This window comes from Kitasatospora sp. NPDC001664 (genome assembly GCF_053596675.1).
In genome coordinates, this window is sequence record NZ_JBSFGS010000006.1 from 251,106 (window position 1) to 308,023 (window position 56,918).

53 protein-coding genes and 2 tRNA genes (2 of these 55 cut by a window edge) are annotated in these 56,918 nt (G+C 73.2%); 33 read left to right on the forward strand and 22 right to left on the reverse strand.

The features are described from left to right. The 8 genes from ACWCYY_RS11565 to ACWCYY_RS11600 all read left to right on the forward strand — a co-directional run. Positions 1–979, forward strand: the 3' portion of a protein-coding gene (locus tag ACWCYY_RS11565; protein WP_449795842.1) for a protein-L-isoaspartate O-methyltransferase family protein. It extends 233 nt beyond the left edge of the window; the window shows 979 of its 1,212 coding nt (coding positions 234–1,212); its start codon lies beyond the left edge, outside the window; its stop codon occupies positions 977–979. A gap of 75 nt (positions 980–1,054) precedes the next feature. Continuing rightward, on the forward strand, positions 1,055–1,549 hold the full coding sequence (locus ACWCYY_RS11570) for an NUDIX domain-containing protein (RefSeq protein ID WP_449795843.1): 495 nt from the start codon (positions 1,055–1,057) through the stop codon (positions 1,547–1,549). Further along, entirely contained in the window at positions 1,546–2,130 is a 585-nt protein-coding gene (locus ACWCYY_RS11575; protein WP_449795844.1) for a class I SAM-dependent methyltransferase, read from the forward strand. The genes ACWCYY_RS11570 and ACWCYY_RS11575 overlap by 4 nt, the downstream gene beginning before the upstream one ends. Before the next feature lie 15 nt (positions 2,131–2,145). Beyond that, positions 2,146–2,631, forward strand: a complete 486-nt coding sequence (locus ACWCYY_RS11580) for an N-acetyltransferase family protein (protein ID WP_449795845.1) — start codon at positions 2,146–2,148, stop codon at positions 2,629–2,631. Then, the gene (locus tag ACWCYY_RS11585) at positions 2,628–4,676 is read left to right on the forward strand and encodes an ATP-binding cassette domain-containing protein (protein ID WP_449795846.1); all 2,049 of its coding nucleotides are present in this window, start codon (positions 2,628–2,630) and stop codon (positions 4,674–4,676) included. The genes ACWCYY_RS11580 and ACWCYY_RS11585 overlap by 4 nt, the downstream gene beginning before the upstream one ends. 176 nt (positions 4,677–4,852) lie before the next feature. Further along, a complete protein-coding gene (locus ACWCYY_RS11590) occupies positions 4,853–5,905 on the forward strand; it encodes a hypothetical protein (protein WP_449795847.1) in 1,053 nt (350 codons plus the stop codon). Positions 5,906–6,071: 166 nt separating this feature from the next. After that, a complete protein-coding gene (locus tag ACWCYY_RS11595) occupies positions 6,072–6,710 on the forward strand; it encodes a DUF5753 domain-containing protein (protein WP_449795848.1) in 639 nt (212 codons plus the stop codon). Positions 6,711–6,747: 37 nt separating this feature from the next. Beyond that, complete coding sequence (locus ACWCYY_RS11600) at positions 6,748–7,611, forward strand: protein phosphatase 2C domain-containing protein (protein ID WP_449795849.1); 864 nt, start codon at positions 6,748–6,750, stop codon at positions 7,609–7,611. A 121-nt stretch (positions 7,612–7,732) separates the two neighbouring features. Here ACWCYY_RS11600 and ACWCYY_RS11605 read toward each other — a convergent pair whose 3' ends face one another. Then, on the reverse strand, positions 7,733–8,221 hold the full coding sequence (locus ACWCYY_RS11605) for a hypothetical protein (protein WP_449795850.1): 489 nt from the start codon (positions 8,219–8,221) through the stop codon (positions 7,733–7,735). A 187-nt stretch (positions 8,222–8,408) separates the two neighbouring features. On the opposite strand from ACWCYY_RS11605, the gene ACWCYY_RS11610 reads away from it, so the two are divergent. The 3 genes from ACWCYY_RS11610 (at position 8,409) to ACWCYY_RS11620 (ending at position 10,408) form a co-directional block, all read left to right on the forward strand. Then, positions 8,409–9,125 (forward strand): HEPN domain-containing protein, encoded by a 717-nt coding sequence (locus ACWCYY_RS11610; RefSeq protein WP_449795851.1) that lies wholly within the window; start codon positions 8,409–8,411, stop codon positions 9,123–9,125. A 712-nt stretch (positions 9,126–9,837) separates the two neighbouring features. Beyond that, a complete protein-coding gene (locus ACWCYY_RS11615) occupies positions 9,838–10,197 on the forward strand; it encodes a hypothetical protein (RefSeq protein WP_449795852.1) in 360 nt (119 codons plus the stop codon). 70 nt (positions 10,198–10,267) lie between these two features. Next, complete coding sequence (locus ACWCYY_RS11620) at positions 10,268–10,408, forward strand: hypothetical protein (protein WP_449795853.1); 141 nt, start codon at positions 10,268–10,270, stop codon at positions 10,406–10,408. Between the two features lie 54 nt (positions 10,409–10,462). On the opposite strand, the gene ACWCYY_RS11625 is transcribed toward ACWCYY_RS11620, so the two are convergent. After that, complete coding sequence (locus tag ACWCYY_RS11625) at positions 10,463–10,966, reverse strand: hypothetical protein (RefSeq protein ID WP_449795854.1); 504 nt, start codon at positions 10,964–10,966, stop codon at positions 10,463–10,465. A gap of 220 nt (positions 10,967–11,186) precedes the next feature. On the opposite strand from ACWCYY_RS11625, the gene ACWCYY_RS11630 reads away from it, so the two are divergent. Further along, positions 11,187–11,263, forward strand: a tRNA-Met gene (locus ACWCYY_RS11630). A gap of 130 nt (positions 11,264–11,393) precedes the next feature. Next, complete coding sequence (locus tag ACWCYY_RS11635; RefSeq protein ID WP_449795855.1) at positions 11,394–11,717, forward strand: hypothetical protein; 324 nt, start codon at positions 11,394–11,396, stop codon at positions 11,715–11,717. A 234-nt stretch (positions 11,718–11,951) separates the two neighbouring features. Here ACWCYY_RS11635 and ACWCYY_RS11640 read toward each other — a convergent pair whose 3' ends face one another. After that, entirely contained in the window at positions 11,952–13,004 is a 1,053-nt protein-coding gene (locus ACWCYY_RS11640) for a hypothetical protein (protein ID WP_449795856.1), read from the reverse strand. Positions 13,005–13,546: 542 nt separating this feature from the next. Here ACWCYY_RS11640 and ACWCYY_RS11645 point away from each other — a divergent pair. The 4 genes from ACWCYY_RS11645 (at position 13,547) to ACWCYY_RS11660 (ending at position 16,502) form a co-directional block, all read left to right on the forward strand. Continuing rightward, positions 13,547–14,200, forward strand: coding sequence for a helix-turn-helix domain-containing protein (locus ACWCYY_RS11645; protein WP_449795857.1), 654 nt, complete (start codon positions 13,547–13,549; stop codon positions 14,198–14,200). A gap of 106 nt (positions 14,201–14,306) precedes the next feature. Beyond that, complete coding sequence (locus tag ACWCYY_RS11650; protein WP_449795858.1) at positions 14,307–14,591, forward strand: helix-turn-helix transcriptional regulator; 285 nt, start codon at positions 14,307–14,309, stop codon at positions 14,589–14,591. 1 nt (position 14,592) lies between these two features. After that, the gene (locus tag ACWCYY_RS11655) at positions 14,593–15,840 is read left to right on the forward strand and encodes a tyrosine-type recombinase/integrase (RefSeq protein WP_449795859.1); all 1,248 of its coding nucleotides are present in this window, start codon (positions 14,593–14,595) and stop codon (positions 15,838–15,840) included. Positions 15,841–15,947: 107 nt separating this feature from the next. Then, on the forward strand, positions 15,948–16,502 hold the full coding sequence (locus tag ACWCYY_RS11660) for a hypothetical protein (protein WP_449795860.1): 555 nt from the start codon (positions 15,948–15,950) through the stop codon (positions 16,500–16,502). A gap of 24 nt (positions 16,503–16,526) precedes the next feature. On the opposite strand, the gene ACWCYY_RS11665 is transcribed toward ACWCYY_RS11660, so the two are convergent. The 9 genes from ACWCYY_RS11665 to ACWCYY_RS11705 form a co-directional block, all read right to left on the reverse strand. Further along, entirely contained in the window at positions 16,527–17,558 is a 1,032-nt protein-coding gene (locus ACWCYY_RS11665) for a hypothetical protein (RefSeq protein WP_449795861.1), read from the reverse strand. 176 nt (positions 17,559–17,734) lie between these two features. Next, the gene (locus tag ACWCYY_RS11670) at positions 17,735–18,907 is read right to left on the reverse strand and encodes a hypothetical protein (protein ID WP_449795862.1); all 1,173 of its coding nucleotides are present in this window, start codon (positions 18,905–18,907) and stop codon (positions 17,735–17,737) included. Positions 18,908–19,421: 514 nt separating this feature from the next. Beyond that, positions 19,422–19,495: transfer RNA gene (locus ACWCYY_RS11675), tRNA-Pro, on the reverse strand. Positions 19,496–19,633: 138 nt separating this feature from the next. Next, positions 19,634–21,028: an MFS transporter gene (locus tag ACWCYY_RS11680; protein ID WP_380149915.1), complete on the reverse strand. Its 1,395-nt coding sequence runs from the start codon at positions 21,026–21,028 to the stop codon at positions 19,634–19,636. Positions 21,029–21,162: 134 nt separating this feature from the next. Continuing rightward, on the reverse strand, positions 21,163–21,951 hold the full coding sequence (locus tag ACWCYY_RS11685; RefSeq protein WP_449795863.1) for a DUF1684 domain-containing protein: 789 nt from the start codon (positions 21,949–21,951) through the stop codon (positions 21,163–21,165). Positions 21,952–22,223: 272 nt separating this feature from the next. After that, on the reverse strand, positions 22,224–23,093 hold the full coding sequence (locus ACWCYY_RS11690; RefSeq protein ID WP_345290273.1) for an acyl-CoA thioesterase: 870 nt from the start codon (positions 23,091–23,093) through the stop codon (positions 22,224–22,226). 400 nt (positions 23,094–23,493) lie between these two features. Next, positions 23,494–24,855, reverse strand: coding sequence for an ABC transporter ATP-binding protein (locus ACWCYY_RS11695; protein ID WP_449795864.1), 1,362 nt, complete (start codon positions 24,853–24,855; stop codon positions 23,494–23,496). A 26-nt stretch (positions 24,856–24,881) separates the two neighbouring features. Then, positions 24,882–26,606, reverse strand: a complete 1,725-nt coding sequence (locus tag ACWCYY_RS11700; protein ID WP_449795865.1) for an ABC transporter permease — start codon at positions 26,604–26,606, stop codon at positions 24,882–24,884. A 324-nt stretch (positions 26,607–26,930) separates the two neighbouring features. Then, on the reverse strand, positions 26,931–27,713 hold the full coding sequence (locus ACWCYY_RS11705; protein WP_345290270.1) for an IclR family transcriptional regulator: 783 nt from the start codon (positions 27,711–27,713) through the stop codon (positions 26,931–26,933). Positions 27,714–27,935: 222 nt separating this feature from the next. On the opposite strand from ACWCYY_RS11705, the gene ACWCYY_RS11710 reads away from it, so the two are divergent. From ACWCYY_RS11710 to ACWCYY_RS11720, 3 genes are read left to right on the forward strand one after another with little or no spacing between them, the layout of a single operon-like run. Beyond that, complete coding sequence (locus tag ACWCYY_RS11710) at positions 27,936–29,228, forward strand: extracellular solute-binding protein (RefSeq protein ID WP_449795866.1); 1,293 nt, start codon at positions 27,936–27,938, stop codon at positions 29,226–29,228. Beyond that, positions 29,218–30,150, forward strand: a complete 933-nt coding sequence (locus ACWCYY_RS11715; protein ID WP_449795867.1) for a carbohydrate ABC transporter permease — start codon at positions 29,218–29,220, stop codon at positions 30,148–30,150. The genes ACWCYY_RS11710 and ACWCYY_RS11715 overlap by 11 nt, the downstream gene beginning before the upstream one ends. Then, positions 30,147–31,001: a carbohydrate ABC transporter permease gene (locus ACWCYY_RS11720; protein ID WP_345290267.1), complete on the forward strand. Its 855-nt coding sequence runs from the start codon at positions 30,147–30,149 to the stop codon at positions 30,999–31,001. Before ACWCYY_RS11715 ends, ACWCYY_RS11720 begins: the two co-directional genes overlap by 4 nt. A 37-nt stretch (positions 31,002–31,038) precedes the next feature. Here the strand turns inward: ACWCYY_RS11720 and ACWCYY_RS11725 are convergent, their stop codons facing one another. Beyond that, positions 31,039–31,659, reverse strand: coding sequence for an alpha-ketoglutarate-dependent dioxygenase AlkB (locus tag ACWCYY_RS11725; RefSeq protein WP_449795868.1), 621 nt, complete (start codon positions 31,657–31,659; stop codon positions 31,039–31,041). Between the two features lie 37 nt (positions 31,660–31,696). Beyond that, positions 31,697–34,102 carry a prealbumin-like fold domain-containing protein gene (locus ACWCYY_RS11730; RefSeq protein ID WP_449795869.1) on the reverse strand — a complete coding sequence of 802 codons (2,406 nt, stop codon included), beginning with the start codon at positions 34,100–34,102 and terminating at the stop codon, positions 31,697–31,699. Between the two features lie 155 nt (positions 34,103–34,257). Here ACWCYY_RS11730 and ACWCYY_RS11735 point away from each other — a divergent pair, with 155 nt between their 5' ends. Then, positions 34,258–34,794 (forward strand): GNAT family N-acetyltransferase, encoded by a 537-nt coding sequence (locus ACWCYY_RS11735; protein ID WP_345290264.1) that lies wholly within the window; start codon positions 34,258–34,260, stop codon positions 34,792–34,794. Between the two features lie 87 nt (positions 34,795–34,881). Here ACWCYY_RS11735 and ACWCYY_RS11740 read toward each other — a convergent pair whose 3' ends face one another. From ACWCYY_RS11740 to ACWCYY_RS11750, 3 genes are all read right to left on the reverse strand, one after another. After that, positions 34,882–35,247 carry a MerR family transcriptional regulator gene (locus tag ACWCYY_RS11740; protein ID WP_449795900.1) on the reverse strand — a complete coding sequence of 122 codons (366 nt, stop codon included), beginning with the start codon at positions 35,245–35,247 and terminating at the stop codon, positions 34,882–34,884. Between the two features lie 32 nt (positions 35,248–35,279). Next, positions 35,280–36,311, reverse strand: coding sequence for an MDR family NADP-dependent oxidoreductase (locus ACWCYY_RS11745; RefSeq protein ID WP_380149917.1), 1,032 nt, complete (start codon positions 36,309–36,311; stop codon positions 35,280–35,282). A 71-nt stretch (positions 36,312–36,382) separates the two neighbouring features. Next, positions 36,383–36,823 carry a MarR family winged helix-turn-helix transcriptional regulator gene (locus ACWCYY_RS11750; RefSeq protein ID WP_345290263.1) on the reverse strand — a complete coding sequence of 147 codons (441 nt, stop codon included), beginning with the start codon at positions 36,821–36,823 and terminating at the stop codon, positions 36,383–36,385. 230 nt (positions 36,824–37,053) lie between these two features. On the opposite strand from ACWCYY_RS11750, the gene ACWCYY_RS11755 reads away from it, so the two are divergent. Further along, a complete protein-coding gene (locus ACWCYY_RS11755; protein WP_345290262.1) occupies positions 37,054–37,356 on the forward strand; it encodes a putative quinol monooxygenase in 303 nt (100 codons plus the stop codon). A gap of 10 nt (positions 37,357–37,366) precedes the next feature. Here the strand turns inward: ACWCYY_RS11755 and ACWCYY_RS11760 are convergent, their stop codons facing one another. The 3 genes from ACWCYY_RS11760 to ACWCYY_RS11770 all read right to left on the reverse strand — a co-directional run bounded on the left by ACWCYY_RS11760 (position 37,367) and on the right by ACWCYY_RS11770 (position 39,873). Further along, entirely contained in the window at positions 37,367–38,161 is a 795-nt protein-coding gene (locus ACWCYY_RS11760) for a TIGR03943 family putative permease subunit (protein ID WP_449795870.1), read from the reverse strand. A gap of 5 nt (positions 38,162–38,166) precedes the next feature. Continuing rightward, positions 38,167–39,075 (reverse strand): permease, encoded by a 909-nt coding sequence (locus tag ACWCYY_RS11765; RefSeq protein WP_449795901.1) that lies wholly within the window; start codon positions 39,073–39,075, stop codon positions 38,167–38,169. A gap of 210 nt (positions 39,076–39,285) precedes the next feature. After that, positions 39,286–39,873 (reverse strand): GNAT family N-acetyltransferase, encoded by a 588-nt coding sequence (locus tag ACWCYY_RS11770; protein WP_449795871.1) that lies wholly within the window; start codon positions 39,871–39,873, stop codon positions 39,286–39,288. 147 nt (positions 39,874–40,020) lie between these two features. Between ACWCYY_RS11770 and ACWCYY_RS11775 the strand changes: the two genes are divergently transcribed. The 10 genes from ACWCYY_RS11775 to ACWCYY_RS11820 all read left to right on the forward strand — a co-directional run bounded on the left by ACWCYY_RS11775 (position 40,021) and on the right by ACWCYY_RS11820 (position 51,393). Then, positions 40,021–41,289, forward strand: a complete 1,269-nt coding sequence (locus tag ACWCYY_RS11775) for an ATP-grasp domain-containing protein (RefSeq protein WP_449795872.1) — start codon at positions 40,021–40,023, stop codon at positions 41,287–41,289. A 263-nt stretch (positions 41,290–41,552) separates the two neighbouring features. Then, entirely contained in the window at positions 41,553–42,338 is a 786-nt protein-coding gene (locus tag ACWCYY_RS11780; protein ID WP_449795873.1) for a Rossmann-like domain-containing protein, read from the forward strand. Further along, positions 42,335–43,483 carry a pyridoxal-phosphate dependent enzyme gene (locus tag ACWCYY_RS11785; protein WP_449795874.1) on the forward strand — a complete coding sequence of 383 codons (1,149 nt, stop codon included), beginning with the start codon at positions 42,335–42,337 and terminating at the stop codon, positions 43,481–43,483. The genes ACWCYY_RS11780 and ACWCYY_RS11785 overlap by 4 nt, the downstream gene beginning before the upstream one ends. Beyond that, positions 43,480–44,547, forward strand: coding sequence for a mandelate racemase/muconate lactonizing enzyme family protein (locus ACWCYY_RS11790; protein WP_449795875.1), 1,068 nt, complete (start codon positions 43,480–43,482; stop codon positions 44,545–44,547). The genes ACWCYY_RS11785 and ACWCYY_RS11790 overlap by 4 nt, the downstream gene beginning before the upstream one ends. Then, entirely contained in the window at positions 44,544–45,740 is a 1,197-nt protein-coding gene (locus ACWCYY_RS11795) for an MFS transporter (protein ID WP_345288769.1), read from the forward strand. The genes ACWCYY_RS11790 and ACWCYY_RS11795 overlap by 4 nt, the downstream gene beginning before the upstream one ends. Continuing rightward, positions 45,737–46,600 (forward strand): class I SAM-dependent methyltransferase, encoded by an 864-nt coding sequence (locus ACWCYY_RS11800; RefSeq protein ID WP_449795876.1) that lies wholly within the window; start codon positions 45,737–45,739, stop codon positions 46,598–46,600. Before ACWCYY_RS11795 ends, ACWCYY_RS11800 begins: the two co-directional genes overlap by 4 nt. Next, entirely contained in the window at positions 46,600–48,147 is a 1,548-nt protein-coding gene (locus tag ACWCYY_RS11805; protein ID WP_449795877.1) for an ABC transporter substrate-binding protein, read from the forward strand. Before ACWCYY_RS11800 ends, ACWCYY_RS11805 begins: the two co-directional genes overlap by 1 nt. Beyond that, a complete protein-coding gene (locus ACWCYY_RS11810; protein ID WP_449795878.1) occupies positions 48,144–49,094 on the forward strand; it encodes an ABC transporter permease in 951 nt (316 codons plus the stop codon). The genes ACWCYY_RS11805 and ACWCYY_RS11810 overlap by 4 nt, the downstream gene beginning before the upstream one ends. After that, positions 49,091–49,954 carry an ABC transporter permease gene (locus ACWCYY_RS11815; RefSeq protein ID WP_449795879.1) on the forward strand — a complete coding sequence of 288 codons (864 nt, stop codon included), beginning with the start codon at positions 49,091–49,093 and terminating at the stop codon, positions 49,952–49,954. Before ACWCYY_RS11810 ends, ACWCYY_RS11815 begins: the two co-directional genes overlap by 4 nt. After that, on the forward strand, positions 49,951–51,393 hold the full coding sequence (locus tag ACWCYY_RS11820; RefSeq protein ID WP_449795880.1) for an ABC transporter ATP-binding protein: 1,443 nt from the start codon (positions 49,951–49,953) through the stop codon (positions 51,391–51,393). Before ACWCYY_RS11815 ends, ACWCYY_RS11820 begins: the two co-directional genes overlap by 4 nt. Here the strand turns inward: ACWCYY_RS11820 and ACWCYY_RS11825 are convergent. Together ACWCYY_RS11825 and ACWCYY_RS11830 are read right to left on the reverse strand one after the other, a co-directional pair. After that, positions 51,370–52,092 carry a leucyl/phenylalanyl-tRNA--protein transferase gene (locus ACWCYY_RS11825; RefSeq protein ID WP_449795881.1) on the reverse strand — a complete coding sequence of 241 codons (723 nt, stop codon included), beginning with the start codon at positions 52,090–52,092 and terminating at the stop codon, positions 51,370–51,372. The genes ACWCYY_RS11820 and ACWCYY_RS11825 overlap by 24 nt on opposite strands. Next, the gene (locus ACWCYY_RS11830; protein WP_449795882.1) at positions 52,089–55,448 is read right to left on the reverse strand and encodes an amino acid adenylation domain-containing protein; all 3,360 of its coding nucleotides are present in this window, start codon (positions 55,446–55,448) and stop codon (positions 52,089–52,091) included. The genes ACWCYY_RS11825 and ACWCYY_RS11830 overlap by 4 nt, the downstream gene beginning before the upstream one ends. A 41-nt stretch (positions 55,449–55,489) precedes the next feature. Between ACWCYY_RS11830 and ACWCYY_RS11835 the strand changes: the two genes are divergently transcribed. Then, positions 55,490–56,918 carry the 5' end (the start) of a putative bifunctional diguanylate cyclase/phosphodiesterase gene (locus ACWCYY_RS11835; protein WP_449795883.1) on the forward strand. The gene runs 1,685 nt beyond the window's last position, so only the first 1,429 of its 3,114 coding nucleotides appear in the window; it begins with the start codon at positions 55,490–55,492; the stop codon falls past the right edge of the window.

Below are 56,918 nucleotides of genomic sequence, written 5' to 3' on the forward strand. Positions count from 1 at the left end.
GCAGGCCGTCAGCACCGGACACGATCCGGCCACCTGGCGCAAGGTTGTCTGGTCGATGGACCAAGTGGTCGTCCAACTCGGCTCCCTGGACGCGACGGTGGCGAAGCCCGGCATCGGGCACCACGGCCGCCCGACCGCTCAGAGCTCGGGAGCCGGACTGCTCGCGATCACGCTGCAGGACCTGCGGCTGGAGCCGGGGCTCCGCCTGGTGGAGGTCGGCGCCTGCACCGGCGTGCTGAGCGCGGCGGCGGCCCGGCTGACCGGCCGCCAGGTGACCGGCGTGGAAGTGGACCCGGCACTGGCGCGGCACGCGGCCGTGCGGATCGCCAAGGTGGGAGCAGACGTGCGGATCGTCGCCCGCGATGGATTGCGCGGCCTGCCCGAGGGACCGTGGGACCGCATCGCCGCCTCCTTCGCCCTCTCGGCCCTCCCACCGTCGTGGCTGCACCGGCTCGCCCCGCGAGGTGTGCTCACCTGCACCATCTCCACCGCCGCCCCCGGCTGGCACACCCGCGCCATCGTCGGCCGCGACGAACGGGGCCGGCTCGCCGGGCGCCTGGTCGCCGACCGGTGGGGGCACGTCCTCGCCCGAGACGTTCCCTGGCTGCCCGTGCCCGATCACGCCAGCGGGCCCGCGCGGCTGCGGAGTTCAGTGCTCGCCCCGCCCGACTTCCGCGCGCGCGGCTTCTGGGCGGCCGTGGCCCACCTGCTGCCCGGAACCCGACGCCACTGGCCACCCGCCGATACGGACGACGGCACGGTCCAACTCGTCCACCCCGGCGACGGCTCCCGCGCGCACATCGCCCCGGACGGCTCGCGCTGCGAGGTCTGGGGCCCGCGCGATCTGTGGGCCGAAGCCGAGGCCGTCCACACCCGGTGGACCGCAGCCGGGTCTCCGAGCGAGTTCCACCTCACCGTCCCCGAAGGCCGGCAGCACGTCGACGCCGGGCCCGGCCTCTCCTGGTACCTGCCGACCTGAACCGCACACCGGCCGCCCCGGTACCGGGGCGGCCATCCCGAACCCCGTCCGCACCACGAGCGTTGGAGTACTGCTGTGCTGAACCTGCGTCAGGCCGTCTGCGTGATCGTCCACGACGAGAGCGCCAGGCGGATCGCCGCCATCCACTACGCGAACGACAGCTGGTCGAAGGAACCGGCGTGGACCATCCCAGGCGGCAAGGTCGAGGTCGGCGAGCGCATCGACCTGGCCGCCGCCCGCGAGCTCCGCGAGGAGACCGGCCTGCTGGTGGACCCGGACGACCTGCGCCTGGTGCACACCGTCCAGGTGAAGCAGGGCTGGGACGGCCAGGGCGGGTTCCTGCTCCACGTCTTCGCGACCAGCAGGTTCCGCGGCGAGCTCACCAACACCGAACCGGACAAGCACCTCGCGGTCACCTGGATGCCCGCCGACCCGGCCGCGTTGCCGATGCCGATGTTCCCCACCACCCACACCGCCCTCCTCGCCCACCTGAACGGCTCCACCGGCTTCTCCACCCACGGCTGGGACACCGAGGTCGACCCCCGCGCCCTCATCGGGGCCCGGCCGTGACCGGTACCCGCCCGCCTCAGCAGGGCGAGCCCGCCGAGGCCGCGCGGTGGAGCGCGCACTACGCGCAAGGGCGGGACTTCGTCCCCGTCGCCGACGAGGAGGTCAAGCTCCTGCTCGCCCACACCGGAGCGGGTCGGCGGGTGCTCGACATCGGCTGCGGCACCGGCGCGCTCGCCGCGGCACTCGCGGACGCCGGATTCACCGTCACCGCCGTCGACTTCTCCGCCGCCGCCCTGGCCGCCGCCGAGGACCGCCACGGCCACCACCCGAACCTCACCTTCCGGCTCACGGACATCGAACACGGGGGCCTCGACGCGCTGCCCGCCGGCGGCTTCGACCTGATCACCTGCCGCCTCTTCCTCCCCTTCATCGACCTCTTCCCCTTCACCGCCTGCGCCCGCCACCTCCTGGCCGACGGCGGCACCCTGCACATCACCACCCCCGTCGACGACCAGCAGGCCCCCGACCGCCGCTCGATCGCCCTGCGCACCGCCGACCTCGACCTCCTGCGCTCCTTCCCCTGGCAGAGCACCGCCGAGTACCCGCTCGGTGACCTGCTGTGCCTGGCCCTGACCCGCTGACGAAAGGCACCCTTCTTGACACCCCCGAACGCCCGTCCCACCCGTCCCGCCCGTCCCGGCGACGCGGAGGAACTCCTGCGACTGCGCGCCCAACTCCACTCCGGCCTCGACACGCCTGAGCCGTGGCACATCACCTTCCCCGCCGAGATGCGCGAGCGGCTCGGCACCGACCCCGGCCTGTTCGCCTTCGTCAGCGAGGCCGGGGACGGCGCTCTCGCGGCGTGCGCGATCGGCTTGCTCTACCGTGCCTACGACGGACCCATCTACACCGGCGGCCTGTGGGGTCGCGTCCACTCCGTGATCACCGACCCCGCCCACCGCCGCCAAGGCCACGGCGAGGCCGTCACCCGCGCCCTGATCACCGCCCTCCAGGAGGCCGGGTGCGCCTCGGTCGAACTGAACGCCACCGCCGCCGGCCTGCCGCTCTACGAGAAGCTCGGCTTCACCCCGGCCGCCCACTACCTGACGCTGCGCCAGCCGCTGGACGGCGGTGCGGCGTGAAGGGCACCCGTATCGAGGGGGCCGAGTTCCTCGACGAGCCCTCGCCGTCCGAGAAGCTGCTGTTCGGCGGCCGGATGCGCTACGACCAGGGCTGGGCCCGCCACGAAGCCGCCGGAGCCCAGAGCGGCATCATCGCGGTCGCCCGCCAGGTCCCCGGGATGCTCCGCCTGTCCTGGCGGCTCGCCGCCCGCGCGGACCGCCCCGCCCTCACCGTGGTGGTCGCCTCCGAGATCGGCCGCGCGGTCGCCGCGGGCGTCGCGCTGGTCGCCGTCAGCGCAGCCCTGGCCACCCTGTTCGGCGCTTCTGGCGACACCGGGCAGACCCTGCGCGCCCTGCTGCCCGCCCTGCTGGCGGCCGGCGCCGCCACCGGCGCCGGAGCGTTGCTGGCCTCCCTCTCCGCCTGGGCGGAGGAGCGGATGACGCCCAGGATCGAACGCACCGTCACCCTCACCCTGCTGGAGCGCGCCTCCCGGGTGGAGCTGGCCGCGCTGGAGGACGCCGACTTCAACCGCCTGCTGGAGTCGGCCCGCTTCGGGATCAACTCGGTGGGCAGGATGATCAGCGAGTCGGTGCGGATCCTCAGCACCGCCCTGTCCATGGTCGCCACCGGCGGCGTCCTGCTCACCCTCTCGCCCCTGCTGCTGCCCCTGCTCGTGCTCATCGCACTCCCAAGGGCCTGGGGCTCGGTGATCACCGCCCGGCGCCGCCGCCGCTCGGTCATGGCCTGGCTGCAGCACCTGCGCGCCTCCGCGCTGATCGCCCAACTCCTCACCCAGACCTACACCGCGGCCGAGATCCGCGTGCACGCCGTCGGCGGCTTCCTGCTGCGGCACTTCCGCCAGATGGCCCTGGCCTCCGAGGCCGAGCAGGCCCGCCTCGCCGCCGCCTCCATCCGCACCGGCCTCGCCGCCTCCACCGCCTCCGGGCTCGCCTCCGTCGCCACCTTCGCCGTCCTCGGCTGGATGGTGGCCACCGGCCACCTCACCCTCGCTGCGGCCGGCACCGTCGTCGTCGCGGTGCGCACCGGTGCCGCCAACATCGGCGGCCTGCTGAACAGCGTCAACCAGTTGTTCGAGGAGGCCCTGTACGTCGGCGACCTGCAGACCCTCGACACCGAGGCTGCCACCCTCGCCATCCCGACGGGAGGCCACGACCTGCCCGAGCGGCCCGCCGAGATCGTGGTCGAGGACGTCACCTTCACCTACGCCGGCCGCACCACCCCCTCCCTGGACAAGGCCACCCTGACCATCCCGACGGGGAAGATCGTGGCGTTCGTCGGAGACAACGGTGCGGGCAAGACCACCCTGGCCAAGCTGCTGGCCGGCCTCTACCTGCCCGACAGCGGCACCATCCGGTGGGACGGCGTTAACACCGGGCCCGGCGCGGACCGGGACCAGCAGTTCGCCTCCACCGTTCTGCTCCCGCAGGACTTCTTCCGCTGGCCGCTCACCCTGCGGGCGGTCGTCACCACCAGCCGCCCCGAACACCACGACGACGCCGAAGTCCTCTCCGCCGCTGCCGAGTTCGCCGGACTCCAGAAGCTCATCGACCGCCAGGAGAAGGGCTGGGACACCCTCGCAGGGAAGGGCTTCGAGGGCGGCGTGGACTTCTCCGGCGGGCAGTGGCAGGGCATCGGCACCGCCCGGACCCACCTGCGCGCCACCACCGTCGGCCCGGACGGGCGGCGCCCGTTCCTGGTGATCGCGGACGAGCCGACCTCCGCCCTCGACCCGGCCAGTGAGGTGCGGGCCTTCGACAAGCTGCGCGAGCTGGCCGACCTCGGCCTCACCGTAATCCTGGTGACCCACCGGCTCGCGGCGACGGCCACCGCCGATCTGATCTACGTCCTCCACGAGGGCCGCGTCGTTGAACAGGGCAGCCACTCAGAGCTCATGGCCTGCGATCCGCCCACGCGGTACCGGGCGAACTATCTGTTGCAGGCGGCCCAGTACGCGCCCGAGGCCGGGCAGGACGACCTCGGACTCCCGCAGGGCTCCATCCCCGCACAGAAGCTCCGCGACCCCGACTCCGCCTCCCCGCGCTGAACGCGGACGGCGCCACCGGCATCCTCCACCTGGTCCCCGCCGCCACCTGACACCCACGGCCCCTGCCCTCTCGCCCGACCCGGGCGGAAGACGCTCGCCTGCCGCCTCACACCAACGGCGAAGGACGGCCGAGTCCCGCCGATCACATCCAACTGCTCTACTGTCACGGAGGTTTCATGCGTTTCGGTACCTACAACCTGTTCAACCTCGGGCAGTTGACCTCGCGCGAGGAACGGGAGCGCTACGACCTGCTCGTACAGGTGATACGCGGCCTCGGCGCGGATGTCCTCGCCGTCCAGGAGATCATCGGCCGGGATCCGGCCGAAGCCGCCACGGTCCTGCGCCGTCTCGCCGACGACAGCGGCATGTCCTGCGAGGCCACCCGGGCCCCCGGCACGGCCCCCGAGCCCGCGCTGGGCAGCAGCAACCACAGGTTCCACCTCGGCCTGCTCTGGCGGCCCGGCCTCGAAGCGGTGCCCGGCAGCCTCTGGACCTGCGGCGGCGGGGTCGACTTCTGGCATGCCATGACCACCGTCGTCTTCGACACCGGAACCGGACGGCGCGTCAGGCTCGGCTCGTACCACGCGGACCCGTTCCGGCCACCGCAGCGGCTGAGCGAGGCGTACCGGGTCCTGTCCGCGTTCCAGGACGGGCTCCCCGGCGGGATCGGAGCCGACTGGAACTCGATCAGCTCCGACCGCCGACCGACGGGCGCCTACTTCGACCCTGACACCCTGCCGGGGCAGACCCACCGCAAGGTCCGCTACCAGGCCCGCTTCGACCCGGACAACCCGGCCGCCCCGGCGGTCTCCGACCGGTCCGCGACCACCCTCCTGCTCCAGCAGCCGGGCGGCCTCGTGGACACCGCAGCCGTGGCCGACGTGCCGTGGCTGCCCACCACCGGCCACTGGCTGACCGACGGCAGGCACGCCGAGAGCTTCGGGCCGCGCCGCATCGACACCCTGCGCGTCACCAGCGACCTGGCCCCCGCCGTCCGGGCGCACACCACCCACGGCGGGCCCCTCGGCGCCAAGCTCGCCGACGTCGTCCACCGGCATGTCACCGAAGGCCACGGCTCGATCTCCGAGAAGGCGTTCGCGGTGATCGCCGAGCACATGACCACCAGCACGCTGTCGGCGGCCGAGCGGGCCAGCGACCACCTGCCTGTCACCACCGACCTCGACCTCGCGGCAGTCGCTCCAACCGCTGGAGCCACGCCCCGCCGTTGAGCCGACGGACACGGCCGGCCATGGGAATACCGCCTCCTGGGCACCATCTCCCATGGCCACCGGCCGAAGCCCACGCCCTCGACCGGCCCGTACCCGCACCGCCGCAGTCGTCCCAGCCCCGTCCCTCTGCCGGAACCCCGGCCACCTACCGACTTACGGAGGCACCATGTCCGCAGCCAGCAGCCCCGACCTGCCCCCCACCCACGCGGTTCCCGTGTCCGCTCCCGACTGGCAGGGCCTGCTGCGGCAGGGCGCCGGCCCGATCCAGGCCGAGTTCCGCCGGCTCGTCGAAGAGACCACGCACTATCACGGGTTCAGCCCCGACCTCGTCTGGGGCAACCTGCAGACCCACGCATACGCCAGGGAGGTCCTGCGGCTGGTCGCCGACCTGCACGACATCCCCCGCGACATCGACGCCGGAGCCGCCGAGCGCGTCGCGCGCGCCCAGTACCTCGGGCAGGGCGGACGTACCTACCACGTCCTGCTGGGCGAGCAGGCCCTGCTCACCGGCATCGGGGGCCCGGCCGTGATGCGACCCCAGCTCACCCACCTCCTGGAGGCGATGTCCCTGCCCGGCCTCACTCTCGGCATCGTCCCCGCCCGCGCCCGGCTCCTCGTGTACCCGGGTGACGGCTTCGGGATCTTCGACGGCGCCCGGGTCGAGGTCGAGGGCTACCGCGGTGGCGAGACGATCACCGACGACCGCGTCCCGATCTTCCGGCGAGCCTTCGACCGGCTCAAGCAGTCCGCCGTGTACTTCGACGACGCCCGCGCCATCATCACCACCGCCCTGCAGAACACCTGACCGCCCCATCCCTCCAGCCCGCGAAGGACAACTTCCTGTGCCACCCACCCCTGCCCCGTCTCTCCGTACCGGCGAGCGGCCCGGCCGCGACGACCGCCCCAGCGAGGACCGCATCCTGGCCACGCCCTCCGACGACGCCTTCGTGGTCCTCGACGGAGTCTCCACGCTCTCCGACGACCGCCCTCGCGGCGGCTGGTACGCGGACACCCTCGGCAAGCTGATCGTCGACCGCCTCGCCGCCGGCTCGGGGGCCGAGCTGACCGAGGTCCTGCACGACGCGATCTCGGCGATCACCCGCGAGTACGCGCTGACACCGGGAGCCTCGCCCGCCGCGACGGTGTCCGTCGTGCGCCTGGGCGACACCGTGGTGGAGGCGGCCGTGCTGGGCGACAGTCCCGTCGTGATGATCGGCCACGACGGTACCGCGCGAACGCTCACGGACACCCGTCTGGCCGAGCTGGTGGAGACCCGGCCGCAGGCCACTGAGTACCGGCGGCGCCTGGCCGCAGGCAGCGGCTTCGACACCCGACACCACCAGCTGCTGGTCGAGCTGCGCGACGCCCAGATGGGATGGATCAACCGGCCGGGCGGCTACTGGGTGGCCGAGGCCGTCCCGGAGGCCGGCCGCCAGGCGGTCACGGCCACCTGGCCGCGAGCCGAGATCGCCCAGATCCTCGCCGCCACCGACGGGGTGTCCAGCGCGGTCGACGGCTACGGCCTGTACTCGTGGACGGAGCTGGCCGCCGCCTGCCGCGCCGACGGGCCGCAGGCCGTGGTCGACGCCGTCCACCGGGCCGAGGAACAGGACGCCGAGGCCCGGGCTTGGGCCCGCTACAAGCAGAGCGACGACAAGGCCCTCGCCCACCTCGACCTCGCGCCGGGCGTAACGCCCGCCGGCTGAGCCCGCGCACGCACCTTCCGGACGCGAGCGGCACCGCCCGCGTCCGGAAGGCCACCGTGGTCGCAGGCCCCCGGCCCGGCCGGCGGGGCAGCAGTCTCCCCGCCACCCGCGCGGATCGCGGTCACTGCCGGGCTGGCACCTGCGCGCCCGTGTCGTCCAGCGCCCAGGCCAGCCACTCCAGGCCCCACTGGAGCGGAGTTCCGCGCCGGTCGGTCAGCGCGGCCGGTACCTCGAACATGTCGGGCAGCGGGATGTGCTCGCGCAGCAGCGGCTCGGCCAGTGGCGCCAGCCACTCGTACCCGGGGGCACCACTGTGGCCGGCGACGAACGCCTCGACCACCGCGGCGGCGCGCACCGGGTCGCCGACCGTGGCCCGGATCTCCGTCTCGGGCACATCACTCACCCGGCCGGCGTGCTCGTCGGCAGCGGCCAGCAGGAGCAGCGCCAGCGCCTGCAGCCCGTGGAGGGCGTAAGAGTCAGACGGACCCTCATCGTCATCCCAACGGGGTTCGACCAATTCGGCCCCCCGCCACAGCGAGTCCGACCAGCCGGCCGATCCTGCCGCCGCCAGCGCACCGGCCCTCCACCACAGCCTCTTCTTCTTGACCACTTGCGTCCCCTTCTCTGCAGCCCTGCCCTCACTATGCCTGGCCACGTGCAACGGCTGCCGCAGCTCTGCCCGAATCGGCAGCCCTGCGCCGGGGCCAGGGGAAACCGACTGGTTCCAACTTCCCACAGGGCTGTGAGGGTTGAACCAGTAGGCTCCTTAGCTCGGGAGGGTCAGGTGGCCTTCGGGATTGGGCGAGGAGAAGCGGATCGTGCAAGCGTATGGGCAGGCCCACCGGAGCCTCCTCGACGATGCAGTGCCCGACATCGAACGATTGGTCGAGTTCCACGAGAAGGAAACCGGGATCGGCAGGGGCTACCGTCGGCCGGACATCCAGGTCGTCAGCCGCTCTGCGGTGGTGCTGACCTGTGCCTCGTGGGAGGCGTTCTGCGAGGACCTCGTGGTGGAAGCTCTCCAGCACTTGGCCGATCACTCGCCGAACGGCCTGGCGCTCCCCGACGAGGTCAAGAAGACCTTGAAGGCCAGTCTGCTCGCGGACAAGCATGAGCTGGCGATCTGGAACTTGGCCGATGAAGGTTGGCGGACCGCGCTTAGGGATCGCGCGACGTTGATCTCGAGCGACGACGACCGCTCGTTGAACACCCCGAAGCCCGCCCAGGTCAAGGGCTTCTTCAACAAGTACGTCGGGATCGCCGACATCACGGCCTCTTGGGTATGGCACAAGAACAACCAGGAGCGCACGAGCAAGCTCTTGGATGACTTCGTCGCCCTCCGCGGCTCCATCGCCCACCGGCGGTCGCCGGCGGGCGGAGTCCGGAAGAAGAAGGCGACGGACGGGCTGGATCTGGTCCAGCGCCTGGCCGCGAAGAGTGCCGAGTGCGTCAGCGAGCACCTTCTCAAGCACACCGGGACTGCCCTCCCGGAGTTGGACCCACCGGTGATCTGACGCTCGAACTCAACCCAGCCCAACCGTCGTTCACGGCGCGATCGGGTCGGGGGGCGAGGCGGCCGGGGTCGGCTGCCGGACGCACCTCGACGCCGGGGCCTGGCCGCCCTGGAGAGCGGCCCCGACCCGGCTGCGCAGCACGAGACCCAGGCGCGGTACGGAGCTGCTGGTGGCATCCGACCGCGACGGTGGCGAGTTATAGGCAATCCGGCCGCGTGACCTCGTCGCGCAGGTTGGCACCGCCGGGGTTCGAACACGGGGCCACTGTCCGGTGCCGGCCTCCGATAATTCGGTTGTCGGCATCGACTGCGCCGCGCTTCCATCAGCGGATGGAGACAGTAACTCCCCAGCACATCAACGAGTTTCGCGTCCACGGGTACACCGTGGTGCCCGATGTCCTCACCCCGGTCCAGGTAGCCGACTGGCGGGCGCTCGTCGGTCGGCACCTCGACTTGCAGCCGCCCGAGGACGGTCGGACCGGACCGTACTTCCTGTGGCCCGCGCTCGCCCAGGACCCCGAGCTGCGCAACCTGTACTGCGCCAGTGCCGTCGCCGAGGTGGTTGAGCCCCTCCTGCGGGCAGGACTTTCTCTGCCGGAACCGGAGGTCGCACACTGGCGGTCACTTTGCCCCCGCACCCGCACCACCCCGGCGCCCCACACATCGACGGTCTCACCCCCACCGAGGATGACGGTCGCCCGGGAACGTTCACCGTGCTCGCCGGCCTGCTCCTGACCGACCAGCGCGACCGAGACCGGGGAAACCTGTGGGTGTGGCCGGGCACCCACCTGCGAACCGGGGCGTGGCTGCGTGAGAACGGCGCCGACGCGCTGGCCACCGCGATGCCTTACCCCCCGGTCGAGCTGGGCGAGCCGTCACAGGTCACCGGAGCAGCCGGAAGCCTGATCCTCGTGCACTATCTCCTGGCGCACAACATCGGAGGGCACTTCGGGACCACCTGCGACGAGCGGCGGGAGACCGTGTACTTCCGCTTGCGCGCAGGCGGCCACCGCGGGCGCTGGCGCGAGGCCGTGACCGACCCGTTGACGGAGTTCGCCCCCCTGACGAGCTGAGAGGCGCTCGGTCGGCCGGCTCTACCGTCGGCTCATCGCCGAGGAGAACGCGGCCGGCATCGACTGGATCGTGGTCTCCAGCCCGCTGCTGCCCGCCCTGGTCTCCTACCAGCTGCTCACCGAGCCCGCTGGTGCGTCGGACCACCACGGTGTCGCAGTGGTGTTCGATACCGACTTGATCGACACCGCCAACCCCTGGGCCTACAGCTGAGTGCCCCGGTCCGGCTCAGCGGCAGGTGCCCGCCGCTGAGCCGGACCGGCTGCCTCACGCATCTGCTCCAGGGGCGGGTTCGCCAGGCCCTTGGCCGGTCTCTGCCCACCGCGCGGCGCTCGCGATCAGCTTGCGGCACTCCTCGGCCCACACCTCGTACGCCTCGATCTCGCAGGAGCGGAACGCCTGCGCGACCGGCCTGATCTCCTCGGGATCGAGCACTGGTGCCGCGACCGCGTGGAGCAGGTTCTTCACCGCTTGCACCTGGTCGGCGGTCTGCGGGCACGGGCTCACGGGCGCCAGACCACCACGGTCGAGTCCTGCGTCGACACCGGTCACCACGTAGTGCCGTGTGCGCTCCCACAGGTCGGCGCTCAGCTCGTCGCCCGGCAGGTCTCTGACGAGTTGCGCGCTGAGCGGCGTCGCGGCGGTGAGGTACTCCCGCACGTGGGCGTGGGCGCGTTCCAGCGTGGCCTTGGCACCCACGGCCTTGGAGGCGACCACGAGTTCGAGCGTCGGCCAGCGCACGGGTGTCTCGGTGCTTGAGGTCTCGGTCATGCGGGCGACGCTACCCAGTACGGCACCGAGCTGGGGCGGTTTTCGCCACGCCCGGACCTACCCGTCAGGGGCCCGTCGGCATCCGCCCAGCCGAGGGGGCTGGGCCGGCTCGCCCTGCTCCAGCGCACTGCGGCGGACGAGCGGCCGACCCGGGCTGGCCCGTCCGGTGGATATCCGTTTCCCGGCACCACTGCCGGTGCCGTACTGTTGCGTTCACCGACGCGGGGTGGAGCAGCTCGGTAGCTCGCTGGGCTCATAACCCAGAGGTCGCAGGTTCAAATCCTGTCCCCGCTACCAATGAAGAGGCCGGGGCCGGCACACATCGTGTGCCGGCCCCGGCCTCTTCCGCCATCGGCCCCGAGGGCCCGATGGGGTGCGGCCCTGGTGTCGAGGCGGTGGTGCAGCTGGGCTGGGTAGGAGGCGAGGCATGGAGAGCGAGCCCCCGGTGGCTGGTCGCCACCACGACGACGTGTTCGAGGACGGCACCACGGCGCTGGGGCTGGCCTTCGGCGCCGGTCTGAGCACGATGGTGCTGGCCGTCGCGGTGATCCTGCGGGCAGGTACCCGCTTCGAGAACCTACTCGGTGCTCTGCTGGTCTCGGCCGGCGCGGCGGTCGCGGTCATGACGGGGGTCTTCGTCATCAGCATCTTCCGGTTCCGGCGGCACGGCATCGGCGGTGGCTACGTCGCGGGAACGGTCACGATCACCCTGCTGGGCTTCCTCGGCGCTTGGTGGGTCGCCGTCCGGTAGGCCGGCTGCCGTGGCTCCGGCCGGCCCGGTGTCCTGCTGACCGGCGGTCAGCGCCGGGGCTCGAAGAAGTCGCCCCTGTGGGCGATGGGCACCACTGGCTGCAGGCACGTGGGTCGGTACAGGACCCATGCGTCGTGTCGTGCACGCCCATGCGCAGCCAGCCCGCCCAGGAGCCCTCCCGCGATCTGTCACCAAGATCATCAGGATGGTGTCGGGGATCGGATAGCTTCCGACTCAGTGTTTCGCCAGTCGCTTGGCGCAGCCGGAGCAGAAATCGGCGGGGTCGTCGAAGCGGTTGTCCAGCAGTCCCCCGCAGCGGCAGTAGGCCAAGGTGTGGAAGATGCCAGCGCAGCCGAGACACAGGTGGACCGCGTACTCGGGGTCCAGGGCGGGACGGGTGGCCTCTACGAGGGAGGGGGTGCAGCAGGCCGGACACCAGTGGACCGGCGGGGTCTCGTTGTCGCGGGTGTCCTGTGCGACGTTGCGGACCATGGCGGCCCAGACGTAGTCCGCTGCGGCCGTCTCGCCGTCCGGCCACTGCCGGTAACAGAACCGGCACGAGACTGGAGCACCGGCGACCAGGGCGGCCATGCTGCACTCCGGGCAGAGGACCGTGCTCTCCGCGCAGGCGTCCAGAGTTTCCCGCAATCCGGCCATCCGTGTGTCGATCAGCCGGGTGATGGCACGCAGGCGGTGGCGGATGCCGTCCATGGCTGCGTCGACCAGGGTCTGTTCGGCAGAGGCCACATGCGGACGGAGGTGTTCGTTGATGAAGGTAAGGAGGAAGTCCAGCACGGTGGCGGCCTGCGCCTCAACTGCGTGCGCCGACTGAGTGAGCCCGTAGTGCTGGAGAGCGTTGCGTGTCTTGCCCAGTTTCCTGACCGCTTCGATCTGCTGTGCGTTGAGCTCCAGGCCGACGATGTTCCGCAGGCGTTCCAAGGTCTCGTCGGTGCCACAGCTAAGGAAGTCTCCGCTGGTGAACTTCTGGTGGCTAGCCCTGCCGGGGTCCTTTACCACCAGCGTCCAGTGTTCCTGCTGGAGGCGGGCCTTGAGGAGAACTTCCGTGCCGGCCTGGAGATGGAGGACGGCGTACTTGAGGTCGCGCGGTGTCGGGCGCGAGTCATTGTCGTCGGGTTCCTCGTCGGCGGAGAGGTAGCCGACGACGCTGTCGAGGTAGTCCAGGCCGTTGAGAACAGGCGGAAACGCCACCAGGGTCGGCTCCACCGATCCTGTGGCCGGCTCCGACCGGGGGTTGGGCACCTCAGTGGGCGGGATCCCGTCGGTCATCTGCTCCCCCTGCGCTCTCGGACCGTCCTGGCGAAGTCGCCGGGCGTGCCGGTTGTCCCCCTGGCACCGGTTGTTGAAGACCGTTTCCGGCCTGATGCCGGCTAAGGAGAGGAGCGTACCCAGTGCAAGGTCGGTTCTGTCTGCTGGCTCACCCTGCCAACGTAGGCGGCGCGCGGCCGGGCCGGGGTGTAAGCGCCGTCAGCAGCCTCTACGCCGCCTGCCGGGCGTCCCGGGGACGGAGAAAGTGGAGGAGGTCCGCGGTGATCACGCGGTAGCTGCCGCCAACCTCCACCACGGTGCACGGGTAGCGCCCCTCACGGGCCATGCGGTACCCGACCGTCCTGCCGATCGAGAGCAGCTCATTGGCGGTAGACAGTGGGATCGCCGGCGGAAGGGCAGCGAGGGCTTCTGCTGAAAACTTCCCCGGTCGGGCAGTCCGGACTGCGTTCACGGCAACTTCCATCCCATGCGATGTTCTCTGTGCGAGAAACATCTATCACATCTGCCCTAGATGCAGAAGGCATCTCATGTATTCTTCCCTCATGACAGATTCCAAGGAGCGGTGGCCAGCCGCGCTCACCGCGCGGATCGCCACGACGGTCAAGGCACAGCGAACCCGACTGGGCATGACGACCGCTGACCTCTCGGCAGCGTGCGCGGCCAGGGGTGTGCCGGTCGCCGCGAACACCATCACCAAGATCGAGCTGGGCCAGCGGGATTCGCTCAAGCTGGAGGAGGCCCTTGTCCTCGCCCACGCCCTTGATCTGCCGTTTGTGGCGTTGCTCGTTCCGCTGGAGCGCCAGACCGACATCGATCTCCTGCCCGAGGTGACCGTTCCGGTCTGGGAGGCCGCGGCATGGATCACCGGCGAGGACCACATCGGCGAGGATCCCGCGCCCGGCTCGGTCCGGGCTGCGCTCACCGTCTTCCGCGAGCACGACGTCGATGTGCGCACCGCGCTGATCTCCACCCGCGAAGCCCACAGCCGCCGCGTTCAGGCACGTCAGGCTCTCGGCTCAGCCCGCTACGAGCAGCTGGCACGACAGGCCGACGAACTTGACCGTATGGCCCACGAGGACTGCAGCCGGCTGAAGGCCGCCCGGGACCAGATGCGTGCCGGTGGCCTCCAGCCAGCCCCTCTGCCGGCTGCGCTCGACTTCGTCGACCCGGCAGACGCTCAGCCAGCTAGCAACTGACCTCCCACGCCCACCCTTTGCTGCCCCTGGGGACCACCACCATGCTCCGATCACCCGTGCCCCCGGCACCTTCCGCGCTTCCCGTCTCCACCAGTGGACGTGCGGTATGAACGCTCAGCAGCCCGCTGGCGGTGCCGCCGTGGCACCTGAGAGCGACGCCGCTCACCCGGCAGCCGTCGACCTGCTGCACAGCGGCTGGTACACCGCCGAGGAGCTTGCCCCGCTCCTCAAGGTTGACCCGTCGACCCTCCGCCGCTGGCGCAACGCGGAGCCTCCGCAGGGTCCGCCCTTCGTGCGGCTCGCCAACCGGACAGTCGTCTACTCCATCCCTGACACGCAGGCATGGCTCAACTCCAAACGCATAGCTCCCGCAGAACCGGAGGCCGCATAACTTGGCTGACACCCCCGTCATCGTCCCGATCGCGATCGACCTGACCGACGACATCGAGTTCCGCCCGGATCGGCGCCCCGACTTCCGCTACCGCGCACGTGTGCGATGGTGGGACCCCGACGGGGGCGGGCGAAAGTCGCTGTCCAACTCCGTCGCCTCCGAGGACGAGGCGAAGGACTGGATCGACCGCATGCGCAAGGCGGCCATGCGCGGAATCGTCCCGTCGCTCTCGAATGTGACTCTGGCGGACTACGGGGACGCGAACTGGGACCTGGCCATGCGTGGTCTGGAGTCGAAGACCCTCGACCCCTACCGGGCCGGTTGGAAGCTGCGGGTAGTCCCGACTATGGGCCACGTCCCGGTGGTTTCGATGACCAACGGCATCACCGACCGGGCGCTCCACGCCTGGATATCCGACGAGGTCGGCAAGTCCTCCGTCAAGAACACGCTCGCCCCCCTCGTCCGTGTCATGGAGCAGGCCCGCCGCGACGGCATGATCGACTTCAATCCGTGCCGGATGACCGGCTGGCAGTCCCTCTACAAGCAGTTCGAGGACGAGCTGGACAACCCGCGCAGCCTCGCCCTGCCCGACTGGGACGCGCTCGACGCCCTCGCCGACGCCCTCGTGGCCCGATCCCACGGAAACTACCGGATCTGGGGCGACATCGTTCGCTTCGCTGCCTGCACTGGCGCCCGTATCGGCGAGGTCTCCGGAGTCCGCGTCAAGGACATCAACCGCTTCGACTGGACCTGGGACCTCTGCCGGCAGACCACCCCCAGCCCCGGCGGGCTCGTCGACAAGGGCACCAAGGGAAAACGCCGCCGCACCGTCCCGCTCATCGAAGAGATACGCGACACCGTGCGTTGGAGGCTAACCGTCGTGGGCGATGACCCGATGGCCCGGCTGTTCACCGGGCCACGCGGTGGCCGCGTCACCACCGCGATCCTCCGCGACGCCACCCACTGGGACGAAGTCGTAATGCAGTTGGGCTTCCACTGGCTGCGCCGCCACGGCCTGCGCCACACCGGTCTTACCTGGCTCGCTGACGCCAACGTGCGCCTGCACGTGCTGCAGAAGATCGCCGGGCACGGGCAGATCACCACGACCCAGCGCTACCTCCACCCCTCCCACGTCGACTACATCGAGGCTGGCAACGCCCTCAGCGCCCATCTCGCGGCTGGGCGCAAGGCCACCCCCGCGACGCCCGAGCCCGAGACTCCTGCCCGCCGCCTGTACATCGTCCGCTGAACAGCCGTTGGGGCGTGCACCGTTTGGACTGCACGCCCCAACAGCCGTTTCCACCAATAGGATCCCGTAGCCACCAGCTACGCCTGCCGAGACCTCGGAGCAGACCTTTGAACCACGACCGTGCGGAGTTTCAGGCCCTCCTCGGACGGACGCTCTCCGAACTGGCCCGCCGCGGCGTCACGCTGGGCCCCAATGGGGTGGCGGACGCCGTCGAACAGCAGGCCACCGCCATCGCCAGGAGGCTGGGCATCAAGAAGCGCGAAGCGCTGGCCCACATCGCCCCCGGCCCGCTCGCCGACTCCATCGCCGCCGCCGCCCGGGAGCGAGAGCACGCTGACCTCTCCGTCGGCGCGGGCCCGTTTCCTCCCGTGGACAATCCCGAACTCGCCATGATCCTCGCCGACGTACCGGACGCGCTCGTGGAGAGCGGCGGCGACCTCTACTCGGTCATCCTCAACGTCGCGGTCAACGCATGGATGGCCGGCCACGTGCACGGCGAAGACGGCTGCAGCGGCTGCGACTTCCGCGGCGACACCGGCCACGACTGGCAGGCGCGCATGGACACCCTCAATGCGGCGGTCCCGGACATCACGAAGTGGTTCAACCGGGACGTCTGGACGAAGGCCCTGGAGAACAGCGGCTACACCGTCACGCGCCGCTGAACCCCACGGCGCCGTTGCGGCTGGTCATAGGTACACAACGACCAGGCCGTCGGCGTGCTCGGCCAGCTCCGCCGAGACGCGGGCGGCCGGGTTCTGCAGCGCCGCCTGGACGTAGTCGGGGAGCCCGGTGCGCAGGCCCCGCAGCACGTGCTCGAAGAAGGGGAGGCCGAAGTGGCCGCGCGCCCCGGGCAGGGCGTCGAAGACCCGGCCGCCGGCGGCCCGCTCGTCGCGGAGCTCGGGCAGGACCGCCGTCTCGAACGCACCGGAAGCCGCCTTGGCGAGCTTGTCGGTCATGAACTTCGCGACCCGTCGCGCGCCGATCTGCCCAGGGACCAGGAGTTGGCGCAGACCGTTCATGTCCGGGCCCAGTTGCATCCGGTAGTACAAGGCGAGGGCGGGGTCGTCGGCGTCGAGGCCGGGCTTCGTCAACCGGCTGAGCGGCTCCGCGTGATGGAAGACGTCCTCGATCGGATCGAAGCCGGTGAGGAACGGCAGTTTGCGTGGCGGGGCTGTCGCGCGGAGCGCCGCGTTCTCGACCGTACGCCGGGCCTGGAGCGCGGGGAGGATGGTCACTGCGGCGCCCTCCCGCTGGTTGCACGGGGTGTCCGGGTGCCGCATGGTGCACTGCATGGCACTGCGATAGGCGGCGTCGCCGGCGTAGAGGGTGTAGGCGGCCGGGACCTCGAAGAAGTCGGAGGCGGCGAGAAGCTGATCCATCTGCAGGCCGGTCCTGGTCTCGTGGTGAAACCCGATCTTCCAACCCCGGCCCGTGCGGTGGATGACCTTGGCCTGGACGAGGCAGCCGAACGCCTCTCCGCTTCGGTCGACCCACCACCAGAGGTAGTCCCCTCCGACCCGGTTCTCCTGCTTCTTCGAGAACTTCGCCCAGGTGACCTCGCGCGGCAGGCGGCTGCAGAGGTGGGTGGTGACATACTCCTCGTCGAACATCACGCCCTGGCCGAGCAGGAGCCCCATTTCGTCCTCGGCCGCAGCGGTGGCCCGCAGGAAGGCCTGGTGCGCTGGTGGCTGGTATCGGGTGGGTTGGTCAGCGCTCACGGAGTCTCCGGCGACGAGGGCCACTCATGGTGTTGGTCCCATGATGAGGCCAGTGGTTGAGAGCACCCGGGCACCGCGCCGCTGGCCCATGCCGCCCGGCGGAGGATGCCCGGCGAGGGCATGCACAGCACGAAGTGGCGGACGGGTCTACCTGCCCGCAGGGATCGCGGCGAGACTCACCCGAGCGCCTCAGCGGCGATCCGGCCCCAGCTGGGACGCGGTTCGCCAGCCGGGTGCACGAGTGTCAGCAGCCGCCCTTCGAGGAACAGGTCGAGCCGGCTTCCGTTCTCGGTACTCAGGCGGCGGCGTTGGGCTCGGGGGTCCACGGGGACACGCTCGCCGAGAACACCGACCAGCACTTCGTGGCGCGCCGGGCCGACGGCATCGGCCCGGATCCACGTCCCGCGCACCGGGACGCCGGCGAGCTTGCCCAAGGTGCTCTCCTCGCGGCCGAACGCGCGGTCCATCGCCGCATCGACCACCGGCCGGGCCCGGCCGATCGCCGTCGCGGCCCCTTCGTCCGGGACACCGGGATCCGGCTCCGGTACGCGGTAGAACGGCGGGTCCAGGTCGTCCTCCGGGGCCGTCTCGAGCCGTCGGCGGGGGTCGGGCCGGGGGACGCGGAAGCGCCAGGGCTGCTGGCTTCCGGGCTTCTCGATCCATCCGGTCTTCAGGCTGGCGGTGGCCGGCGAATCCTCGGGCAGGAAGATGTCGACGTAGACGCCGCCGGTGCCGAGCCAGACCCAGCTCATGAAGTAGGGGTGGCCGCTGTGGTCGGCCGACCAGGTGGCGAGTTTCTGCAGGCGCTTCTTCTGGTCGGCGGTTCCCCTGACCGCGGGGAGCATCAGTTTGGCGTCCCGGCGGCGGCCACGGGCCTCGCCGGCCAGCGGGCCGCCGGCGAGGTCGTAGAGCAGGTCCGGGCGGACCCCGGTGTTGGCGTAGGTGCCCAGGAGCTTGTCGGGCAGGACGTCGAAGCTGCTGAGCCCGTGGACGCCGGGCTTCCAGTCGAACAGGGTCTCGCTGGCGGCGGTCATCACCCCGAGCCCGGTGCACTCGCTGACGAAGCGGCGGATGTGCCCGGAGCTGGAGTCCAGTGCGCCGCAGTCCGCCCAGAGCGGTCCCGTGCCGGTGCCGCCCCTCAGATAACTGAGCAGGAGGCTGATCTCGTGGTTGCGCACGCGCTGGTCGACCGTCCGGCGCAGGTCGCAGGCCAGGGCGTTGATGTTGGCCAGCGCGGCCAGCGACACCGGGAGGGGTCCCTGGCCCACTTCGACGGCCTCGACCGCCTCCGCGCCGGCGGGTCCCGTCTCGACCGTGAAGCGCCAGACCCTGGCGTGCACCGTGCTCATGGGCGAAGCCTATGACGGCCCTGTGACGGTGCCGCGGGCCAGCCCGGCCGTCGCCCCACCGGCCGCCGCTCTTGTGCGGATCCGACAACAGCGCGCGGCGGCTCCCGCGGGCGAATGCAGAGGGGCGGCCGATGTCGCGGTGCTCGGCCCGGGTGAACTGGCGGTTCCGGGTGGCGGGTCGAACACCGCCAATCCGCCTGGGGCGAAGAACCGTTCCGGGGCCGGCCAGGGAATCGCCACGCGAGCGGTGCGGGTACTGCGCGAAATTTTACCGAGCCGGATATTCGGACAGCTCGTCCCGGCGGTATTCTGGCCAGGTGGGGACAGGCGGGCCGTCGTCCGGCTGGTCCCCGGGAGCGGTTCTCCGGAGTTCGCCCGGAGGGCCTTGGTCCCCAGCTGGTCCCCAGCAAGATCATCGAGAGGGTGTCCGCAGTGCCCCACGTCACTGACGGGGTGTCACGGAAAAGCCCCCTGACCTGGACTTTCGTCCAGCCCAGAGGGCTTCCGACTCGCGTCGGGACGACAGGATTTGAACCTGCGACCCCTTGACCCCCAGTCAAGTGCGCTACCAAGCTGCGCCACGTCCCGTGGTCCGAACACTTCGGCCTTGCGGCTTCTGCTCTCCGACCTCGTCCCCGGTGTCCCGGCGACGTGGAAAACAATACAGCACGCGGAGGGGTGCTCGCTGCCAGGTTTCCGGGGACGGCGGTGGTGGTGCCGTGCAGGTCAGGGGGTGGGGTGGCGGGCGTCGTAGTGGAGGAAGGCGGGGCGGAGGGCGGCGAGGAGGAGGACGGCGGCGATGCAGGCGAGGCCGCCGATGAGGAGGGCGGTGGTGGTGGAGGTGAGGGAGGCGGTGGTGCCGGCGAAGAAGTCGCCGAGGCGGGGGCCGCCGGCGACGACGACGATGAAGACGCCTTGGAGTCGGCCGCGCATGTCGTCGGGGGCTCCGACCTGGAGGATGGTGTTGCGGAAGATCATGCTGACCGAGTCGGCGGCTCCGGCGGCGGCGAGGGCGAGCAGGCCGAGCCAGAGGTGGGTGGTGAGGCCGAAGGCGGCGATGGCGAGGCCCCAGGCGGCGACTCCGGCGATGATGGCGGTGCCGTGGCGGTGGACCCGGGAGACCCAGCCGGAGAACAGCGCGCCGGTGAGGGCGCCGGCCGCGGCGGCGGTGACCAGCAGGCCGACCGTACCGGGGCCGCCGTGGTAGACGCCGACGGCGATCGCGGGGAAGAGGGCGCGGGGCGAGGCGAGGATCATCGCTATGAGGTCGGCGACGAAGCTGGTGCGGAGGTTGGGCCGGCTGCGCAGGAAGCGGAGGCCGTCGAGGACGGAGGCGCGCTTCTTCGCCGTGCCGGACGCGGTGGTGCCGTCGCCGGGGAGCATCGCGGGGAGTCGCCACATCGCGTAGAGGACGCCGCTGAAGGCGACGGTGTCGACGAGGTAGGCGGACTGGACGCCGAGGGTGCCGATCAGGAGGCCGCCGACCAGCGGGCCGACAGTGGTGCCGAGGTTCATGCTCATGCTGCCGAGGGCGTTGGCGGCCGGGAGCTGATGGGACGGCACCAAGCGGGGGATCATGGCCGAGCGGGCGGGTGAGCTGAGGGCGAAGAAGCCGGCCTGCACCGCGACCATCGCGTAGAGCAGGGGCACCGAGCGGAGGTCGAGCAGGGCCTGGACGGCGAGCACGGCCGAGGTGACGGCCAGTCCGGCGGAGCCGAAGAGGCCGAGCAGGCGGCGGTCGACGGTGTCGGCGATGGCCCCGCCGAAGAGGCCGAGCACGACCAGCGGGACGAGGGAGAAGAGGCCGACCAGGCCGGTGGCGAAGGTGGATTCGGTGAGCTGGAAGACCTGGACCGAGACCGCCACCGCGGTCATCTGCTGGCCGATGGCGGAGACCGCCTGGCCGGTCCACAGCCGCCGGTAGTCGGGGTGCTCGCGCAGCGGGCTGAGGTCGGCGAAGGCGGACCGCCGCAGCCGTTGCCACCGTCCCGGGGCGGCAGTCTCGGCGGTGACGGCAGCGCTCGGTCGGCCGGGCGCGGACGGTCCGTCAGGCGCCGACGGTTCGTCGGGCGGCGGGGGCACGGACTGCGAGGAGGTGGGATGCGTCGACACGCGCTTCATCCTCACCTACCCCGCAGCCCGTGGACGAACGGATTTCGCCGGTGTGACGAGGCCCGCAGGCAGTGCCCAGGCAGTGCCAAGACAGTGCCCAGGCAGTGCCCAGACAGCGCCCAGGCGGGCCCGCGAACCCGCCGCTACTTCGTCAGGACCTGCTTCTCGCCCGCCTCGACCACCAGCGGCAGCCGGTTCCCCGGCGGTGGGAACGGGCAGATGAAGTGGTCGGCGAAGGCGCACGGCGGCAGGTAGGCCCGGTTGAGGTCGAGCACGGTGCGGCCCTCCTCGTCGGGGGCGGGCAGGGTGATGAAGCGGAAGCGGTAGCTCTCCCGGCCGCTGCCGGCGTCCGCGATCACGCCGCTGAGCTGGTCGCCGGAGCGGCCGACGGTGAGGGTGTGCGGTTCGCCGGCCAGCTGGAAGGCGATCTGGCCGCTGGTGGCGAGCGGGCGCTCGCGGCCGTCCGCGTTCTCCACCAGGACGTCCTCGTCCTGGTCGAACGGGGTGAAGACGGCGGGCACGGCCCAGTCCGGCGAGTACGGGAACGCGGAGATCCCGGCGAAGCCGAGGCGGCCCTCCGACTCCGGGTCGAAGACCCGCAGCGCGAGCTCGCCCTCGCGCTCGATCGGGACGAGCAGCACCTCACCGAGCGTCAGCAGGTCGGCGCCGGGGGAGGTATCGGGGGTGAGGCGGCGGACGCCGTCCACCGGCCCGCCCCCGGAGCCCTCGACGGACAGTCCGTCAGCGGCGGTCGCCTCGACGTGCACCGCCCCGTCCGCGGCCCACCAGCGGCCGGGCAGGCCGGGCACCTCGGCGGGCTCGGGCTCCAGCCAGTGGGTGCCGGTGAGGGCGAGCGCGCCGTGCGGGGCGCTGACGCTCGCGGCGCGGCGCTCCGTCCAGTGCTCCCACTCCTGGGCGGCGGTGTCGGTCATGTCGGCTTCCTCCCTCGGATCGCCGGGCCCGGCCCGGGATACGGGCGGGCGCCGGGGACGTGGCCCGGGTCCGGGAGTGGCCGGAGCGCCGGGGTACGGCTCTCGTGCTCGTGTTCGTGCTCGTGCTCGTGCCCAAGCAAGCTCAGGCCCGTGCTCAAGGTCGAACGCGAACCGTACCCCGGGTCTTCCGGCCGTGCGTGATCGACATGGTTCCGCAACGGCGCGTGACGGCCGGCAACACTGCCGAACCGTCGTGCAACACTCCCGCCCCGTCAGGCCTTGCGGCTCGCGAGCGGACGGAACAGGCCCTCCTGCATCACCGACACCACCAGCTGCCCGCTCCGGTCGTAGATCTGACCCCGCGCCAGCCCGCGCGCGCCGTGCGCGATCGGGGACTCCTGCTGGTACAGCAGCCACTCGTCGGCGCGGAACGGCCGGTGGAACCACATCGCGTGGTCCAGCGAGGCCATGTCGAAGTTCCGCACGCCCCAGAGCGGCTCGACCGGGGCCCGGACGGCGTCCAGCAGGGTCATGTCGCTGGCGTAGGTGAGCGCGCAGACGTGGATCAGCGGGTCGTCGGGCAGCGCGCCGTTGGTCTTCAGCCAGACCCCGCTGCGCGGCTCGACCCCGACCAGCTCCTCCTTGCTCCAGCGCAGCCGGTCCACGTACCGGATGTCGAAGGGCTGGCGGCGGCTGATGAAGGGGGGCAGCTCACCCAGCTTCTGGCCCACCTCGTCCAGCGCGCTCGGCACCTCCTCCGGCCCGGGCACGACCGGCATCGCCTCCTGGTGCTCGATCCCGCCCTCCTCGGGGACGTGGAAGTCGGCGGTCAGGGCGAAGATGCTGCGGCCCTGCTGGATGCCGAGCACCCGCCGGGTGGTGAACGAGCGGCCGTCGCGGATCCGGTCCACCTGGTAGACGATCGGCACGCCGGGCACACCGGGGCGCAGGAAGTAGGCGTGCAGCGAGTGCACGGGGCGGTCGCCGTCCACCGTGCGCCCCGCCGCCACCAGGGCCTGGCCCGCCACCTGGCCGCCGAAGGTCCGCTGCAGGGCCTCCTCCGGGCTGCGTCCCCGGAATATGTTGAGCTCGATCTGCTCCAGGTCGAGCAGGTCCACCAGCTGGTCGACGGGGGTGCCCATGGGTCACCAGTCCTCTCTCGCCCGGCCCGCCTCGTCCGCGCACCGCGGTACGCGTACCGGGCCGGAACTCCGTACGTTCTACCGAGAAGTCTGCACACCCACCCGCCATTCCCGCCCACCCGGTGTCAGCTCCCGTGGGCAGCGGGGCAGCGGGGCAGCGGGGCAGCGGGGCAGCGGGGCAGCGGGGCGCCGGGGCGCCGGGGCGCCGGGGCGGCCGTCCGGTGCCTGGCCCCGGCCCGGCGAGTGCACAGCACCACCCGTCCGGGTGGCGACGGCCCGGCGACGTACCTGGAGCGTTGGCGGGACGGGCGCCGGCAGTGGACCCTCCTCCTGGTGGGTCGTCCGCTCACGCCGGAGCAGGTGGCGGCGGTCGCGGACGGCCTCAGGGGGTGACGGAGGGTCAGGGCTCCAGCCGGTACTCCTCGCGGTCGGCGGTGTAGGTGAAGAGTTCGGCGTACCGGCCCCAGTCGGTGGCGGTGGCGAGCTGCCGGTCGGTCTGCTCGCGGGTGTAGTGGTGGGCGAGCAGGTCGCGGAAGAAGCCGGCCTGGAGGGTGCCGTCGGGGGACTGGCGGAGGCTGGCGCTGATCAGGCGGATCAGCGGGACGGTGATCGCGGCGGTGGCGAACAGGGCCTTGGAGGTCTGGACGGTGGCGGCGGCGAAGGCGCTGCCGTGCTCGGTGAGGCGGAGCGAGTCGCCGTCGACGGCGGCGAAGCCGAGCAGGTCGAGGGCGTCGACCAGCGGGAGCAGGTCGTCCGCCTCCAGGCCGAGGTCGTCGGCGAGGTCGGCGAGGTCGCGGCGCCCGCCCGCGTGGGCGACCAGTTCGGCGAGCCCGGAGAGGCCGTCGACGCCCGCCGACGGGAGCGGGGTGTTGGCGGTGGTGCGCGGAGCGGGCTCGGCGAGGGCGAGGGCGGGGGAGGGGACGGCGGCGTCGCGGCCGGTGAGGGTCCGGTAGACCTGGTCGACCAGGGACTGGAAGGCGGCGGAGCCGCGGTCGCGGGAGCGGCCGGGGCCGAGTTCGGCGCCGGGCTCGAAGACGGCGCGGACGGTGCCGTACGGCCGGGAGCCGAGCACGACCACCCGGTCGGCCATCAGGACGGCCTCCTCGATGTTGTGGGTGACCAGGACCATCGCCCGGGTGGGGAAGGTGCCGGACTCCCAGAGCTCCATCAGCTCGCCGCGCAGGTTCTCGGCGGTCAGCACGTCCAGGGCGGAGAACGGCTCGTCCATCATCAGCACGTCCGGCTCGACCACCAACGCCCGTGCGAAGCCGACCCGTTGGCGCATGCCGCCGGAGAGCTCCTTGGGGTAGGCGGCCTCGAAGCCGTCCAGGCCGACCAGGTCGATGGCCCGGCGGGCGGCCTCGGCCCGCTCGCCCGCCGCCGACCCCCTCGCCTCCAGGCCGAGTTCGACGTTCTGCTGCACCGTCAGCCAGGGCAGCAGGGCGAAGGTCTGGAACACCATCGCCGTCCCGGGGTTGGCCCCGTTCAGCGGGGTGCCGCGGTAGTGGACGCTGCCGGAGCTGGGGGCGATCAGCCCGGCCAGGCAGCGCAGCAGGGTGGACTTGCCCGAGCCGGAGCGGCCGAGCAGGGCGACGACCTCGCCGGCCCGGATCTCCAGGTCGATGCCGCCGAGCACGGGCAGATCGCCGTCGGAGCCGGCGTAGGTCTTGGTCAACTCGACTGCTTCGAGCAGGAGTTCACCATCGGTGGCCGGAGCCGGGGCAGTGGTGGGACGGCGCGGACGCAGCAGGTTGAGGTTCATCGGAAGCTCCAAGCGGAAAGCGGGGTTCAGAGGGCGTAGCGGACCCGGGCGAGCCGGTGCAGCGGCTGCCAGACCACGCGGTTGAGCACGATCACGTACAGGCTCATCACGGCGACCCCGGCCAGCAGGCGCGGGAAGTCCCCGGCCGAGGTGGCCTGCGCGATGTACGCGCCGAGGCCGGTCGCGGTGAGGGTGGTGGCGCCGAAGGTGACCACCTCGGAGACGATCGAGGCGTTCCAGGCGCCGCCCGAGGCGGTGATGCCGCCGGTGACGTAGGAGGGGAAGACGGCCGGGAGGATCAGCCGCCGCCAGCGCCGGACGCCGCGGACACCCAGGTCGTCCATCGCCTCGCGCAGGTCGGCGGGGATGGCCATCGCCCCGGCGATGGTGTTGAAGAGGATGTACCACTGGGCGCCGAGCGCCATCAGCAGCACGCCGCCGACGTCCAGCGACAGCCCGGTCCTGAGGAAGAACCAGACCGCCAGCGGGAAGAGGAAGTTGGCGGGGAAGGAGGCGAGCACCTGGACCACCGGCTGGGCGATCCGGGTCAGCCTCGGCGAGCCGCCGATCCACACGCCGACCGGCACCCAGACCACCGTCGCGGCCGCCACCAGCACCACCACCCGGGCCAGGGTGGCCAGTCCGAGCAGCAGCGGCTCGCCGAGCACGCTCAGCCCGGTGCTCCGGTGCAGGTAGGCGCCGAGGTCGTACAGGCCCCAGGCGATCAGACTGCCGGTGACCACGCCGAAGGCCAGGTCCCCGGCCCGGCGGCGCGTCGGGGCGACCCGCAGCGGCCGGTCGTCGACGCCGAACACCCGCCCGGCCCGGGAGCAGAACTGCCCCACCGGTCGAAGCCAACGACCCAGCAGTGCAGGCCAGTTGGAGCGGCGCAGCAGCTCCAGGACGGCCGAGCGCTGCGGCTCGCGGCTGCCCGACTGCTCGTTCTTGAAGCGCTCGGCCCAGGCGGTGAGCGGGCGCCAGAAGAGGAAGTTCACCCCGGTCACCATCACGGCCATCGCGAGCACCGCCCAGCCGACCTTGCCCAGGTCGCCCTCGGCGATCGCGGCCCCGGCGTAGGAGCCGACGCCCGGCAGGGCGTAGTCCTGGCCGCCGATGGCGATCATCTCGGAGGCGACCAGGAAGAACCAGCCGCCGCCGAAGCTCATCATGCCGTTCCAGACCAGGTCGATCGTCCCGGAGGGCAGCTCGACCTTCCAGAACCGCATCCACCGCGTGAAGCCGAACGACCGTGACAGCTCGTCGAGTTCGCGCGGCAGCGAGGTCAGCGAGCGGTGGAACGCGAAGGTCATGTTCCAGGCCTGCGAGGTGAAGACGGCGAACACGGCCGCGCACTCCGGCCCGAGCATCGAGCCGGGGAAGAGTGCCAGGAAGCCGGTCACCGCCACGGTCAGGAAGCCGAGCACCGGCACCGACTGGAGGATGTCCAGGGCCGGGACCAGCACCTTGCCGAGCCGTCGGCTGCGCGCGGCGGCGTAGGCGAAGACGAAGGTGAAGACCACGGCGGCGGCCAGTGCGGCGAACATCCGCAGCAGGCTGCGCGCCGCGTAGTACGGCAGCCGGGCCGGATCGGTGTCGATGCCGAGCTTCTCGCCCGGCGTGAAGGAGACGGTGGTGCCGTGTCCCACGCGCAGTGCGGCGTAGAACAGCAGCAGCACGCCGGCCGCGACGGTGACGTCGGTCAGCGAGAAGCGGCGGCGGGTGGACGGAGCGGGGGTACGGAAGAACGACATGGCGGAACGACCTCCGCCCGCACCGGGGCGCGCGCCGACGGGGCGCGGGCGCGGAGGTGCGGGGTGCTACGGGAAACGATCAGTGAGCGACGGGGAGGAAGCCGGGACTGGGCGGTTCGTTGCGCATGGCTTGCCTCCCCTCGGGATCGTCCGCCGACGGGATCGCTCGTCGACACGGGTGGGTGTGCACGGCAGGGCGTGAGGCCCGTGCCGGTCCGTCCCGTCGAGTCTGCCCCGGGCCCACCCCGATGGGCAAATGCCTTGTCCGCCCGGGCGTGGCGCGCAGCGCGCCGCAGCGCGCCGCAGCGCCCCGGGGCCGGCCGCTCAGTGCCGCGAGGACCCCAGCGCCCGCGAGACCCGCAGCGCGGCGGCCGCCACCGCGGGCCCGAGGACGCGCACCCGGGCCGCCGTCACCCGCGAGGTCAGCCCGGAGACCGAGAGCGCCCCGGCGACGGTGTCGGTGTGGTCGAAGACGGGCGCGGCCACGCACCGCACCTCGGGCTCGTTCTCCCGGTCGTCCACGGCGTAGCCGCGGGCCCGGATCCGCGCCAACTCGGCCCGCAGCGAGGCCGGTTCGGTGAGGGTGCGGGTGGTGCTCGGCGGCAGTCCGGCGGCCACCACCGCCGTGAAGGCCTCCTCCGGCAGCCAGGCCAGCATGGCCTTGCCGACGGCGGTGCGGTACATCGGCGCGCGGCTGCCGATCCGGGAGGCCATCCGGACGGCGGTCTCGTTCTCCACCTTGTCGATGTAGACCACGTGCGGCGGGTCCGGGACGCACAGGTGGACGGTGCCGCCGACCTCGTGCATCAGCCGGTGCGCCTGTTCGGCGGCGACGGTGCGCAGGTCGAGCCCGGAGAGGTAGGACTGGCCCAGCATCAGGGCGCCGGGGCCGAGCCGGAAGTGCCCCGACTCCCGTTCCCGGCTGAGGAGTTGGGAGTCGAGCAGCGGTTCGGCCAGCCGCAACACGGTGCTCTTGGACAGGCCCAGCGCCTCCGCGACCGCCGTGAGCGAGAGCCCGGTGGAGCCGCCGGCGTGGTCCCGGACGTGCTCCAGCACCGCGAGCGCCCGGCGCAGCGAGGCGGACTGGTTCCGCTGCGTGACCTCCACCGGCCCTCCTCAGGCACATCAAGAAATCCCCATGAACGACCCCTGAACGGACCGTCGGATTCAACGGACCGTACGCCAAGCACCGACGGCGTACCAGCTACGCGGCACACAGTTTTGCACTGCACAACATTCGCCGGGGCGTCTTGCCGCCACGCCGGGCGGCTTCCTACCGTCACCGCTCACCTGCCCTACCACCGCTCTACCACCTCCCGAGGGGGTTCCGTGAAGCTGTCCCGTCTCGTCCTGTTCGCCGCTGCCGGTGCCGTGTTGGCCGCCTGCGCGCCGGGCACCGCCTCCAGCACCAAGTCGGCCGACCAGCAGACCGGCACCCTGAAGGTCTGGCTCTACGACGAGGCCAACCGGGCCCCGAAGGAGAAGGTGATCGCGGCCGCCGTGGCGGACTTCAAGGCCGCCCACCCCGGCTCCGACGTCGAGGTGTCGTACATCCCGACCGACGCCGGCCCGCGCGCCGAGAAGATGAAGGGCGCCTTCAACGACCCGGCCAGCGCGCCGGACGTGGTGGAGTTCGGCAACACCGACCTGTTCGGCTACGTCGCGGCCGGCGGCCTGGCGGACCTGACCTCCGAGCTGGCGGGCTGGTCCGAGGGCGGCGACCTCCCGGCCGACCTGCGCGACACCGCCGTGGTGGACGGTAAGACCTACGGCCTGCCCTGGTGGCTGGGCGTGCGGGCGCTCTACTACCGCACCGACGTCTTCACCGAGCTCGGCCTGAAGCCCCCGACCAGATACGCCGAACTCGCCGACGCCGCAACGAAGGTGAGGGCCGCCAAGCCCGACCTGCTGGGCATCGCGGTCGGCGGCAAGTACACCTTCGGCGCCCTGCCCTTCCTCTGGGCGAACGGCGGCGACCTGGCGGCCAAGCCCGGTGCCAAGTACGCGGCGGCGGTGGACTCCCAGGGCTCCCGGGCCGGGGTGAAGGCCTACACCGACCTGTTCACCGACGCGATCTGTCCGGCCCAGCGCTGCGCCGACCTGACCGGCGGCAAGACGGTGGAGGCCTTCGCCTCCGGCACCGCGGGCATGGCGATCCTGCCCAACTCCTCGCGCAGCGCGGTGGAGGCGGGCGCGGCCAAGGGCAAGTACGCGGTGGTGCCGCTGCCCGGCGCGACGGCCGGCTCGGTCGCCCCGGCGTTCTCCGGCGGCAACGACCTGGGCGTCCTCAAGTCGACCCAGCACCGCACCCTGGCGGCGGACTTCCTCAAGACCCTGGGCGGCAAGAAGCACCAGCTGGCGCTCTTCGACGCGATGGGCACGCTGCCGACGCTGACCAGCGCCCGCGCCGAGGTGGTGGCCAAGGAGCCGTGGCTCAAGCCCTTCACCGACACCATCGCGGCGGGCACCAAGTTCGTGCCCAAGGACCAGGCCTGGGCGAAGATCGACGCCCAGGCGGTGGTGCCGACCATGCTGCAGAAGGTGATCACCGGCAAGGCGGACGTGAACACCGCCACCGCCGAGGCCGCCAGCGCGATGAACGCCGCCTTCGATGGCAAGTGACACGCTGACCGCAGCCACGCCCGCGAAGGCGCCGATCACCGTCAGGCGCAAGCGGGTTCTGACCCCGATCTGGCTGCTGCTGCCCGCCGCGCTGGTGCTGCTGCCGCTGTTCGGCTACCCGCTCTACCAGCTCGGCCTGCTCTCGGTGCTGGACTTCGGCCAGCCGCAGGCCAGCGGCGGGGTGCCGGCCGCCTTCGTCGGTCTGGCCAACTACACCGAGCTGCTGGGCAAGTCGCAGTTCTGGGAGGTGCTGGCGCAGACCCTGGTCTTCGCGGGCGGCTGCGTGGTCGCCACCCTCGCGGTGGGCGGCGCGCTGGCGGTGCTGCTGACCAGGGTCGGCCGGCGCTCCAAGCTGTTCCTGATGTTCGCGGCGCTCGGCGCCTGGGCCGCCCCGGCGATGACCGGCTCCACCGTCTGGCTCTTCCTGCTGGACACCAACTCCGGTCTGGTGAACGACATCCTGGGCATGGCCGGGCACAACTGGATGTACGACAAGTGGCCCGCCTTCGCGGTGGTCGGCGCCGTCGTGGTCTGGCACTCCTTCCCGTTCGTGATGATCACCCTCTACGCGGGCATCCAGGCCATCCCGGACTCGGTGCTGGAGGCGGCCCGGCTCGACGGTGCCTCCACCTTCACCACCGCCCGGCTGGTGATGCTGCCGATGCTCCGGCCGCTGCTGGTGATCGTGGTGATCCAGTCGGTGATCTGGGACTTCAAGGTCTTCACCCAGATCTACGTGATGACCAGCGGCGGCGGCATCGCCGGCCAGAACCTGGTGCTCAACGTCTACGCCTACCAGGAGGCCTTCGCGGCCTCCGACTACAGCCTGGGCGCGGCGATCGGCGTGCTGATGACGCTGATCCTGCTGGCGATCACGGCGCTCTACATCCGCGCCCTGCGGCGCTCCGGGGAGGAACTGTGACCGCGCGGACCACGCAGAAGGGATCCCGGAGGATCGCCAACTCCCTTGCGGTGCTGGCCGGTCTGGTCACCGCCTTCCCGCTCTACTGGATGGTGCTCTCCGCCTTCAAACCGGACGGCGAGCTCACCTCCGCCCACCCCCGGCCGTGGACCTGGGCGCCGACCCTGGACAACTTCCGGGACGCGCTCGGGGTGAGCGGCTTCGGCCGGTACTTCCTGAACAGCCTGCTGGTGGCCGTGGTCGTGGTGGTGCTCTCGGCCGGGGTTGCCTTCCTGGCGGCGGTGGCGCTGTCCAGGTTCAAGTTCCGCTTCCGCACCACCGTGCTGGTGATGTTCCTGGTGGCGCAGATGGTGCCGATCGAGGCGCTGACCATCCCGCTGTTCTTCCTGATCCGCGACCTCGGCACGGTGGCCCCGGGGCTGGGCCTGTCCACGCTCGGCTCGCTGATGCTGGTGAACCTGGCCTTCTCGCTGCCGTTCGCGGTCTGGATGCTCCGGGGCTTCGTGGCGGCGGTGCCGGAGTCGCTGGAGGAGGCGGCCCGGCTGGACGGGGCGAGCCGCTTCACCATCCTGTGGCGGATCCTCTTCCCGTTGGTGGCACCGGGGTTGGCGGCCACCTCGGTGTTCTCCTTCATCATGGCCTGGAACGACTTCGTGTTCGCCCGGACCCTGATCCTGGACACCGACCACCAGACCCTCCCGGCCGCGCTGATGGTCTTCTTCAAGCCGGACGAGAACGACTGGGGCGGCATCATGGCGGCCTCCACCCTGATGACCCTGCCGGTGCTGGCCTTCTTCGTCCTGGTCCAGCGTCACCTGGTCTCGGGGCTGGGAGGCGCGGTCAAGGACTGAGCGCCCGTCACCTGAACACCCATGACCTGAGCACCCGTCACCCCACCCCGCGCGGCCGGTACTGGATCGAGATCCGAGGTCCGACCGGCCGGGCGGTCTTGGGCACGGCGTGGTCCCAGGTCCGCTGGCAGGAGCCGCCCATCACCAGCAGGTCCCCGTGGCCCAGCAGGTGACGCAGCGTCGGCCCGCCACCCCCGGCGGGCCGCAGCAGCAGGGCGCGCGGTTCGCCGGCCGAGACGATCGCCACCATCGTGTCGTCGGTCCGGCCGCGCCCGAACCGGTCGCCGTGCCAGGCCACGCTGTCCTCGCCGTCCCGGTAGAGGCAGAGCCCGGCGGAGACGAACTCCTCGCCGAGCTCCTCCCGGTAGTGCGCGTTCAGCGCGTCCCGCATCTGCGCCAGCACCGGATCGGGCAGCTCGGCCCCGGCCCCGTACGAGGCCAGCAGCCGCGGCACCGCGACCACCCGCTCGTACATCTCGCGCCGCTCGGCCCGCCAGGGCACCCCGTCCAGCAGTCGTTCGAACACCACGTCCGCCCCGCTCAGCCATCCCGGCAGGACGTCCACCCAGGCGCCGTGCGCCAGCTCGGTCCGCCGGATGCCGTTGAACGGGCCGGGCGCCGGGGCGTCGGCGCCGAGCAGTGATCCCTGGAAGTGCATGGCCCCAGCGTACGCCCATGTTCGAAAAAGTGTTCTATTAGTTTCGGCTCCGCCTGGAGGCCGCCGCCAGCACGGCCCCGGCGGCCAGCAGCGGCACCGCGACCACGGCGGCCAGCAGCAGCGGCCCGGGCAGTCCGGTCCCCGGCAGGTCCCCGGCGGGCGGGGCGGGCCGGGCGGCCGGGGGAGCGGGCGGCGCGGGAACGGGCGGGGCCGAGGCGGGCGGGGTCGGTCCGCCGGCCGGCCCGGAGGGGCCGCTCGGCGGCGGCGTGGGCAGCGCGAAGTCGTTGCCGACCAGCACCCGGGTGGCCCGGCCGTCCGTCAGCTCGAACGGCGTCCCCAGGACCAGCGGCCGGTCGGGCTCCCCGTCCACCCGGAGCCTCGCCCAGGTGGTCACCGCGGCGGAGTCGGCGGCCCCGGTCCGCGGTTCGGCCACCGTGCAGCGGGTGGCGGCGGCGAAGGTGTGCCGGGGCAGGTCGCCCCGGTCCGCGCCGGGGGCCACCGTCAGTTCGTCGGTGGTCCCGTCCTCGCAGCTGACGGTCAGTCGGACGGCGGCCGGCCGGAGCGAGGTGTCCCCGCTGGTGGTCTTGGTCACGTCCAGCGTGGGGTACGGCACGAAGCGGTTGGTGAAGCGGCAGGTCGGGGTCGGCGCGGCCGTGGTCAGGTGCACCTCGACCGTCCCGGCCGTCAGGTCCGGCCGGTCTCCGGCGTCGCCGCAGTCGGCCGAGGCCAGTTGCCAGCGCCCGGTCGCGGTCGGTGCGGGCAGCAGTTCCTGGACGGTGTAGGAGTACGCCGGGCCGACCCTGAGTCCGCTCGCCGCCGGACCGCTGTCGCTGCCCGAGGGGTGGGCGGCGGCGGGGGTCCCGGTGGCCGTGGTGGTGGCCGTGGCGGTCGTGGTCACGTCCCGCGCCACGGCCGGACGGCCCGTCAGGTGCGGGGTGACGGCGAAGGCGAAGGTCCCGGTGCCGCCCTCGGTGACCTTCTCGACGTTGATCGCCCCGCCGGGGACGAAGCGGTTGGTCAGCAGGCAGGTGGTGCCGCCGGGCGCCGCCAGGTCGTGCTCGGCGGTCCAGGTCCCGTTCGGCGCGTCGGGGCTCGGCGGCAGCAGGGTCACCGGGGCGGGCACGCCGTCGCAGGTGGCGTCGGGCGTCTGCCAGGTGCCGGTTCCGTCGGGTGAGGGGACGCGCTCGCGCACCGTGTACCGGCCGGCGGTGGCGCCCGCGGCCGAGGCCACGTCCACCGGCGAGGCCTCCGCCACGGTGGTGACCGGGCCGATCGCGATCGGCGCCGAGCCGGGCGGGGTGTCCAGGCGGACGTCGAAGGTGCCGGTGCCGCCGATCGACTGCTTCTGCAGCAGGGCCCGCCCGGCCGTCCGGCGGTTGGTGAAGGTGCAGGTCACGGTGTCCCCGGCGGTCAGCCGGACGGAGACCTTGCCCGCCGAGTCGGCGGTCACCGCGCTGCTGCCCGTGCCGCCCCGGGAGTCGACGACCTCGCAGCTGGGCTGAGCCGGCGGCTCCCAGCCGGGGGTGCTCGCCTCCTGGAAGCTCCACGGCGCGTCCCCGTCCCGGGTCTCGCCCCGGACGAAGCTGATCGAACCGGGCTTGCCGGTGTCGGCGGTGAGCGGGAAGTCGTTGGTGCCGTCGCCGTTGGTGTCGGCGTAGGAGACGTTCCCGTCGAAACGGAAGGAGCCCGGGCCGTTGGAGCCGTCGGCCAGCTGCTTGACCACGGTGATGGTCCCGGCGCCGGGCGGCGGGGTGATCGCGTAGTAGTAGCAGAAGACGTGCCGGGCCCCGGCCGGGAAGGTCAGGTACTCGACGTTGTCGCCGTTCACCGAGTCCTGGGCGCAGCGCAGCGCGGCGAAGCCGTACCGGTCCTGCAGCCCGTTGAGCGGGGCGGACGGTGTGCCGCCCTGGACGATCAGCCGGTTCTGCGCGGCCGCCGTGGCCTCGGCCTGGTCGAGCTGGACGGTGACGGCGCCGCTCAGGGTCCGGCCGGTCGGGCGGCCCTGGTCGTCCAGCTCCGGGGTGTCGGTCCCGGTGGTGAGGCCGTCGCGGATCAGGCCGGTGACGGTGCTGAGCTGGAGACTGGCCGAGGTCTTGCCGGTGAAGCCGGTGCCGGTGGAGAAGGCCCAGCCCGGCAGTGGGCGGCAGGGCGGCAGCGGGGTGCCGGCCGCCTCCTTGGCGGCCGAAACCGCCTCCGTACGGGCGTAGTTGGAGTCGGGGCCGAGGTCGCGCAGCGACTCCTGCACGTTGTTGCGGGCCTTGTTGGCCATCACCTCGTCGTAGCGGTCGCAGGACCGCGCCGCGAAGGTGACCGAGAGCGGGGCGGGTGCGCCCGCCCGCACCGCCCCGCTCCCGGTCGCCGCACCCGTGCCCGCCCCCGGAGCCACGGCCCACAGGGCGAGGAACCCTGCGGCCGCCGTCCGGACAACCGTCTGACCAGTCACCCGCACGAAGGCCTCCCGAGGACGTACCGGCGTGAGCCAATCACGTCCGTGGTGGTGGCAGCCGCACGACGCGCCGTATGCGGATAAAAGCGGACGAAATGGACCTGAGTCGACCGCCCCTGACGGGCCGTCGGGGTGCGCACTAGGGTGACGGGATGACCCAGAAGAGCGTGGAGTTGCGGCCGGTGCGGGAGAGCGACCTGCCGGTGCTGGAGCGGTTCTCGACCGAGCCCGAGACGGTCGGCGAGTACCAGTGGCTGGGCTGGGAGAACCCGGGCCGCTGGCGCCGCCAGTGGGAGGAGAACGGCATGCTCGGCGAGAAGCACGGCCTGCTGATGATCCAGGGCGACGGTGACCCGGCCGGGTTCGTCTCCTGGCGCGAGGTCATCTGCTGGCGGGGATCCTTCTGCTGGAACACCGGGATCTCGCTGGTGCCCGAGGCGCGAGGCCGCGGCTACGGCGCACCGGCCATGCGGCAGCTGGTCCGGCACCTCTTCTCGCACACCCAGATGGTCCGGGTGGAGGCCGCCACCGAGGTGGCCAACGTCCCGGCCCAGCGCGTCCTCGAACGCGCCGGCTTCGTCCGCGAGGGCGTCCTGCGCAGCGTCGCCTTCCGCAGCGGCCAGTGGTGGGACGGCGTCGGCTACAGCGTGCTCCGCACCGACGAGACCTGGCAGTCCGACACCTACTGACGAACCCTCACCCCGCCTGCCCGTCCCCTTGCCGTTCCTGCGCCTTTCCCCGCGTGCCCGCCTTGAGCGGCTCAGTGGCTCAGGGGCTCAGCGGCTCAGCCGAGCGGCGAGCGCCGTCCGGAGCGCGGTCAGCCGGGCGATCTCGGCGTCCAGCGCGGCGAGCCGGCGGTCCACCACGGCGGCCGCGGGGGAGGTCGGTCCCTCGACCCGCCCGCAGCGCGGCGGCGGCTGCTCGGTGAGCAGGTGCAGCCGCCCCGCGCACGCGCGCACGTCCTCGACCGTCAGCCCCAGTGCCAGTAGCTCCCGTACCGCCCGGATGCGGTCCAACTCCGCCTGCCCGTACTCCCGTTGGCCTGAGGAGCTGCGCCGCGGCGCGACCAGCCCGCGCTCCTCGTAGAACCGCAGTGCCCGCGGCGTCGCCCCGGTGGCCGCCGCCGCGTCGCCGATCCTCAACCGGTCCGCCATCCCCGCCGCCGCCCCTCCGGTCAGACCCCCACCAGGACGGCCCCCAGGTGGTGACCGTCGATCAACTCCCGCAACGCTCCCGGCGCCCGTTCGATGCCCGGCAGGACCACGTGCGGGAAGGCGATCTCCCCGGACCGCAGCCAGCCGCCGAACCGCTCCGTCCACTCGCCCGCCACGTCGGGGTGGTCCGCCCCCCGGTAGCCCCGCACCGAGACGCCCTGCACCACCAGCCGGAAGCTGTCCAGCGTCACCGGCGCGCTGCCGCCCGCCCGGTCCGCCGCCAACTGCCCGGAGACGGCGCCGATCAGGGCGAACCGGGCCCCGGGCCGCGCCAGCCGTACCGCGCCGGCCAGCTGCTCACCGCCGACGGTGTCCACCAGCACGTCGATCCCTTCCGGTGCCGCCTCGGCCAGCCGGTCCGCGAACGGCCGCCCGCCGGCGCGCAACACGACCGCGTCGTAACCGAGTTCGGCCGTGAGCCGCCCGGCCTTCGCCGCCGAGGAGGTGGTGCCGACCACCCGCCCCGCGCCGAGCAGCCGGGCGATCTGCCCGGCCAGGGAGCCGACGCCCCCAGCCGCGCCCGTCACCAGCACGGTGTCCCCGGGCCGGACCTCGGCCAGCCGGGTCAGGGCGCCGTACGCCGCCTCGCCGGAGGAGAGCTGCGCCACCGCCTCGGGCAGCGCCGGGTCGAGCGGTGCGCAGTCGACGGCGTCCAGCACGGCGTGCTCCCGCCATCCGGCCAGGTGCGAGACCAGGTCCCCGGGGCGCAGTGGTCCACCTGCGGGGGCGGCCAGCACCTCCGCCACGGCGGGCCCGAACAGCCCGTCGCCGGGCCGCAGTTGCGGGAGCGGAACGCCCTCCGTCTCGCCGCCGATCAGCGTGCGCAGGCCGGGGAAGACCAGGAAGTACCGGTTGCGGACCAGGACCTGCCCCGGCCCGACGGCCGGAAGCGGTGCGTCCACGACCGCGAAGTGCCGTGCCTCGGGCAGCCCTTCGGGGCGGGCCAGCAGACGGACCTCACGGGTGGCGGTGGGCAGGGCTACGCGGCTCATCGGTGCGCTCCAGGAGTTCGGGAGCGGCGACGGTAGACCCTGACGTGCGGGTCAGGGGCAAGCCCGCCCGGTCACTCCGCCGCGTTGTACCGGGACAGGTAGCCGGCCAGCCGGCCGAGGTCCTCGTCCTCCCAGTCGGTGAAGCGGGCCCGGAAGGCGCGCTGCCGCCGCTCGGTGGCGTCCCCGACGGCCCGCTCGCCGTCGCCGGTGAGCCGCAGCAGCTGACCCCGGTGGTCCTCCGGATCGGCCTCGCGGACGATGAAGCCGAGCTTCTCCAGCGAGCCGACCTGGCGACTGACGGTCGACTTGTCGAGCATGAAGTACGCGGCCAGGTCGGCGCCCCGGACAGGACCACGCTCGGCCATCAGGTCGAGCATGCTGAAGGCCACCAGGCTGAGCTGCGGATGCAGCTCGGCGGCCCGGCTGCGCGCCCGGCGCGCGAAGGCCGTCAGTTCGCGCTGGATGGTGTGGACGGCCTCGTCCCGGGCCCGGCCCGCCGGCTCCTCGCTCATGGTTGCAGAGTACATCCGTTTGCCTCGGCCCCGGCTCCGTCGAGGGCACCCGCTCCCTGCTCCGCCTCCACGGCGAGGCGGGCTGCACCGTCCACCTCCGCACCCACGCGGCCCGCCCGCGCCCGCGCCCGCCAAATCACGCCCGCCGAGGAGGAGATGGCGGAGGCCGTAGCTGTCTGACATGCGGACGGCCAGGGTGGGTGGTGATCGCCGACACTAGGCTGCCGGGCATGTCGCAGCCCGTCAGACTCGTCATCCACATCACCACCCGCCCCGGCCACGGCCCCGAGCAGGTCGCCGCCTTCGAGCGCCTGGCCCCCGTGGTCCGCGCCGAGGAGGGCTGCCTGCAGTACGACCTGCACGCCGTCGAGGGCGACCCGGACCGCTTCGTGCTGCTGGAGCTCTGGGCCTCCGAGGAAGCGCTCGCCGCCCACGACATCACCCCGCACATGGTCGAGGCCGACGCCGCCAGCCCCGCGTTCCGGGCCGGCCCGGCCGGGGTGGTCCGCCTGGCCGCTGCCCCGCTGGCCTGAACCCCCCTCCCTAGGAGGCGAGTTCGGGCGCCCGGTCCGCGTACGGGTTCCGCGGCGTCGGTACCGCCGTCACGCTCAGCACGTCCAGGTGCGGCACGGGCGAGCGGGCGTCCACCGCCCCGGCCCGCCACCGGCCGGTGACCTGCACCCAGCTGTCGGCCGCCGGCGCCTCGCCCGCCCCGTGCACCGCCACCCGGAGCGGACGGGCGTCCGCCGCACAGCAGTTGACGGTCAGCCGGTTGAGGTGCCAGTCCACCCCGCCGCCGCCCCGGCTGACGAAGCCGGTCAGCACCACCTGCCGGCCCTCCAGGCCGGCGCTGTCGTGCTGGCTGCGCCCGATGAACTCGCGCATCGACATCGGCGTCAACGGCCCGCTCGGCAGCGCCCGGTAGTCGGCCTGCTCGACGGCGGCCGCGGCCCCGTCCCGGGAGGCGGTGTACGAGCCGAGCGCGGGCGGCGCGAAGAACAGCAGCGCCAGCGCCGGCGCCCCGAGCAGGAACGCCACCCTGGGACCGGCCGCGTGCCCGTGCCCGTCCTCGCCCTCCTCTCCGTGCGCCGGGTGGGCCGCGTGCGGCTCCACGCGGTACGAACCGTCCTCCGCCCGGCGGTGGTTGAGCACCGGCTGCCGCAGCCAGTCCCGCCCCTCCCGGACCAGCCCGGCGGCCCCGAGCAGCACCAACACGGCCCCGGTGACGATCACCATCGGCCGCAGTCCCTCCTTCACGTACCGCAGGTACACCTCGCTGCCGACGGTGATCCGCAGCAGGGCCCCGCCGAGCAGCACCAGCAGGGCCGGGTGGGTCATCCTCTTCACAGCAGCACGGCTCCGATCAGGACGCTCACCAGGACGGCCACCACGAAGGTGGTGCCGGTGAAGCGGACGGCGAAGGCCCGGCCGAAGGAGCCGGACTGCAGGGCGATCAGCTTGAGGTCCACCATCGGGCCGACCACCATGAAGGCCAGCCGGGCGGTCGGCGAGAAACCGGTCAGCGAGGCGGCCACGAAGGCGTCCGCCTCCGAGCAGACCGAGAGCAGGACGGCGAGCAGCGCCAGCAGCACCACGCCGAGCCAGGGTGAGTCGCTGAACAGTGCCAACACCCCCGGCGGCACGGCCACGTTGAAGGTCGCGGCGGCCATCGCGCCGACCACCAGGAAGCCCCCCGCGTGCAGGAAGTCGTGCTGCATGCCGCGCCGGAACTCCTCCCAGCGCGAGCCCCCGTGCCCGTGCCCGCCCGGCTGCTTGGGCAGCCGCAGCCACTCCTCCCGGCCGAACCGGACCCAGAGCCAGCCCATCGCCACCGCCGTGGCCAGCGAGGCGGCCAGCCGGGCCGCCACCATCCAGGGCTGCCCGGGGAAGGCGATCGCGGTGGAGACCAGCACCACCGGGTTGACGGCCGGTGCGGCCAGCAGGAAGGTCAGCGCGGCCGCCGGGGTGACGCCCCGCCGGATCAGGCTCCCGGCGACCGGCACCGAGGCGCACTCGCAGCCGGGCAGCACCACCCCCGCCACTCCGGCCACCGGCACCGCCAGGGCCGGCCGCTTCGGCAGCGCCCTGGCGAACAGCGAGGGCGGAACGAAGGCCCCGATCGCCGCCGAGACCACGGTGCCCAGCAGCAGGAAGGGCATGCCCTGCACCACGATCGAGACCAGCAGTGTCCGCCAGGCCTGCACCACCTCGGCCTCGGCGAGCCCGAGCACCCCGGTGGCGGCCAGCACCACGGCCGCCAGGCCGAGCAGCGGCAGCGCGGGGCCGCGGCGCCGCTCCTCCGTCAGTGGTTCGGCCGGGACCCGTGGTCGGCGGGCCGTCTGCTGTCCGGTCGTCAATGTCCGCCCCTGACGTGGAGGCTGCTCGTGGCAGCGCGAGGACCGCCCGGTCGTGGTCCGACCGGTCGGTGGCCGCTCACACTAGGGGATGACAACCATCTTCATCTAGACCCGGACTCCTGCCAGCTTTCCGGACCGTCCGGCGCCCTGGTGGAGCGGGATCTCGAAGTGCACGGTGGCCAGGCCGGGGCCGTGCTCGCCGGTGGTCCGGGCGTCGCAGACCTCCACCGCGAGGCTGCGCCAGAACGCCTCGGCGCCGGGGACGTCCACGTTGGTGTGCAGGTAGAGGTGCTGGTAGCCGCCGTCGGCGATCGCGAACTCCGTTGCCAGATTGACCAGTTGCCGGGCGAGTCCGTGTCGGCGGTGTTCGCTCCTGACGTACACCCGCAGCAGCTGGGCGGTGAGCCCGGACGGGTAGCGCTCGGCCAGCCAGATCGGGTGCGGCGGGTGGGCCGGGCCGCGCGAGTGCAGGGCGGTGGTGCCGACCACCTCGCCGTCGGCGGCGGTGGCGACGAAGAGCGCGTGCCGGGGGTGGTCGAGGTAGGTCGGGCCGAGCTCGACCACGTCCTGGTGCCAGGCGGGGACGTAGCCGTAGCCGAACTCGCGGTAGAAGGTGTCCAGGATCAGCGCGCGGGCGCCGGGCAGGTCCTCGGGGCGGGCGGGCCGTACCTCGTACGGGTGTTGACGGGTCATCGGTCAGCTCCTCGGTGGGCTCGGTGGGTGTCCGGAGTCACAGCGTACATGGAAACGGTTTCCATGTAGCTGTATTGAAAATGAAAACGTGTGTCGAGTACCTTGCTGCCTCACACCGTCCTTGCCGGGTGGAGAAGAGGGAGTCCCGTGGCACATCTGTTGGTGATCGAGAGCTGGGTCGGATCGATGAGCAGGCTGCTGCCCAGGGCCATCGGGGAGGGCGGCCACCGGTTCACCTTCCTGACCAGGGACCTGCACCACTACCTGCGGGCCGCCCCGGGCGACACCGCCCACCCGCTGCTCGCCGCCGCCAACGTGCTGACCGCCGACACCAACGACCCGGCCGCCCTGCTGCCGTACGTCGAACGGCTGCACGGCGTGCTCGGCTTCGACGGGGTGGTGTCCTCCTGCGACTACTACCTGCCCACCGTGGCCCTGGTGGCCGAACGCCTCGGCCTGCCGGGCCCCTCGGCGGCGGCCGTCGAGGCGGCCTGCCGCAAGGACCTGACCCGCGGCCGGCTGGCGGCGGCCGGGGTCCCGGGGCCCTGGTACGCGCTCTGCCGGGACCGGGCCGAGGCGGTCGCGGCCGCCGCCGGGGCCGGGTACCCCCTGGTGGTCAAGCCGGTCGACCTGTGTGCCGGGATGCTGGTCCGCAAGGTCGCGAACGAGGCGGAACTGCTGGCAGCCTACCGGGAGTTGGACGAGTTCCCGGTGAACGCGCGCGGGCAGCGGCGGGAGCCGGCGGTACTGCTGGAGGAGCTGCTCACCGGGCCCGAGGTCAGCGTCGAGACGGTCTCCCGCAGCGGCCGGACGGAGGTGGTCGGCGTCACCAGCAAGACCGTCGGCGGAGCACCCGCCTTCATCGAGACCGGGCACCAGTTCCCGGCGCCGCTGGGCCGTGCCGACGCCGCTGCCGCCGCCTCGACGGCGGTCGCGGCCCTGGCCGCGCTCGGGCTCGACCAGGTGGTGGCCCACACCGAGGTCAAACTCACCCCGCACGGCCCCCGGGTGGTCGAGGTCAACCCCCGGCCGGCCGGGAACCGGATCACCGAGCTGGTCCGCCGTGTGACCGGCATCGACCTGGCGGCAGCGGCGGTGGACGTCGCCCTCGGCCACGAGCCCGACCTGACGGTCCGTCCGACCGGGGTCGCCAGTGCCGCCGTCACCTTCCTGCTCCCCGACCGGGACGGCCTGCTGACCGGGGTGGACGGGGCGGACCAGGTCTCCCGCGAGCCCTCCGTCGTCGAACTCACCCTGGCCGACCCCGGCCGCCAGGTCCGCCGCGCCGTCAGCAACAACGAGTACCTCGGCCACCTGATGACCACCGACACCGAGGGCCCCGACGCCCTCGACACCGCCGAACGCCTCCTCTCCCGCCTGACCCCGTGTTACGCCGAAGAGGCGGCCCGCGCATGACCCCAAACCCGAACCCCACCCTCCTCCGCGAGCCCCCCGCCGGGCCGCCGCCGGCGCACCCGGCCCCCGCGCCCGCCGCAGGCGGGGTCCTTTCCGCCGTCCCCCAGCCCGCCGCAGGCGTCGCCCTCCGTCCTGAGCCCCACCCCGCCGCAGTCCTTGCCGCCCTGCCCCAGCTCACCGCGGGCGTCTCTGTCCGGCCTGAGCCCCAGCCCGCCGCAGGCGTCCCCTTCTGTCCCGAACCCCAGCCCGCCGCAGGCGGTGCCGTGGGGCGGCTGGTGGAGCGCGTGCTGGCCGGGGCGTTCGGCCTCGACCCGGCGGCCGAGCGGGTCGCGGTGGCCTTCGCCACCAGTCAGGCGGTGCGGCACGACGGCCGCACCGGCGGGTACCGGAACGAGGTGCTGAGCCTGCGGGTCGGCAAGGCCGTCGGGTCCTGTGCCGTCGAGCCCGGGGAACTCCCCGCACTGGAGGAGTGCGTCGGTGCGACCGTGGCGGAGCTGCTGACCCACCCCCTGCCGGCCGTCCGGATCGCCGCACTCGACGCGTTCCTGGCCCTGGCCCGCCCTCACACCCCCGCCAATGGTGCGCTCGACGTCCCGATCCCGGGCGGCAGTTCGATCGAACGCTCCCGCGCCCGGGCCGCGGCCGTGGTGAGCCTGGTCCCCGCCGAGGCCCGCCGGGTCCTGGTGGTCGGCGTGGTCAACTCCCTCCTGGAGCGCCTGCGTGACCGCGGCACCGCCTACGTCCCCTGCGACCTCAAGGGTGGCCGCACGGAGTGGGGCGAGGAGGTCCACCAGGACGCCGCCTCGGCCCTCGCCGACTGCGACGCGATGCTGGTCTCCGGCATGACCCTGGGCAACGGCAGCTTCGAGGCCTTCGCCGCCCACGCCCGCCGCACGGCGACCCCCCTGGCGATGTTCGCCCAGACCGGCAGCGCCGTCCTGCCGCAGCTGCTGCACGAGGGCGTCACGGCGGTCAGCGCCGAGCCGTACCCGTTCTTCTGGCTGGACGGCAATCCGGGCACCATCCACCTCTACGGAGGCCCCCGTTGAGCACCGTCACCGCCGAGGCGGCGGTCACCGCCCGCCCCGAACTGCTCGCGCTCCTCGGCCACACCCCGCTGGCCCGGATCACCGCCCCGCTGCCGTACGAACAGCCGGGCTTCCACGCCAAGTTGGAGCACCTCGCGGCCGGCGGGATGAAGGCCCGCTCCGCCGTCGCGATGCTCCGCGGCGCCCACGCCCGGGGCGAACTCCGCTGCGGGGCACCGGTGGTGGAGTCCACCTCGGGGACGCTCGGCCTCGGCCTGGCCTTCGCCGGGCAGGCACTCGGCCATCCGGTGATCCTGGTCGGCGACACCGAGTTGGAGCCGTCCATGCGGAGCCTGCTCCGCTCGCACGGGGCGAGGCTCGAACTCGTCGACCGGCCCGCCGAGCAGGGCGGCTGGCAGGCGGCCCGGCTGGCCCGGCTGCGCGAGCTGCTGGACGCCGACCCCGCCGCGTACTGGCCGGACCAGTACAACAACCCGGACAACGCCGCCGGTTACCTCTCGATGGCCCGCGAGCTGACCGACCAACTCGACCACCTGGACGTGCTGGTGTGCAGCGTCGGCACCGGCGGCCACAGTGCGGGGCTGGTGGAGCCGCTGCGCCGCCGCTGGCCCCGGCTGCGGGTGCTGGGGGTGGACTCGGTCGGCTCGGCCATCTTCGGCCAGCCGGCCCGGCCCCGGCTGATGCGCGGGCTCGGCAGCAGCATCCACCCGCGCAACGTCGCCTACCGGCACTTCGACGAGGTGCACTGGGTCGGCCCGGCGGAGGCGGTGGACGCCTGCCGCCGGCTGGCCCGGCACAGCTTCGTCAGCGGCGGCTGGTCGACGGGGGCGGTGGCCCTGGTGGCGGCCTGGGCGGCCCGGGTCCAGCCCGGTGCGGTGGTCGCCACGGTCTTCCCGGACGGCCCGCACCGCTACCTGGGCACCGTCTACGACGACGACTGGTGCCGGGCCCGCAACCTGCCGGCGCCCGTCACCCGCCCGGTGGAGATCCCGCACCCGGGCGCCGTCGAGGTCTCCGGCTGGGCCCGCTGCCGCACCGTCATCGACCCCCTCGCCCCCGCCGCCGAGCACCACCGGCTCGCCCACGCCCCCGGCCCCACCTGCGCCACCACCCACCCCAACGGCCCCCAGGAGGACCGCAAGTGAAGCTCGACATACGGGTGGTGCAGCTCACCCTGACCGAACCGCTCCGCATCTCCCGCTCGGTGATGGCCGCCCGCGACGCGGTCGAACTCGCCCTGCGGCACGGCGGGTTGAGCGGCTACGGCGAGGTGGTGGCCAGCGACTACCTGAAGCTGCCGACCGACCGCATCCGCCGCGAGGTGCAGGACCTCGACCTGGCCCGCTACCCGGACCCGGAGACCGCCCTGGTCGAACTCCAGCGCGGGGACGCCCCGTTCAAGGAGCTCGCTCCCGGCGTGCTGGCGGGGGTGGAGTCCGCGCTGCTCGACCTGGTCGGCAAGCGGGCCGGTGCCCCCGTCCACCAACTGCTGGGCACGCTCCGCCCGCCGATCGCCGCCACCGCCCGCACCATCGGCATCACCGACCCCGTCCGGGCCGCCGCCGAGGCGGCCCGGCTGGCGGTGGCCGGGTTCCGGGTGGTCAAGGTGAAGGCGGGCTCGCCCGATCCGGCCGAGGACCTGGCCCGGGTGGCCGCGGTGCGGATCGGCGCCCCCGAGGCCGAGCTGCTGCTCGACCCCAACGGGGCCTGGACGGTGCGCACTTCGCTCGACCTGATCCCGCGCTTCGCCGAGCTCGGCGTCACCGCCGTCGAGCAGCCGACCGCGCCCGGCCACCCGGAGTGGCTGGCCGAGGTGGCGGCCGCCTCCCCGCTGCCGGTGATCGCGGACGAGGACGCGGCGACCGAGGAGGAGGCCGAGCGGCTGGCCGGCCGGGTGCAGGGGGTCAACGTCAAGCTGGCCAAGTGCGGCGGGGTCTCGGCCGCGCTGCGGATCTGCGCCGCCCTGCACGGCAGCGGCACCGAGGTCATGCTCGGCTGCCTGACGGCCAGTTCGCTCGGCATCGCCCCCGCCGTGCACCTGGTGGACCGGGCCCGCTGGGTCGACCTGGACGGCCACCTGCTGCTGCGGCACGACCCCTGGCGCGGCATCGGCGGCACCGACGGCGTGGTCCGGGCCGCCGACCGGGCCGGTCTCGGCGTCCACCCGGCGGAGCCCGTCCACCTCGCCGAGCAGGCCGCCGCACGGTGAGGACCCTTCGCGCACTGCGCTCGTTCCCGCTCCCGGTCCGGCTGCTGCTGGTCAACCAACTGGGCGTCAACACCGGCTTCTACCTGCTGATCCCGTACCTGGCCACCCACCTCGGCGGGGACCTCGGGATGTCGGCGGTGGCCGTCGGCGTGGTGCTCGGGGTGCGCAACCTCAGCCAGCAGGGTCTGTTCATCCTGGGTGGTTCCGCGGCAGACCGGCTCGGCGCCCGGGGCGTGATCATCGCGGGCTGCGGCCTGCGCACCCTCGGGTTCGGCCTGTTCGCCCTCGGCGACGGGCTGCCGGTGCTGCTGGCCGCCTCCCTGCTCAGCGGGCTGGCCGGGGCGCTGTTCAACCCGGCCGTGCGGGCCTACCTGGCCCAGGAGGCGGGGGAGCGCAGGGCCGAGGCCTTCGCGCTGTTCAGCGTCTTCGCCAACACCGGCGCCCTGCTCGGCCCGGTGCTCGGCACCGTCCTGCTCCTGGTGGACTTCCGGGTCGCGGCGCTCACCGCCGCCGGGATCTTCGCCCTGCTGACGGTGGCCCAGGCCCTGGTGCTGCCCGTCCACCGGGTGGAGCCGACCGGCACCCGGGTGCTGGGCGACTGGCGGGAGGTGCTCACGGACCGGCCCTTCCTCGCCTTCTCGCTGGCGCTGGTCGGCCTCTACGCCCTGGAGAGCCAGCTCTACCTGCTGCTGCCGCAGGCGGCCAGGGAGACCACCGGCTGGGAGGGCGCGGTCGGCCTGCTCTTCCTGGTCAGCACCGTGGTCAACCTCGCCCTCCAGCTCCGGATCACCGCCCGGCTGCAGCAACTCGGCGGCCGGGGGCGGTGGATAGCGGTCGGGATGCTGGTGGCGGGGCTCGGCTTCCTGCCCCCGCTGCTGATACCGGGGCCGGTGCCGGTGCTGCTGGCCGTCGTGCTGCTGCGGATCGGCGTGATGATCTCCCAGCCCTTCGTGCTGGAGCTGATACCCGCCTTCGGCCGCGAACGGCTCACCGGCACCTACTACGGCGTCTTCTACCTGGTCTCCGGCCTGGCCGCCGCCCTCGGCAACGCGGCCGTCGGCTGGGCCATGGACGCCGCCCGCTGGGCGCCGTGGCTGCTCTGCGGCGCCCTCGGCCTGGCCTGCGCCGCCGCCGTCGCCCGCCGACGCGACTCGCTCCCCGACCCCAACTCCCCGCTCGGAGCGCCCACATGACCACCTCCACCGGTACGGACCCCGCCACCGGCCCCGCCACCAGCGGCAACCTGCTGACCGACACCCCCGCGCTGTACGAGCTGCGCTTCCCCGACCCCGACCACCTGGCCGCCCGCTGGGCCGAGTCCGTGCTCCGCGCCCACGGCGCCGGCCCCCGGGTCCTGGACCTCGGCTGCGGCACCGGCCGCGACGCCGCCTGGCTGCACCGCACGGCGGGCCGCGAGGTGGTCGGCCTCGACAGCTCGCCGGCCATGGTCGAGCACGCCCGCACCCACCACCCCGGCCCCGAGTACCTGCTCGGCGACATGCGCGAACCCGGCCTGGGGGAGCGGCGGTTCGACGCCGTCCTCTGCCTGGACAGCGCCCTGCTGTACTGCCACACCAACGCCGACCTGGACGCGTTGCTCACCGCCGTCCGCGCCCACCTCGCCCCCGGCGGCCTGCTGGTGGCCGAGATGCGCAACGGCGCCTACTTCCTCGGCCGCACCGACCTGTTGGACGCCGTCCGCACCGACACCGTCGAGCACCAGGGCGTCCGCTACACCTCCAGCACCACCCTGCGGATCGACCACGGGGCCCAACTCCTGCGCCGCACCCGGGCATGGAGCACGGACCTCGGCCCTGTCGCCGTCCAGCACTCCGCCTGGCGCCTGCTCTTCCCGCAGGAGCTGCGGTACCTGCTGGCCGCGCACGGCTTCGAGGTGCTCTCCCTGTACGACCGCCCGGGCCCCCGCACCGAACCGGCCTGGAGCGAGGGCGCCGCGCCCGCCGACAGCGCCGACTCCGACCGGATCCACCTGGTCGCCCGCCTCACCGCCACCGATGACACCGCCGCCACCGCCGAAAGAAGCCGATCCTGATGCACCGTCCGATACCCCGCCGCACCCTGCTGCTCGCCTCCGCCGTCACCCTCGGCGCCGCCGCCTGCTCCCGGGCCGACGCGCCCACCGCCTCGGAGGCCGCCGCCACCCTCCCGCGCAGCGGCGGCCGACTGCGCGCCGTCTTCGCCGGCGGCGGCACCAACGAGACCCTCGACCCGCACCTGGCCAACCTCTTCGTGGACGCCGCCCGGGCCAAGGCGCTCTTCGACAAGCTCGCCGACTCGGGCTCCGACCTGGCCGCCGTACCCCGGCTGGCGGCCGGTTGGGAGCCGAACGCCACCCTCGACCTCTGGACGGTCCGGCTGCGCGAGGCAGCCTTCCACGACGGCCGGCGGGTCACCGCCGCCGACGTGCTCCACAGCTACCGCCGGATCGCCGACCCCAAGAAGGCCTTCCGGGCCCGGGCCTCCCTGGAGCCGATCGACCTGGTGGCCAGCCGGGCCGTCGATCCGGCCACCGTCGAGTTCCGCCTCAAGCGTCCGTACGCCGAATTCCCCAACGTGCTGGCCGCGTTCGGCACCTACATCGTCCCCGAGGGGACCCAGGAGTTCAGCGCGCCGATCGGCTCCGGGCCGTTCCGCTTCGTCTCCTTCACCCCCGGCGGCTCCCTGCTCCTTCGGCGCAACCCCGACTACTGGGAGGGTGCTCCGCACCTGGACGAGCTGGAGGTCCTGGTGGCCAACGAGGAGTCCGCCCGGATCGGCGCCCTGCTCGGCGGACAGGCCGACTACGCTCACGAGTTGCACCCCGCCACCGCCCGGGCCCACGAGGGCAAGGGGCGGATCGAGGTGGTCCGGCTGCGCAACTCCACCATGCAGGGCTTCGTGATGAAGACCGACCGGCCGCCCTTCGACGACCCCCGGGTGCGCAAGGCCTTCTTCCTGATCGCCGACCGCAAGGAGCTGGTGGACGGTGCCCTCTCCGGTGCGGGGGAGATCGGCAACGACCTCTTCGGCAAGGGCGCCCGCTACTACGCCGCCGAACTCCCGCAGCGGGAGCAGGATCTGACCCGGGCCCGGGCCCTGCTGAAGGAGGCCGGACAGGAGGGCCTCAAGGTCACCCTGGACACCTCCCCGGTGGCGGCCGGCTTCGTGGAGGCGGCCGGGATCCTCAAGGAGCAGGCCGCCAAGGCCGGGGTCACCGTCGAGGTGAAGGTCGGCAACAAGGACACCTACTGGAAGGACGTGCTGGACGGCGGCGTCCTCGCCTCCTACCGCTCCGGCGCGATGCCGATCGAGTCCCACCTCTCCCAGCGCCTGCTCTCCGACTCCACCACCAACGCCACCCACTGGCGCCACCCGGACTTCGACGAGCTCTACCGCCAGGCCCAGTCCACCCGCGACGAGGCGGCCCGCACCGCGCTCTACGGGCGGATGCAGCGGCGCCTGCACGAGGAGGGCGGCTTCCTGATCTGGGGCTTCGCCGACTGGATCGTGGCCACCGCGCCCAAGGTCCGGGGCGTGTCCCGCGAGGCGCCGGCCAACACCCTGGACTGGGCGAGGTTCGACCGGGTCTGGCTGGCATGAGCCGGACCCGCCACGGCAGTTGGCTGCTCCGGCGGCTGCTGCTCGGGGTGGCCCAGTCGGCGGCGGTCCTGGTCCTGGTCTTCCTGCTCACCGAGGCTCTCCCGGGCGACGCCGCCGTGGCGCTGGCCGGGGACAGCCCCGACCCGGAGCGGATCGCCCGGCTGCGCGAGGCGATGGGGCTCGACCACCCACCCGTCGAGCGCTTCCTCGACCGCCTCGGCGGGCTGCTCCGCGGCGACCTCGGCCACTCCCTGGTCACCGGACGCCCCGTCGCCGACTACCTCGCCGACGGCCTCGGCACCACCCTGCTGCTCGCCGCCCTGGTGCTGCTGCCCCTGGTGCCGCTCGCCGTCTGGCTCGGCATGCGGGCCGCCCGCCGGGAGGGCGGCCCGCTGGACCGCCTGATCAGCTCCACCACCCTCGCGGTCTACGCCGCACCGGAGTTCGCCCTCGGCGTGCTCCTGGTCACCGTCGTCTCCCTCCACCTCGGCTGGCTCCCGCCCACCGCCGTCGGCGGCATCGGCGCGGACCCGGCGGTCCTGGTCCTCCCGGTCCTGGTGCTGCTCGCCCGGCCGGTCTGCTCGATCAGCCGCCTGGTCCGGGCCGGGATGATCGAGTCCCTGGCCCGCCCGTACGTCCGCCAGGCCCGTCGCTACGGCGTGCCCGAGTGGCGGATCCACTGGCTGCACGCCCTCCCCAACTCCCTGGCCCCGGCCGCCCAGCAGCTGGCCCGCACCTGCGACTGGCTGCTCTGCGGCGTGGTGGTGGTCGAGTCCCTCTTCGTGCTGCCCGGCCTCGGCAGCGTCCTGCTGGACGCCGTCGCGGCCCGCGACGTACCGGTGGTCCAGGGCCTGGCCGTGGTCTTCGCCCTGCTCGCGGTCGTCCTCAACCTGGCCGCCGACCTGGTGGCCCGCCGCTTCGCACCCCGCACGGAGGTGACGGCATGACGGTTCCCCCCACGGCGGCCGGTCCGGACACCGGCGCGCCCCCGCAGCCCGCCCGGCGGACGCCTCGCCGCCCGGGCCGGTACCTGCTGGGCGCCGCGCTGGTCCTGCTGCCGCTGGCGCTCGCCGTGGCCGGTCCCTGGCTGGCCGGGGAGGCGGGGCCGCGCGGGGTCTCGTACGCCCCGGCCGGCCCCGGGCACTGGCTGGGCACCGATTTCACCGGCCGCGACCTCTGGCGCCAACTCCTGCTCGGCGGACGCTCGGTGGTCCTGGTCGCACTCGCCGCCACCGCCCTGGTCTACGCCCTCGCCCTCCCCGTCGGCCTGGCCGCCGCCCTCACCGGGCGGCGCTGGGTGGAGGAGCTGCTGATGCGGCCGCTGGACGTGCTGCTCGCGGTGCCCTCGCTGATCCTGGTGCTGCTGGTGGCCGCCGCACTGGAGCCGGGCCCGGCCGGGCTGGCCCTGCTGGTGGCCATGGTCGCGGTGCCCGACGCCGCCCGGGTGGTGCACGCCGCCGCCCTGGAGGTGGCCGCCCGTCCGGTGGTCGAGGCGATGCGGATGCACCGCGAGTCCTGGGTGCGGATCGCCCTCGGCCACACCGTGCGCGAACTGCGCCGCACCCTGGCCGCCGACGCCGGCACCCGCCTGGTCGGCTCGCTCTACCTGGTGAGCACCGCCGCCTTCCTCGGCGTCGGGGTGGCCCCCGACGCCGCCGACTGGGCGGTGATGGTGGACCGCAACCGCCCCGGCATCGACCTCCAGCCCTGGGCGGTGGCCCTGCCCGCCGCGCTGATCGCCGCCCTCGCCATGGGCACCAACCTGCTGCTCGACGCGGCCCTGCACGGAGAGGACGGACGACGGTGAGCGAACTCCTGGTGGTGGACGACCTGCGGATCGAGGTGGCCGGCCGGGTGCTGCTGGACGGCGTCGGCCTGACGGTCCGTCCGGGCCGGGTGACGGCACTGCTCGGTGCCTCCGGCAGCGGCAAGACCACCACCGGCCTGGCCGTCCTCGGCGAACTCCCGCCCGGCGCCCGGGTCTCGGGGACCATCCGCACCCCTCCCGGCCCGGTCGGCCACGTCCCCCAGCACCCGGCGGCGGTCCTCAACCCGGCCCGCCGGATCGGCCCCCAACTCCGGGAGCTGGGCGGCCCGGAGGCGGTCGACCGCGCCCTGGCGCGGGCTCGGGTCGAGCGGCCGCAGGAGCTGCTGCGACGCTTCCCGCACCAGCTCTCCGGCGGCCAGCAGCAGCGCGTGGTGCTCGCCCAGGCCCTGCTCTCCGGCGCCCGCCTCCTGGTCGCCGACGAACCCACCACCGGCCAGGACCCGGCCACCCGGGCCCGCCTGGTGGCCGAGCTGGCGGCCCTGGTCCGGGACGGTCTCGGGCTGCTTCTCCTCAGTCACGACCTGGACGCGGTACGGCGGTTGGCCGATGAGGTGGTGGTCCTCAAGGACGGCCGACCGGTCGAGTCCGGCCCGGCCGCCGAGGTCCTCGCCCGCCCGGAGCACCCGTGGACCCGCCACCTCCTCAGCGGTCCGAAAGGCCGCCCCGGGAGCGAGGCCCCGCTCCCGGCTGCCGTCGACGGCCGGCCACCCGCGAGCGGGCCCCCGCACCCCGTCCTCACGGTCGACCGCCTGACCGCCCGTCACCCCGACGGCACCCGGGCCCTGACCGACCTCTCCTTCACCCTCGCCCCCGGCGAGTGCCTCGCCCTCACCGGCCGCTCCGGCAGCGGCAAGACCACCCTCGGCCGCTGCCTGGCCGGTCTGCACGTCCACCAGCGCGGCACCGTCCGCCTGGAGGCCCACCCCCTCCCGCCGTCGCTCCGCTCCCGTTCCACCGCCCAGACCGCCGCCGTCCAGTACGTCCCGCAGGACGCCCGCGCCGCCTTCGACGACCACCGCCCCGTCCTCCACCAGGTGGCCCGTGCCGCCGTCCGCCTGCACGGCCTCGGCACCCGCGCCGCCCGGGCCGAGGCCGCCACCGTCCTCGCCGCCCTCGGCGTCCCGCCCGACGGCCGCGCCGCCACTCTCTCCGGCGGCGAGCTCCAGCGCGCCGCCCTCGCCCGAGCCCTGCTCGCCCGGCCCCGGGTCCTGGTCTGCGACGAGATCACCTCCGGCCTCGACACCCCGAGCCGGGCCCGCGTCCTCGACCACCTCGCCGAGCTCCGCCACCGCACCGGCCTGGCGGTCCTCCTGATCACCCACGACCGGTCCCTCGTCACCACCGACCGCGAACTGGCCCTCCCCGACCGCGAACCAGCCCTCCCCGACGCCGGGCTAGCCCTCTCCGACGGCCCGTAGCGGCCCCACGTCCGGCTCCCGCAGCAGCGTGAGGTACGCGCTCCGGGCCATCGCCTCCGCCCCCAGCCGCCGTACGTGCGGGCCGTCCCACTGCACGTCCAGCACCCGCCCTCCCACCTCCGCGAACCGGGCCCCGAGCCCCGCCACCGCGGCCCGCCCCGCCCCCGGAGCGCGGTGGAACATCGAGTCCAGGCTCAGCACCACCCCCACCCGCACCCCGTACACCCCGCCCACCAGCTCCCCGTCCTCCCACACCTCCGCGCTCTCCGCCCACCCGCTCCGGTGCAGCTCCACCAGTGCATCCACCAACTCGTCCGTCAGCCAGCGCGGTTCGCGCTCCCGGCGGCACTCCTCCACCACCCTCCCGAAGGCCCGTCCCACCGTCAGCTCCCGGCCGGCCGGCAGCCTCACCCGCAGGCCCCCGGCCGCCAGCACCGGCCGGGGGTCCGGCGACCACCAGGCCAGCGCGTACGGGTCCGCCCCGCCCACCACCACCGCCGGGCCCTCCTCCCACCGCACCTCGTTGAAGGCCGCCACCGCCGGATCGCCCGCGGGGAAGGGGAACAGCCCGGCCCGGTACGCCCCGAGCAGTGTCTCCGGATCCAGCTCCCCGCCGAAGGCCACCGGCCCGTCCGCCGGCGCGCCCGCCAGGTCCAACTCCTCCCACCAGGCGGCCACGTCACCCCACCGCCAGGTCACTCCACCGTCCCGGCCGTGGCCGGTGGCAGGAAGCCGGTGCCGATCAGGTGCTTGAGGTAGCGGTCCAGCAGGGCCGCGTCCACCGGCGGGAAGGTGATCCCGCTGCCGGCCAGCCCGGCCACCAGCCGCTCCCGCCCGAAGCGGGGGAAGGTGCGCCGGAAGTACATCTCGCTGACGGTCAGTTCGGGCCGCCCGGCGCAGGGGTCCACGAACAGCGGCAGGAACGGCGTGGCCGGGTGGGTCGGGTGCCCGGCGGCGTACTCGGCGTAGCGGCTGACCCAGTCCCGGTAGGGGAGTTCCTCCACGGGGTACCCGAAGGTCCGCAGCCGGGCGGCCAGTTCGCCGATCAGCGGGTGCCCGGGGTCGGTGGTCAGGTGGTACGCCTGCCCGGTCGCCTCCTGGTGGGTGGCCAGGTGGACCAGGGCGCGGGCGAAGCAGTCCGCGGGCAGGAAGTCCAGCGGCAGGTCGACGTCGGGGGCGCACCCGGCGTCGGCGAACAGCCGGATCAGCGCGCACATCTCGGTGCCGGGGTTCATCACCCCGGTGTCCTGGGCCCCGGTGACGTCGTTCAACCGGTGCACCGCGACCGGGAGTCCGGCCTCGGTGGCCTGCCGGAGCAGCTCCTCGGCCACCCACTTGGTCTCCGCGTAGCCCACCGAGAGGTGCTCGGGGAAGCCCAGCGGGGTGTCCTCGGTGACCTGGCGGACCCCGGCCGCGCCCTGGCCGGCCAGCACCGACATGCTGGAGACGTGGTGCAGCGGGATCCCACGCGACCACCCGGCCAGCCGGATCAGTTCGCGCACCCCGGCCACGTTCGCGGCGCTCAACTCGCCGTACGGATAGACGAAGTTGACCCGGGCCCCGCAGTTGAGGACCAGGTCCAGGGTGTCGCCGAGCTCGCCGAACTCCCGCTCCGTGAGCCCGAGCAGTGGCTGCCCGAGGTCCCCGAGCACCGGCACCACCCGGTCGGCCCGCGGGCCGACCAGCGGATCGCGCAGCAGGTGCCGCAGCCCGGCCGCGCGCAGCCGGGCCAGCGCGGCCCGCGGGTCGTCTCCCCGCAGCAGGCAGTGCACCCGGGCGTCGGTGCCGGTCAGCAGCTCGTCCAGCAGGTGGATGCCGCAGAAGCCGGTGGCGCCGGTGAGCAGGACCTCGCGCGGGTGGCGCCAGTCCGGCGGCGGCCCGCCGTCCAGGCGGACCGGGACGTCGAGCACCGACTCGGCGGCGAAGTCGGTCGGCCGGTCGCCCGAGGCGAGGGTCCCGGCCCGGGCGGCCTGGGTGTGCCGGGTGAACGCGGCCAGCGTCGGCTCCTGGAGCAACGCCCTTGTGAGCGATCGGAGTTGGCTGACGCCGATGCCGAACATGATCCGCGCCCGGGCCAGCATCTCGGTGGCCAGCAGCGAGTCGCCGCCGATCACGAAGAAGTCGTCCTCGGGGCCGACCTGCTCCAACTGGAGGATGCGGGCCCAGAGTTCGGCCACGCCGGTGCCCAGCGGGGAGGCCTGGTCCGGCTCGCGGCCGGCCAGCGGCGGGGTGGAGAGCAGCAGGCCGCGGCGGTCCAGTTTCCCGCTGTGGTCCAGCGGCAGCTCGGCCAGCTCGGCCAGCCGCGGCGGGACCATGTAGCGGGGGAGCCGCTCGGACAGGTGGGAGCGCAGCTCCTGCTCGGTCACCGGTGCACGGGTGGTGTAGAAGGCGGCCAGCGCGCCGTCCTCGGGCACCGCCACCGCCTGGTCCACCGCCGGGTGGGCGGCCAGTGCGGCCTCCAGTTCGGCCGGGTCCACCCGGTAGCCGCGGATCTTCACCTGCCGGTCCCGCCGGCCGAGGTACTCCAGCTCGCCGTCGGGCCTGCGCCGCGCGAGGTCCCCGGTGCGGTACATCCGCGCCCCGGGGGCGTCGGAGAACGGGTCGGGCAGGAAGAGCCCGGCGGTCCGCCCCGGCTGGTGCCACAGCCCGATCGCCACCCCGGCCCCGCCCACGTACAGCTCCCCGGTCTCCCCGTCCGGGACGGGCCGCAGACGCTCGTCCAGCAGGTGCACGGTGGCGCCGGCCACCGGGTGCCCGATCGGCACCGGGGCGTCCTCCGGCCCGGTCAGCAGGGCCGGGGAGAGCTCGCAGAGCGTGGAGGTGATCGTCGTCTCGGTCAGCCCGTAGGCGTTCACCAGTCGCACCCCGGGCCGCAGGCGGAACCAGCGGCGGCAGTCCTCGGCCGCGACCGCCTCGCCGCCGACGATCATCAGCCGCAGTCCGAACGGGCTCCGGTCGTCCCGCTCGATGGCGTTCTGGTACTGGTGCCAGTACGCGGGCGTCAGGTCGGCCACCGTGATCCGGTGCGCGGCCAGCCGTCCCCAGAGTTCGCTCGGAGCGCACCCGCGGCGGTCCGCCAGCACCACCGTGGCCCCGGCGGTGAGTGGTGCGAACAGCTGCTCCAGCGAGGTGTCGAAGCCGAGCGCCGCCAGCTGGAACACCCGGTCCCCGGGCCCCAGCCCGTACGCCTCGACCAGTCCGGCGAGCACGGTGGCCAGCGAGCGGTGACTGACCATCACCCCCTTCGGGGCGCCGCTGGAGCCGGAGGTGTAGATCAGGTAGGCCGGGGTGTCCGCCCCCGGCGGCTCCAGCTCCGGCGGGACCGTCGGGGTCTCCTCCTCGGGGCCGTCCACCGCGAGGGAGTGCGGCACCAGCCAGGTGTGCGCCGAGTCGGTGAGCACCAGGCCCGAGCCCGAGTCCTCGATCAGCCTGGTCAGGCGCTGCCGGGGCAGCCCCGGATCCAGCGGCAGGAAGGCCGCCCCGGCGCGCAGCACGGCCAGCAGCGCGACCACCAGGTTCGGGCTCCGGTCATGACAGACCGTCACCAGCGGCTGCGCTCCGGGTCCGTGCCCGGGTCCGTGCCCGTGGCGGTGGGCGAGGCCGTGGGCGCGCAGCCGGGCGGCCAGCAGGTCCGCCCTGCGGTCCAACTCCCCGTAATCGAGCGACCCGTATTCCGAAATCACCGCCGGGTGGTCCGGCATTTCCCGCGCGCGGTCCGCGACGAGTTCCGGTACCGTACGCACGTCGGGCCCGGCCGGGGAATTCGGCCGGATATCCGTCCAGCTCGCGTCCACCCGCGCCGCGCACTCCTCGGCCGACCCTGCGGGGCCCACCTGTCGCCAGCCCTGCGGGATTTCCGACGGTGCGGGCCAGAGGGCGTACTGCCCTTGGTCGTTGACCACCGTCACCCGCGATTCACGGTCTGCCACCTCGGCCCTCCCGGTGTGCTCCGGAGCCCCCTGGTGATCTGTTTCCGAATATACGCGCTGAATAACCGACAGGTATCCTGGTCGGGAATTCCATTCGCTCTCCGTGCCCAGAGGCCGCGATGACACGATGGCGTTGGCCGTACCCGGCGCTCGTCCTCCTCGTCTGGATGGCGTTCCTGACGTCGATGTACTACGCGCACCCGGATCAGCGGATCATCTGGTGGACCGGCATCGGCCTGAGCGGCGTGACGGCCATCGTGATCGGTACGCTCCGCAACCGCCCGACCCACCCGCTCCCGTGGTTCCTGCTCGCGGCGGCCAACCTCTCCTTCACCGCCGGTGAGGTCGCCGAGGTGGTGCAGACCGAACTGCTCGGCAGGGTCAACCCGTTCCCCTCGATCTCGGACGGCTTCTACCTGCTCACCTACCCGCTCTACGCGGCGGGTCTGCTGGTCTTCGTCCGCCGCCGCAGCGCCGGCCGGGACCGCGGCAGCCTGCTCGACGCGCTCACCATCACCGCCGGCCTGGGGCTGCTGCTCTGGATCTACCTGGTGCTGCCCTCCGCACAGAACTCCGAACTCACCTGGATCCAGAAGGCGTTCTCGATCGCCTACCCGCTCGGCGACATCCTGGTGCTGGCCCTGCTGCTGCGGCTGCTGGTGCCGCACGGACCGCGCAGCTGGTCGCTGCGGCTGCTCACCGTCGGCACCCTCGGGATGCTGACCTCCGACATCGCCTTCGGGCTGATCCAGCTGCACGGCATGTGGCGGATCGGCACGCCGGTGGACCTCGGCTGGGCGGCGTTCTACACCGCCTGGGGCGTGGCCGCGCTGCACCCGTCGATGGTCACCATGACCAGGCCCGCGCTCCGCGCCCGCACCCCGGACGTGGCCCGCGGCCGGATCGTGCTGCTCACCGCCGCCGCCCTGGTCGCCCCGGCGATCCTGATGGTGGACGCCTTCGCCGGGGACATCAGCAACGTCGGCGTGGTGGCCGCCTTCTCCGGCCTGCTCTACCTGCTGGTGCTGGCCCGGCTGGCCCTGGTGGTCTCCACCCACCGCGAGGCGGTGGCCCGTGAGCGGGTGCTGCGGGTGGCGGTCAGCTCGCTGGCCTCCTCCACCCGGGTGGAGGAGGTCGCGGCCGCGCTGCGGGCCGCGGTGGCCGCGCTGCCCCCGGCCGACCCGCGCCGCCGGGTGCTGCTCGGGTTGAGCGACCACGGCCGGGTCCGGTTCCAGCTCGCCCACCGCCGGGACGGAGACGTGCCCCTGCTCCAAGTGCCGCGCGCCGTCCACCTGTTGGCCGCCACCAAACGCACTCACCAGTGCCGGGCCGCGGACCTCGGCGCCCAGCTCTCCGGCGAGCTGGCCGGCGCCCCGCACGCCCTGGTCTGCCCGCTGGCCCTCCAGGACCGCCCCACCGGTGACCCGCTGATCGGCGTGCTGATCGTCGGCGGTGCGGAACAGGAGCTGACCGCCCTCACCGACACCCTCGGCGCGCTCACCTCGCAGGCCGCGCTGGCCCTGGAGCGGATCACCCTGAGTCAGGAGGTCAACCGCCGCAACAGCGAGGCCTACTTCCGCAGCCTGGTGCAGAACG

Coding starts and splice junctions, on each gene's coding strand:
- ACWCYY_RS11590 (WP_449795847.1), top strand. CDS start 4,853: ATGCGTTTCGGTACCTACAACCTGTTCAACCTCGGGCAGTTGACCTCG.
- ACWCYY_RS11595 (WP_449795848.1), top strand. CDS start 6,072: ATGTCCGCAGCCAGCAGCCCCGACCTGCCCCCCACCCACGCGGTTCCC.
- ACWCYY_RS11625 (WP_449795854.1), bottom strand. CDS start 10,966: ATGACCGAGACCTCAAGCACCGAGACACCCGTGCGCTGGCCGACGCTC.
- ACWCYY_RS11635 (WP_449795855.1), top strand. CDS start 11,394: ATGGAGAGCGAGCCCCCGGTGGCTGGTCGCCACCACGACGACGTGTTC.
- ACWCYY_RS11640 (WP_449795856.1), bottom strand. CDS start 13,004: ATGACCGACGGGATCCCGCCCACTGAGGTGCCCAACCCCCGGTCGGAG.
- ACWCYY_RS11645 (WP_449795857.1), top strand. CDS start 13,547: ATGACAGATTCCAAGGAGCGGTGGCCAGCCGCGCTCACCGCGCGGATC.
- ACWCYY_RS11650 (WP_449795858.1), top strand. CDS start 14,307: ATGAACGCTCAGCAGCCCGCTGGCGGTGCCGCCGTGGCACCTGAGAGC.
- ACWCYY_RS11670 (WP_449795862.1), bottom strand. CDS start 18,907: ATGAGCACGGTGCACGCCAGGGTCTGGCGCTTCACGGTCGAGACGGGA.
- ACWCYY_RS11680 (WP_380149915.1), bottom strand. CDS start 21,028: ATGAAGCGCGTGTCGACGCATCCCACCTCCTCGCAGTCCGTGCCCCCG.
- ACWCYY_RS11685 (WP_449795863.1), bottom strand. CDS start 21,951: ATGACCGACACCGCCGCCCAGGAGTGGGAGCACTGGACGGAGCGCCGC.
- ACWCYY_RS11690 (WP_345290273.1), bottom strand. CDS start 23,093: ATGGGCACCCCCGTCGACCAGCTGGTGGACCTGCTCGACCTGGAGCAG.
- ACWCYY_RS11695 (WP_449795864.1), bottom strand. CDS start 24,855: ATGAACCTCAACCTGCTGCGTCCGCGCCGTCCCACCACTGCCCCGGCT.
- ACWCYY_RS11700 (WP_449795865.1), bottom strand. CDS start 26,606: ATGTCGTTCTTCCGTACCCCCGCTCCGTCCACCCGCCGCCGCTTCTCG.
- ACWCYY_RS11715 (WP_449795867.1), top strand. CDS start 29,218: ATGGCAAGTGACACGCTGACCGCAGCCACGCCCGCGAAGGCGCCGATC.
- ACWCYY_RS11725 (WP_449795868.1), bottom strand. CDS start 31,659: ATGCACTTCCAGGGATCACTGCTCGGCGCCGACGCCCCGGCGCCCGGC.
- ACWCYY_RS11735 (WP_345290264.1), top strand. CDS start 34,258: ATGACCCAGAAGAGCGTGGAGTTGCGGCCGGTGCGGGAGAGCGACCTG.
- ACWCYY_RS11745 (WP_380149917.1), bottom strand. CDS start 36,311: ATGAGCCGCGTAGCCCTGCCCACCGCCACCCGTGAGGTCCGTCTGCTG.
- ACWCYY_RS11750 (WP_345290263.1), bottom strand. CDS start 36,823: ATGAGCGAGGAGCCGGCGGGCCGGGCCCGGGACGAGGCCGTCCACACC.
- ACWCYY_RS11755 (WP_345290262.1), top strand. CDS start 37,054: ATGTCGCAGCCCGTCAGACTCGTCATCCACATCACCACCCGCCCCGGC.
- ACWCYY_RS11760 (WP_449795870.1), bottom strand. CDS start 38,161: ATGACCCACCCGGCCCTGCTGGTGCTGCTCGGCGGGGCCCTGCTGCGG.
- ACWCYY_RS11770 (WP_449795871.1), bottom strand. CDS start 39,873: ATGACCCGTCAACACCCGTACGAGGTACGGCCCGCCCGCCCCGAGGAC.
- ACWCYY_RS11800 (WP_449795876.1), top strand. CDS start 45,737: ATGACCACCTCCACCGGTACGGACCCCGCCACCGGCCCCGCCACCAGC.
- ACWCYY_RS11805 (WP_449795877.1), top strand. CDS start 46,600: ATGCACCGTCCGATACCCCGCCGCACCCTGCTGCTCGCCTCCGCCGTC.
- ACWCYY_RS11810 (WP_449795878.1), top strand. CDS start 48,144: ATGAGCCGGACCCGCCACGGCAGTTGGCTGCTCCGGCGGCTGCTGCTC.
- ACWCYY_RS11815 (WP_449795879.1), top strand. CDS start 49,091: ATGACGGTTCCCCCCACGGCGGCCGGTCCGGACACCGGCGCGCCCCCG.